Raw genomic sequence first — 57,373 nt, 5'->3', positions numbered from 1 at the left:
CGCCGAAGGAGACCTGCTCGACGTTGCGGAGGGGCTTGCCGACGACGACGTTCTCGGCGCCCCACGTCCTGCGGGCCAGGTCGGCGTCGGCGAGGGTGTGGGAGAGGCCCATGGCCGCCTGCTGCTTGCCCATGGGGTGGTCGGCGAAGATGTTGGTGTTGGTGAGGGCCGTCCTGGGCAGGGCGCCCGCCTTGTACAGGTCGGTGAGGAAGGTGAGGGCGGCGACGCCCTCGGGGCCGTTGAAGGCGGCCTTCCGGCCGTCCTCGGAGAAGACCCTGCCGCCGGCCTGCCACAGCAGCGGGTAGAAGTTGAGGTTGAGGGTCGCCTCGTTGCTCGCCGAGTAGTCGAGGGCGGCGACGCCGATCCGCTTCAGCTTCGGCGCGGCGGCCCTGACCTCGTCCCAGGTGGCGGGCGGCTCGGCGATCCCGGCCCGGTCGAGGAGCCGCTTGTTGTAGAGCGTGGTGGTGACGGTGTGGTAGATCGGCACCGCGTACAGCTTGCCGTCGTCGCTGAGGGCCTTCAGGGCGTTGGGGAGGAACGATTCCTCGATGCCCTCGACCGCCTTGTCGACGGGGCGGAGGGCGCCGCTGGCGAGGTACTGCGGGACCTGGTCGGGATTGAGCAGCACCACGTCGGGGCCCTTGCCGCTGCCGAAGGCGGTGGCGAGCTTCTCGTCGCGGTTCTCCCAGGGCTGCTCCTCGATGGTGAGCCGGGTGCCGGGGTGGGCCGCCTCGAAGTCCTTCTCGACCTTCGCCCAGTGGGCGGAGTTGGCCTTCGGGTCCGCGATGACGGGATACATCCAGACGGTGACGTCGTTCGATCCGGACCCGCCGTCGCCGCCGCCGCAGCCGGCCAGCAGGCAGAGGGCGGCGAGGAGGGCGAGGGGGGTGGTGGCGCGCTTGGAGCCTGTCGTCATGGAGGGCCTCCGCAGGACCGGGGAAGGAGAGGCGGGCCCGGTCGCCTCCGGTCGGGGCCGGGGGNGACCGGGCGGGGGTCGGCCGCCCGTGGGGCCGCGACCGGGTTCAGCGGCGCACGTCGACCTTGTACAGCTCGGGGCCGCGGCTGAAGTACAGCCATCCCTCGTGGGCGGCGAGCCGCCGGTGCGGGAAGTTGACCAGGAGGTGCGGGTCGCGGTCCGGGAAGAACGGGTCGACCCGGAAGATCAGCGCGCCGTCGACGGAGACGTACAGCTTGCGGCGGCTGACCACTATCGCCCCGTCGTTGCTGCGCGTGCCGAGTTCCAGGCGGCGCAGGACCCGGGAGGTCTCCGGGTCCAGGGCGAACAGCGAGTGCCCGGCGAGCGCCCAGACCGCGCCGCCGGCGACCTCGACGGCGCTCACCGACGCTATCCCCGGGACGAGTTCCCGCTCCCACAGCTTCTCGGCGCGCTCCACGTCGTACGCGAAGACCGCGCCGGCCGTCCGGGTGGGCGGGGTGGTGCCCAGGCCGCCGAGGATCGACGCGCCGCCGTAGACCACGCTGCCGGCCGCCGCGAGGGCGACGATCGACATGTCCCGGACGACGTTGCGGGTGAAGGTCCACTCGCCGGTGTCCCTGTCGTACACGGCGAGCCCGCCGCCCAGGCGGTTGCCGTCCGGGACCGTGCCGACCGCGATCCTCCCCTCGGCCTCGGCGAGGCTGCGGGCGCGCGCCTGCAGTTCGGGCTTGAGGGTGAGGACGACCTCGGGGTTGGGCGGGGTGCCGGGCGGGCCGTCCGGGGAGTACTCGGGGCTGTTCCACGGCTGGTCCGGCCGGTAGCGGAACAGCCTGGCGTCGGGGTACTGGCCGATCCAGACGGTGCCCTCGGAGTCCCGCAGGATCGCCTCGATCTGGCCGAAGCGGTGGAAGGACGCCGTGCCCGTCGCGGTGTCGACGGCCGACAGGCCGCCGTTGAGGAAGCCGCCCGCGTAGAGGGTGCGCCGGCCGCCGGCCGCGAGGGCCTGGATGTCGATCGGCTCCCTGCGGACCTTCGTCCCCAGTACGGCGTGCGCGCCCGTCGTCGGGTTGTACCGGAACATGTCGCCCCGCCACAGGGTGCCGACGACGCTCCGGCCGGGGTAGTCGGGCAGGCCCAGTTCGGCCCAGCCCAGCGAGCGGGCGTTCTGCACCTTGCCGGTGAGGAACAGGCCCGTGCCGGTGTTCTGCCCGGTGGCCGGGTCGTGGCGGCGCAGTTCGCTGCGCTGGAAGAAGTAGACGGCGCCGGCCTCGTCCGGCGGGGAGACGGTCAGGCCGTGGGCCTCGGGGATCGGATCGGACCAGGTGCGGGTGGCGAGGTCGAAGACGTAGAGCGGGCTGGGGGCGTCGGAGCCGATCCGGGCGTACAGCCTGCCGCCGTGGGCGTTGAGGTCGTAGACCGGCTTGCCGGTGACCGTGCCGAGCCCGGGCGGTGCGGGGAGCTGGGTGAAGACGCCGGTGGCCGGGTCGAGTTCAGCGATGTGGGCGGCGGCGTAGGAGCCGCTGTACACCCTGCCGCCGGAGCAGGCGATGCTGCGCACGTACGTCTGCCCGGGGACGGCCTGCCCGAAGTCGGTGAAGGCGCGGGTGGCCGGGTCGAAGCGGAAGACCTTGCCGCCGGGGAACGTGCCTCCCCACACCCTGCCGTCGGCGTCGGTGGCGAGGCTCCAGATGAAGGTCTGGCCGGCCGCCGGGAGGCCCAGGTCCTCGACGGTGTCGCCGGAGCCCGGCGTCCAGCGGTACAGGTGCGCGTTTCCGTAGGTGCCCGCGTAGACGCCGCTGGGGCCGGCGGTGACGGCCCAGGCGCCGTCACCTCCCGTCAGCGGGGCGCTGACCAGCAGGTCGCCGGTGGTGGGGTCCATCGCATTGAGGCGGGCGGGCTTGCCCGTGGAGGCGTTCCACAGGGCCTGCCTCCCGGAGGGTCCCGGAGCGACGGCACCGCCGAGCAGCAGGACGTCGGAGAGGGGGATTCCGATGAACTGGGGTTCACGCATGAGCTGGCTCCCGGCGTCGGCGTGTGCTTCGGGAGGGAGGGGCAGGAGGGCGGCGGAGATCACTGCGGTCGAGCCGGCGAGGAACGCGCGTCGCGTCGCCACAGGCGGAACACCTCCCTGGAAGGAGAGAGTTACGGCACTAGCCGAAAGTGATACGCCGCAGCTCATGGGCCGTCAACGGTACGCGTCGCCCCCGCGGTGTTCTGATACGACACACGGCCGCCCCGCGTGCGTCAGCCGGAGGGGCGACACCGTGGTCACGGGGTGTGCGGAACCTTCCGCGCCGGTGTTCCGGCGGTTTTCGGCCCACTCCGGAAGCGGCCGGGGGCATACGTCCCCTCCGCCATTCGGACGCGCCGGGCCGTCGGCCGCGCCCGGACGGCCCGCACGGGGCCGTTGGTACAGTCGGTCCGCGCGACGCCGGGCCACGAGGGGGCGACGGACCATGCCGGTCGACGAACTGGACACGCGGATCCTCCGACTGCTGATCGAACAGCCCCGTACGAGTGTGCGGGAGTACGCCCGGATCCTCGGCATCGCGCGCGGCACCCTCCAGGCGCGGCTGAGCCGCCTGGAGCGGGACGGCGTGATCACGGGCACGGGCCCGTCCCTCTCCCCCGCCGCACTGGGGCACCCGGTGCTCGCCTTCATCCACGTCGAGGTGACCCAGGGGCGCCTGGACGAGGTGGGCGACGCGATGGCCGGCGTACCGGAGATCGTCGAGGCGTTCTCGACCACGGGCGACGGGGACCTCCTGGCGCGGGTGGTGGCCCGGGACAACGCCCACCTGGAGGACGTCGTCCAGCAGCTCGTCCGGCTGCCCGGCGTCGTGCGGGCCCGGACCGAGGTGGCGCTGCGCGAACGGGTGCCGTTCCGCCTGCTGCCGCTGGTGCGGTCCCTGGGCCGGGCCCCCCGGCCNGCCCNNNGGACCCCCNGCCCGGACGGGGGGTGAAGGGCGGGGCGGAGGACGGCGGGCGCCGCCGCCTCCGCCCCGGCCCCGCGGCGCGCCCGCCGCCGGGTACCCGGTCGGGCGCCGTGCCGACCGGCGGACAGCCGGACTCAGGTCCGCGCGGCGGCCGCCACGGCCTCGGCGAGGACGTCCAGGCCCTCGGCGAGCTCCCCTTCCGTCGTGGTCAGCGGCGGCAGCAACTTGACCACCTGGTCCGCGGAGCCCGAGGTCTCCACCAGCAGGCCCCGGCTGAAGGCCTCGGCGCCGACCCGGCCGGCGAGGGAGGTGTCGTCGAACTCCAGGCCCCTGACGAGTCCTCGTCCCCGGGTGCGGGCTCCCAGTCCGGAGAAGCGGTCGGCGAGCTGGTCGAGCCGGCCCTCCACGAAGGCGGCCTTGTCGGCGGTCCCCTTCTCCAGCGCGCCGTCCGACCAGAACTCCCGCACTGTCGCCGCGGCCGTGACGAACGCGGGGTTGAAGCCGCGGAACGTGCCGTTGTGCTCGCCGGGATTCCACACGTCCAGTTCGGGCCTGAACAGGGTCAGGGCCATCGGCAGTCCGTAGCCGCTGATCGACTTCGACAGGCAGACGATGTCGGGTTCGACACCCGTCTGCTCGAAGCTGAAGAAGGGCCCGGTGCGGCCGCAGCCCATCTGCACGTCGTCCACGATCAGCAGGACCCCGCGCTCGCGGCACATCTGGGCGAGGCGGACGAGCCACTCGGCCCGGGCGACGTTCACGCCGCCCTCGCCCTGCACGGTCTCGACGATGACGGCGGCCGGCAGCTCCACGCCGCTGCTGCTGTCGTCGAGCGTGCTCTCCAGCAGGTCGAGCCCGAAGGCGCCGGGACCGCCGAAGCCGTCGTACGGCACGCGGAAGGTGTGCCCGAGGGGGACACCCGCTCCGGCGCGTTTGGCCGCGTTCCCCGTGACGGCCAGCGACCCGAGGGACATGCCGTGGAAGGCGCCGGTGAAAGCGACGACGGTGGGGCGCCCCGTCACCTTCCGCGCGAGCTTCAGGGCGGCCTCCACGCTGTTGGTGCCGGTGGGGCCGCAGAACTGCACCCGGTAGTCGAGGTTGCGCGGTGCCAGCACGTGCGTGCCGAAGGCCTCCAGGAAGTCGGCCTTGGCGGCGGTGGCCATGTCGAGGCTGTGCGTGACCCCGTCACCGTCGAGGTAGGACAGCAGCGCCTGTTTCAGGACGGGGTGGTTGTGGCCGTAGTTCAGCGCGCCGGCGCCGGCGAAGAAGTCCAGGTACGCGCGGCCGTCGCCGTCGTACAGCCGGCTGCCGCGGCCGTGGGTGAAGGTGGTGGGCCAGCCGCGGCAGTAGCTGCGGACCTCGGACTCGAGAGCGGCCTGGGTCATGGTGCCTCCTTGGTGGAAGGAACGGGTGGGGCGAGTCGGCGGGATCCGCCGGCGAAGCGCGCGGCGAGGGCACGCGGGGCGAAGTGGTGCGGACCGGCCGGCCGTGGTCACGAGGGCCGCGGTGCCGGGCAGCCAGGGCGGTCGCGTGTCCCGGCCGTGGGAGAGGACGCCGGCGGCGGGGCCGGGGGACATGCCCGCCGCCCGGCACGGACCGGGGAGCGACCGGTACGGGGCGCCCGCACCGGGCGGGGCGGTCTCACCGGCGTACGCGGCGGCCACCGGTGCCGGGAGCGTCCCCCCGGCGGTCGGGACGAGGACCCCGGCCGGCCGGACCGCGAGGGCCGTGCCGAACGCGTTCAGGGCGTGGCCTCCGCAGCCGCGGACCGCTCCGGCCGGGCGCCGGCGGAACGCCCGGGCGCGCCGGTCGTCCTCGCCGGCCGGTGCCGCGACCGCCGGCGGCATGACGGCCCTCCCCCTCCGGGCGCGCCGCGGGCGGCGGCGGCCGCCACCTCCCGGCCGGTGCCGCCATGCCCGGGTGCGGCGGTCCGTGCCGCGGTCATGGCCCTTCCCCGGCCGCCCGGGCGGCCCGGCCGGACCCGCGCGCCGGAGCGGCCGGGCCCGCCCCGCGGTCCGTCACAGCAGGTGTTTCCGCAGTCCGTCGGTGATGGCCTTGGCCCTCAGCGACAGCAGGCTGAACGATCCGGAGTCGCCGATGCCGTGGGACGACTCGCACAGGCCGTTGAGGAACAGCGGGGGTGTGCCCGCCGCGCCGGTCTCGACCTCGTAGTCGTAGGTGACCTTGAGGTAGCCGTGCTCGTCGAAGGCGAAGCGGTCGGTGAGACGGCTCAGCAGCGGCGGCACCGGCTCCTGGTGGGCGGCCGGGCCGAGGTCCCGGAAGCCGGTCGCGAGGACGACCATGTCGGCGCGGGCCTGTTCGTGCGCGCCGGTGTTCAGTTCCTCGATCGTCAGGCCGACCCCGGCCTCGTCGGCTTCGACCCGGCGGACCTGGCGGGAGCCCCGTACGAACACCCGCTGGTCGCCGTCGAGGCGCTGCTCGTAGATGAGGGTGTAGAGCTCGCGCAGCACGTCCCCGTCGGCCGCCGAGTAGTTCGTCAGCCGCATGTAGGAGTCGAGGACGTCCTTCCGCTCGCGCGGGACGCGGTAGTAGTAGTCGGTGAACTCCGGGAAGTAGCCCTCTTCGCTGAAGGGGCTCGTGTCCTTCTCCCGCAGGCCGAACGGCCGGACGTAGGTGGTCACCCGGGCGTCGGGGAAGCGCCGGGAGAGGTCCAGGGTCAGCTCGACGGCGCTCTGGCTGCCGCCGATCACGGCGATGTCCTTCGGGGCGGGGCCGTCACCGCCGACGAGGCCGCGTTCGGCCAGCGTCTCCAGTGCCGGCAGGTACCGGGTGAGGTGGAAGACGCGGGGCGAGTCGACCGTGTCGAACGGCGCGGGCACGTAGGGGCTGCGGCCGGTGCCGACGACGAGGGAGCGGGCCCGGTGCCGGGCGCCCGTGGACGTGGTCACCGCGTAGCAGGGCTCTCCCCCGCCGTCCTGCTCCACCGTGACGGCGGACACGGAGGTGCCGTAGTCGACGCGGTCGGCGAAGTGGCCGGCGGCCCAGCAGACGTACTGCGCGTACTCCTTGCGCAGCGGGAACTCCACCGGCAGGTTCAGGTGGTCGAGCAGCCGGCCCTGTTCGAACAGGTAGTTGATGAAGCTGTAGCGGCTGCGCGGGTTACGCAGCGACACCAGGTCGCGTACGGGGTGGTTCTGGATGTCGGAACCGGGCAGCATCATGGCGCTCTGCCACGACGGTCCGGGCCGGGATTCCAGGAAGTGCGCGTCGAGGCCGCTGTCCTCCTCCTGGAGCGCGATGGCCAGGGCCAGGTTCGCGGGCCCGAAGCCTATGCCGATGACGTCGTGGACGTGGCTCATCTCTCCCCCTCGTACGGAAGCGGACACGAGTACTCGATCCAGCCGGATGTCGAACCGGGGACGGAGGCGTCCGCGAGGAAACGGTCGTAGAGCGCCTGTGCCGCCGTGTTGTCGGGCGCCGTCTGCCAGACGAGGTTGCGGTAGCCGCGCGCGGCGGCCTCCCGGGCGGCGGCCCGCAGCAGCAGGGTCCCGAGGCCGTCCCGGCGCCCACCGCGGTGGTCCGGGTGGACGAACAGGTCGTTGAGCAGGGCCACCGTCGTCGCCCGGGTCGACACCCGGGTCCAGTAGAGGGTGGCGAAGCCGGCGGCCCGGTCGCCGTGGCGGGCGAGGAGCTGCAGGCCGTGGGTGTCGTCGCCGACCATGTCGCCGAAGAAGCGGCGATTGCGCGACTCGTCGGGCTCGCAGCCGTAGAACCGCTGGTAGTCGGCGATCAGGGGAAGCAGGTCGTCGAAGGTCGACGGGTCGACCCGGTCGATCCGGTACGGCGTGGGTGCGTTGTCGTGCACGGTTGTCTCGCTGTCGGTCGGGGGCGGTCAGATGCGGGTGGTCAGCTCGTCGCTGACGTGGAGTTCGGCGATGCGGCGGCCGGCTTCCGGGGCGGTCTTCACTCCGCCGCCGTTCCAGCCCCGCACCGACCACACGTGGGGTGATTCCGTTCGCGTGAGCAGGTGCGAGCCGTCGCCGTAGCCGTCGGCCGCGCGGACGACGGACACCTGCTCGGCGTCCCGGGCCCACGGCAGGTAGGGGTGGGCGGCGCGCGTGGTGGCCAGGGCGTGGGCCGGGTCCGGGGCCGCGTCGAACGGGGCGTCCCACACCAGGTGCGGCATGCCGACGAGGGAGTGGGCCGCGTCGACCGGCTTGCCGTAGACCCCTGTGCGCAGGTCGATGAAGGTGGCGTGCGGGGGCGTGTCCGCGGGCCTGCGGACGATGCCGACCTGGATGGACCGGGAACGCACGGCCGAACGCGGGGCCAGTCCCCGCGGCGGGCGGGCCGTCCAGGGCCCGGTGGCCGCGATGACCGTCCCGGCGCGGACGTCCCCGGCCGTCGTGCGGACGACCGGCCGCCCTCCTTCGGCCTCCACCCCGAGCACCCGGACCCCGCAGTGCAGCGAGGCGCCGTCGGCCAGGGCCCGTCGCAGCCAGTCCTCGGTGACGTCCGCGGGAGGGACCCACCCCGCGTCGGGCTCCACGAGGGCGATGCCTCCGTCGAGGCGGACCCCCATGGCCTCGTCGCGGTCCGCGACCACGTGGGCGGAGGTGTCCGGGCAGGCCGCCGCGAGGTCCTCGGCCGCCCGGCGCAGGACTTGTTCGCAGGCCGGGTCGGCCACCGTGACGGCGCCCACGGTGCGCAGCGGGGACCGTCCGGCCGACCACCGGCGGGGGTCGCGGTAGACGGCGAGGCTCGCCGCCGCCAGGTCGGCGACGACGGGGTCGGTGTCGTACGCCCGCACCATCCCGCCGGACGGGCCGGTGGCGCCGGCCGCGGGTCGTGGCGCCTGCTCCACCACGGCGACCCGGACGCCGAGCAGCGCCAGGTGGTGGGCGATCGAAGCGCCGGTGATCCCCGCGCCCACCACCACGACGTCGGCGGTGCGGGGCGGTTCCGGGTCGGAGCGGAGCGCGGGGGCGTTCGCCGTCGGACGGGTCACCGCGCCTCTTCGGGGACGGGGCGCTCCTGGCGGGGGGCGTCGCGGCGGAAGTCGGCGTCACCGCACACGGTGCCGGTGGGGAGGAAGGACCACTCCTGCTCGCGCCGGGGCTCGCCGGGCAGGCCGAGCCAGCTCCAGACGCGCTGGGCGAGGTCCGGCGTCACCGGGGCGGTCAGACCCGCGAACACCTTGGCGGCCAGGTACTCCAGGGCCAGGCTGGTCCGCGCCTCCTCGGCCATCGAGGGGATCCGGCGCAGCGGCTCCTCGGTGGCGCGGAACTCCACGACGTGGCCGACGAGGGATTCGAGCAGGGCGACGTAGCGGCGGGCGCTGAAGGACGCCGGGACCAGCAGGGCGTCCAGCTGCTGGGTGGCGGAGTTGAGGTAGCGGTAGAACTCGCGGTGGGCGGACGTCCAGGCCCCGGTGCCGGGCACCTTGCCCCCGAACTCCTCCCTCAGCTCCGCGAATCCGGCGAGCCATTCGTGGACCTGGTGGAGGAACGGGTCGTCGTCCAGCCGGTCGGCGGCCTGTGCGGAGATGCGGGTGACCCGGCCCTCCGGGGCGTTGCGCAGCAGCGCCAGGCGCACGGCGTCCGGGCCCGCCGCCGCCAGGGCGTCGTCGGCCCACACCGCGTGACCGCGGCTGGTGGAGAACTTCTCGTCGCCGAGGTGCAGGAACTTGTTCGTGACGAACGAGGAGGGCAGCAGGTCGCGCAGGCCTCCCGCGAAGGCCAGTACGGGCAGCAGCACGGCGTAGTAGTAGCTGTTGTCGTACCCGAGGAAGAGCGAGATCTCCGCCGGGCCGGAGGCGTCGGTCTCCGCCCGGGCCGCGGTGAGGTACGTCAGGGCGAGGTCCACCCACGGGTCGACGGCCTGTCCCGCCTCCTCGCCCCAGCCGACGCCCCAGTCGCTGGTGCGCGTCAGCCGGTAGGGGGCCAGGCCCTCGGGCGAGTCCAGCAGGTTCTCCACCAGGGCGCGCAGGTCGGGGCTCGCGTCGACCTGCGTCAGGTACTCGCGCAGCTCGTCGGCGTGGGCCGCCGTGTCCAGCCACAGGGCCTTCTCCGGCCGCGTGCCCGCGGGCGTGCCGCAGATCCGGCATTCGACGGCGATCAGCTCGCGCGCTTCGTTGGGGCGCCCGCAGGCCTCGCAGATCTCCCCGTCGCTGGCGGCCGAGCAGTGGGCGCACCGTCCGCGGGCGAAGGCCTGGTGCAGGGACAGGTCGCAGGTGGCGCAGTACGCGGTCTCCCGCTCCTCCTCGACGACGGTGGGGGACGCGGCCACCCGGGCGAAGAGCTCCCTGACGCGGTCGGCGTGCCCGTCCGTCGTGGCCGGCCGGGTGAGCCTGTCGCATCCCACCCCGGCGGCCCGCAGCGTCGCCACGATGGCGTCGCCCTCGGTCCTCGCCACGGTGGCGGGGTCGGCGGAGGCGAGGCGCGCGGCGGCCGCCACGTACGACTGGTGGTCGTCCGTGCCGGTCACGTAGCGGGCCTCCTTGCCCATGCCGCGCAGCCCCCGCACCAGCATGTCGGCGCGGACGTACGGGCCGGCGAGGTGCCCGAGGTGCAGGCCGCCGTTCGGGGTGGGCGGCGGGCAGAAGACCAGGGACCGCTCGGCGAGGAGACTGCGCGGCGGGATCTGCGCCAGGGCCTCCACGGCGGAGGGGATGTCCTCCCAGTAGACGGAGACTATGTCGAACGGCTCGTCGGACTCGTTGCGGATCTCGTGGAAGCCGAAGGGCGAGAGGTACACGACCCCGCCGGGTCCGAGTTCGCGTTCCTCCTCGCCGAGGACGACGACCGCCCGGCCCGAGAGGACGATGAACATCTCGCCGTCCTGGTGGGCGTGGCGCTTGGAGACGCTGTGGGCAGGAACGCTGCCGAAGACGGACCCGAAGGGCAGTCCCTTGATGTCGGCCGCGGACAGCATGGGCTGCAGGTGCATTTCGTAGGACCAGCTCATGGCTGACCTGTCGAAGGCGCGCGTGATCATGTGGACACCACCGTTGACGTAGGGGAAAGGGGACTGGTGGGACGGTTCTGAGGGCGTCAGATCGCCGGTGCGCCGCCGGTGGGAGGTCTGCCGTGCACGGTGACGGCGCTCCCCGGGGCGCCGAGGCGCGCGGAGCGCTCCCCGGTGTCGGCGCCCTCGGCGGTGGGGTGGGCGGAACGGGACACGTGGCCGGCGGGTGGGCGGCGCGGTTCGGCGCCGACCGCGACGAGCGGCACGGCCTCGATCAGGCCGGGGTGGTCCTCCGGGCGGGGCGGTTCGATGCCGGTGACGGCGAGGTCCCCGGTGGGGTCGCGGAGCCGGATGCCGACGGTGCGCGGCCCGCCGTGCGGCGCGTCCGCGGAGGCCGGCGGCACCGGCGGCCGGACACCTGCCGCCACCCGGGCCGCCGCCCGGCCGAGGTCCACCCCGGCGGCGGGCCGGCCGGGCCGCGGGATCGGGCCGCCGCCCGGCCGGCCGTTGCTCTCGACGACGGGGCCGCGGGACGTGGGCTTCGCCTCGGCGTGCGTCATGCCGTGGCCGAAGCCGAGGGCCTTGTGCGTGCGCTCCGGGAGGCCGCGGGCCAGCGGGTCGGTCAGGGCGGGGATGTCCGGGAGGCCGCGTATCAGCGGGTCGGTCAGGGCGGGGGCGTCCGCGCCGACCACGTGCCCGGTCTCCACGGAGCGCGGCGGCGAGCCGCCCCTCTCGCGGGCCACGGCGTACGGCTCGTGCCTGCCGTCCGCCACGGACCCGCCGACACCGGTCTCCGGGCCGCCGGGGAGCTCCCCGGCCACCGTGCCGGGGTACCGCTCCACGTCCGGGTGGTCGGCGGCGACCGCGACGGCTGACGCGGTGTCCGCCCGGTCCGGGCCCTCCGCCTCGATCACGCCCGAACTCGCTTCCGGGCCGGGGGGCTTGAGGGCGACGGGGTATCCGTACTCCCCGGCGACCGCGCGCGGGCCGTCCGCGGACTCGACCGTGGTGCGACGCGGCTGCGGCAGGTCCGCTTCCGTGAGCGGCCGCCGGCCCGGCTCCTCGTCCCGGCAGGCCCGCACCGCTTCCACGCTCGCGCCCGGCGGCCCCGGATCCGCCGCGACGCGGGCGGCGGGCGGCAGCAGCGCCTCGTCCGGGCACAGCGCTCCGATGACGTCGTGCCGCCCGGCGACCTCCCGGGCAGCGGCGACGAGCGCCTCGGCGGTCCGTTCGGAAACGATGCCGCTGCCGGCCGCGCAGGGCGCCTGCCGGATGGGTTCGTCCGTCTCCAGCAACCACGGCGGGTACTCCCGGGCCGCGCCGGCCGGCAGGCGCTCCCGATACGGCCGGCTGTCACGGTCCTTCCGGGTGCCGGCGCCGATGACCAGCAGTACGGAGCGCCGGTCGCTCATCGCGCATGCTCCCGCTCGCCCCTGCCCATGGCGCGCAGGCGCGTCGGGGTGCCGTCCGGGGTGAAGGGCCGGCGGAAGGTGAACGCACGCGGGGTGGGCCCGTGGTCGTGCAGGTGCTCGAGTGCCGCGCAGGCGTCCGCCCACGTCGGGATGGTGTCGTCGGAGACCCACCAGGCGGCGTAACTCGGCCACTCGGGCTTGAGGAACCACTCGTGGCGCCTGCGTAAGGTGCTGCGGTGCAGGCCGTTGTAGACGAAGGAGAAGACCGAGTCGAGATCCTCCCACAGGGACAGGGTGGAGGCGCGGCTGTCGGTCTCGTCGGTGCGGCCGCCGGTGTAGAAGCGGGGCACGTCGAAGGCGCCCCACCGGCCCCAGTCCCTCTCGAAGTTCGTCAGGTGGCTCTGGCCGCTCGACTCCTTCGCCCGTGCGACGAATCCGGGGCTGCGCTCCGCCTCTTCGAACGTGGGCGGCGTCAGGTCGTCGAATTCCTGAACCTCGGGATTTCCGTACGGCTGCTTCAGGATCGCGAACGTGGTGAACGCGACGCGAGGCATCCCGGTTCCCCCCTTCATTTCCCTGCGGCGCTTCGTTTTCTCCGCTTTATCAAGCTTGCCGACCACCACTTCCCCGAGTCAACCCCCGTTCATTTCACGGGAGGCGACAAGGCTCACCCGGAAATCGAGAGGCAACCGGCCCCGGCGTGAAACAGTATGACGCCCTTTCCGTGCGGCGGCCCCGGAAACGGAAAAATCTTTGAAGAACTGGATATTACGAGGTGTGGATACCGATCTTCCCGAAAACGTCCTCGCACCGCGCCGTCGCCTCGTGGCAGTCGCGGCCCGAAGCGATCACGTAGCCGGCGCGCCGGTTCCAGCCGGCGTCCAGGGGCGGCACCACGTCACCCGGGTTGAGCTGCAGCATGACACCGACCTCCGCGTCGGCGAGCTCCACGATGCCCGGCGTGCCCGGGACGACGACGCCCGGCGGCGTCCGGACGACGGTGGCGTCCACCTCGTCCAGCCCGGTGACGTGCGTGACCACCCCCGGATCCGGCGCGAACATGCGGATGGCCGCCCCGCGGTGCTCCGGCACCGCGGTCGGCAGTGCCTCCAGACCGGTCGGCACGGAGAGGAACATCCTGGCGAAGTCCAGGCCGTGGGCGCGGCGCACCAGTTCCGGCATGCCGCCCCCGGCCATGCGGTTGTGCGACTCCAGGATCCGGGGCCCGCGAGGGGTGAGGACGAATTCCGTGTGGGCCGGGCCCTCCACCAGCCCGACGGCGTCCAGCAGCGCCGTCGTCAGGTCGAACAGCTGCCGGGTGACGCCGTCGGTGATCCGGCTCGGCATGGTGGTGCCTATCTCGACGAACCGGTCGTTGACGACGTACTCCGTGACGGTGACCGGAAGGTGCCGGCCCCCCGCGGAGAACGACTCGACGCTGCCGACCGGCCCTTCCAGGAACTCCTCGGCCAGCGCCTCCGTGTATCCGGCGTCGCGCATGGCCTTCCAGGCCGCGGCGGCCTCTTCCTCGCCGCGCACCAGCTGCACGTGGGCGCTGGCGGTGCCGTCGACGGGCTTCACCACCATGCGGCCGTCGACGGAGGGCAGGAAACCGACGATGTCCTCCGCGCTGCGCACCAGGCGGTGGGCGACCGGGCTCAGGCCGTGCTCGTCCAGGACGCGGCGCATCAGCGCCTTGTCCTTGAGGATCTCCGCGGTCCTGACGCTGTTGCCGGGGAGCGAGAACTCCTCGGCGACCCGGGCGGCGGTGACGCCGCCGAACTCGCTGGTCGTGACGACCCGGTCGAAGGGCCGGGCGCGATGCAGGGGTCTGAGGGCCTCGACGACGGCCTCGCTGTCCGCGAGGGCGCCGACCTCGAGCACCTGCTCGCAGTAGTGGGCGACGCGCTCGTCGTACTTGCCCGGGACGTGGACCTGCACCACGTCGATGCCGAGGTCCTTCGCGTGGCGGACGGCGTACAGCTCCCCGCCGATCACTGCTACTCGGGGCATTCTTCCTCCTCGTTTCCGTGACGTCTGCTGGGCCGGTCAGGCGGTCGGCTCGACCGTGACGGCGGCGTGGAACCATTCGCGGATGTCGTCGATGCGGACGCGCAGGGCCTCCTCGTCGTCCGCCGCGATGATCGCGCTGCCGGCGCGGGCGAAGCTGTTCCGGGTCATGTCGGGGGTCTCGGCACCGATGCGCAGGTCCACGGCGCCCTCCAGCACGCCGGGCCGGGCGAGCAGCTCCTCTTCGGCGGGGGCGGCGGTGACGCGCCCGTGAGGCGCTCTCAGCAGGGTCCGGCCGTAGGCGCGCGGCGAGGCGGCGGGCGTGCCGGGGGCCATTCCGACCAGGGACTTGACGTGTTCCGCGAGCAGGTCGAGGCCGAACTTGTACCGGAACGACTGGAAGACGCCGTTGCCGCCGTGCCGCGCGGCGCACTCGGAGAAGCAGTAGCCGTCGGGCGTCTCGAACACCTCCATGTGGAAGACGCCTCGGGTGAGGCCGAGCGTCCGCAGGGCGTGCGCGGTGAGGGCACCGACCTCCGCGTACACGGCCGGGAACCTGCCGGGGTCCAGCATGTAGGCGCCGTTGATACCGCCCGACCGGACGTGCAGGTTGTTGGTGAAGTAGCGGGAGACGCCGTAGGTGGTGATCTCGCCGTCGAAGAGGACGCCGTCCACGTGCATCTCGCTGCCGTCGACGTACTCCTCCAGGAGGAACGGCCCGGAGCGGGGGCTGTCCCCGAGCACCTCGGCCAGCGCCTCGCGGAGCTCCTCCACGGTGTCGACCCGCTGGGTGAGCATGGTTCCCGCCCCCGCCATCGGCTTGAGCACCGCCGGGAAGCCGACCTCCGCGGCGGCCCCGGACGCCAGGTCGTCGAGGCAGGAGAGGACCGCCGTGCGGGCGACCCGGATGCCGGCCTGCCGCACCGCGCGCTTCTGCAGGAACTTGTCGCGGAAGAGCAGTGCCGTGGCGGGGTCGAACCGGGACGGCCTGCCGAGGACCGCGGCGACGGCCGCCGCGGAGACGATGTTGAACTCGTCGGTGCCCCAGACCATCGACACGTCGTCCAGGCGGGCGTCGGCGCGGGCGAGCGCCCCGAGGACCGCCTCGACGTCACTCGTGTCCCCGCAGGGCAGGAACGTCGCCTCCTGCCGGCGCGTCTCCCTCGCCTTCGGGTACTTGTGCATCTCGACGACCGTGGTGTGGGGGACGCCCAGGGCCTCCAGCGCCTCCTCGACGAGTTGCTTCCAACCGATCACCAGCACGTTCACTTCATCGGGCCTTTCGGGAGTTCGCGCAGCCCCGGAATGGGGGACGTGAGGATCAGGACAGGGGTGCAGAAGAGTGCGGCGGCGCTCACGAAGAGGGCCTCGCGCAGGCCCAGGACCTCGCCCATCACGCCTCCCAGCAGTGCTCCCAGGGGCAGGGCGCTCCCCGCGCAGAAGCGGTGGCTGGCGGTCGCCCGGCCGATGAGGTCCTGGGGTGTGATGGTCTGGCGCAGGGCGACGACGTGGACGTTCGACGTGGTGGCGCCCACGCCGCTGAGGAAGAACGACAGGGCGATCACCGCGATGACCAGCGCCGTGGGTCCGCCGGCGAGGGGCAGCAGCAGCGGCGCGGAGCAGCCGAGCACCACGGCGCCGGCGATGGTCCGTCCGGTGCCGAACCGCAGGGCCGTCCGCCGCGTGGTGAAGGACGCGATGAGGGAACCGACCGCGCCGCCCGCCGAGGTGAGCCCGATCAGTGCCGGGGAGAGCCCGAGCTGACGTGTCGCGTACATGATGTACACGGCCTGGATCGAGGCGATGAACAGATTCCAGCAGGTGGCCTGGATGGTGACGGCGCGCAGGAGCGGCTGGCCGAACGAGTAGCGCAGCCCTTCCGTGATGCTGGTCCACACGCGTCCGGCGCGCTCCTCCTTGGACCGCACCCGTTCCTCCGCCTCGATGGAGGACAGGCCGACGGCGGAGACCAGGAACGAGAGCGCGTCGACGAGGAGCGCGACCGGGGCGGAGAGCGCCTGCACCAGGAGGCCCCCGACCCCGGGGCCGCCGACCCGCGCGGCCGAGTACGTCGCCTGCAGCCGGCCGTTGGCGGCGACCAGTTGCTCCGGGGGGACGATCGTGGGCAGGTACGCCTGGTAGCACACGTCGAACAGCACGCCCAGCGAGCCCAGGACGAGGGTGATGGCGTACAGGTACTCCATGCGCAGCACGCCCGCGAAGGCGAGGCAGGGCACGGCGGCGATCGTGACGGCCCGCGCGACATTGGTGGCGATCATGACGGGTCTGCGTCTGACCCGGTCCACCCAGGCCCCGGCGAGGAGGGTGAGGACGACGATGGGCACGTGTCCCGCCGCGTTGAGGAACCCCATCTGCAGGGAGGTCGCGTCGAGCGAGGAGACCGCGATGAGCGGAAAGGCGAGCAGGGTGATCTGCGTGCCGAAGTCGGAGACGGCCTGCCCGGACCAGAGTTTCAGGAAGTCGCGGTTGTGCCGCGGTCCCGGTGCGGTGGTGCCGGCCGGCTGTGCGTCGGTGCTCGTGGTCATGCGCCCCCCCGGGGTCTGCTCGTTGGATGGTTCGCCGTGCGTGTCAGGGCGCGAGGCCGTCGTGCCTCCGGGAAGCGCGCTTCGCCAGTTCGGACTCGTCGAAGCGGCGTTCGACGAACGACAGCATGTTCAGGAGGTGGTCGGCACCGATCCGCTCGGGGGCGCCCGTACGGACGGAGCCGGTGATGGGCATCCGCCCCGTGTCGACCCAGCCCAGCCGCCCCTCCTCGTCGATGTAGCTCCGGGCCCGGCCGTGGTTGTCGGCATGGAGGCAGTACGGCACGTCGAGCAGGCCCTGTTCGAAGGCCTTCACCAGAGCCGTGCCGATGTCCGCGTCGAGGCTCAGGACCGCCTCGACGAGCGCGCGGCTCTCCGCCCCGATCCCCGTGTCCCGCGGTGCGGCCGGCGGCGCCGAGGCGCCGAGCAGCGACCGCTCCTCCGCCGCGGCCTCTTCGGCGATCTCCAGTGCCCGGACGTTCTCCGCGATCGTCGGAATGCGGTACGCCTCGACCTCGGTCTTGACGATCAGCCGTTCCGCTCCCGTCCTCACCGCCAGCCCGGCGCTCTGGCGGAGCAGGTTCGCGGCACCGGCACGGGTCCGGGGGTACACGCCCATGTAGGTGTAGATCACGACGTGCCAGTCGGTGTCCGCGAGGTACTCGCCGGCCAGCTCCCGCAGGACGGACACCGCCTCCGTGTCCTGCCGGGGGTTCGTCTGCTGGGCGTAGCTCAGGGAGACGCTGCGGATCCCGGCCTGCCGGAAGAACAGGCCCTCCAGGAGGGTGACGGCGACCAGCAGGCCGGGCGGGCAGAGCTGGCCGAGCAGGCAGCCGCCGAAGCTCTCCATGTGCACCGGGCCGGCTCTGCCGTCGTGGGAGGCCAGCATCTCGCAGGCGCCGCGCCAGGCGCGCACGGAGTCCCGCAGCGGCGTCCGGCCGTAGGGCAGGCAGTACGACACGGGCCCGCCCTCGGTGGCCGTGAGACCGGCCTCCGCCAGGGTCCGCAGGATGTCGTACGGCAGTGGCGCACCGTGCCGGACCTGAACGGGGAACTCGGCCGACTCCACTCCCCGGAGCATCTCGCGGGTCACGGCGGGCCCGTGGGCCACCAGCGGGAAGCCGTTGAGGTCCGCGCCGGCGGCCAGGGCCTCGCGGGCCCCGTCGTGGTCGCCGGTGCGGGTGTAGCTGTCCACGGTGATGGTGCCGATGGTGCGGGCCCGCGCGGCCTTCACGGCGTCGAGGCCCTCCCGCATCCGGCGGGGGTCCGGGAAGCCCATGCGGGGCTGCACGACGAGTCGTTTCTCCGCCCTGGCCCGGGCGATGAAGCCGCCGAACGCGCCGAGCGGCGCCGGAGGGTCCGGACGTGTCGTCATCGGTGCCGGCTCCCCGCGGGAAGCCGCCGCGTACTAACGGACTCGACGTAACGGCGGAAGTCGTCGGGGGAGGCGCTGTCGTCGAACACGGCGCTGAAGCCCTCCCCGATGAGCTCCAGGCCGGCGTCCTGCGGCAGGCCGCCCCGGATTCCGAGCTTGCCGCCGATGACGACCGGCAGGCGGTCCAGGGCGGTCTCCTCGCGGACGCGCCGGATCAGCCGTCTGCCGTCGGCGTACCCGTGGCCGTTCACGGTGCTCACGACGGCGAGGTCCGGCCGGTGCCGCAGGCACTCGTCGACGAATAACCGGTCCGGGACGCACGCCCCGATGTTGACGACGTCGTGCCCCATCTCCTCGAGGAGCAGTTGCAGGTAGACCAGGTTCCAGGTGTGCGAGTCGGAGGACACGCTGGAGACGAGGACCGTCTTCCTCGCGACGGGAGCCCGGTCCCGGCAGGGCGTCGGGACGGTCACCGCGCCACCGCCCGGGTGGTGATCGTCACGGTGTCCAGGGCCCTTTCGCAGCGCGCGACGGCGTCCGCCTCGTCCGCACCGGAGCAGACGACGTAGCAGCCGAGGGTGTCGCGGTCGATCGAGGTGCGCTGCTCCGCGACCGTGTCGCCGACCGCGACGCCCAGGGCCAGGCGCAGCGTCCCGTCGTCGGGCAGGTGCTCCGTGCCGGTGATCGCGGTGACCACGCCGGGGGGCGGCGTGAAGTAGCGGACGGCGGCGCCCGCCAGGGTGTCGGGGGTCTTCTCCGGGGCCGGTTCCAGGCCGAGCGGGACGGCCACGGCGAGGCGGATGATGTCGATGCCGAAGGCGAGGGACATCATCTCGTAGAGCCGCGAGCCGCCGATCCGGTTCTGGGACTCGATGATGCGCGGGCCCTTCGGGGTCAGGCGTACTTCGGTGTGGGTCGGGCCCTCCACGAGGCCGACGGCGTCGAGCATCGCGCGGACCATGCGCGTCATCTCCGACCGCGTGTCCTCTTCGAGCTGGGCGGGCATCGAGTGCCCGATCTCCAGGGAGTTGGGGGCGAGCAGCTTGCGCGTGACGGCGATGACGGTGTGCCGGCCCTGCCACGAGTAGGCGTCGACGCTGAACTCCGGCCCCTCCAGGAACTCCTCCGCTATGGCCTCGTCGTACCCCGCCGCGGTGAGGCGGGCCCAGGCCGACGCCGCGTCGGCGGACGTGTCCACGCGCTGCACGGCCACGCTGGCGGAGCCGTTCACCGGCTTGACGAAGACGGGACCGCCGATCAGCTGCCGGAACGCGTCGAGCTCCTGCCGGCTGCGCACGGCGCGGTAGGCGACGGGGCTTATGCCTTCCTCGTCGAGACGGCGGCGCATGGACACCTTGTCCTTGAGCAGCTCGGCCGTGCGCAGGGAGTTGCCGCCCAGCCCGAGGATCTCGTTGAGCCGGGCGGCCGGCACCAGGCCGTTCTCGGTCAGCGACATGACCCGGTCGAACGGCCGGCGCTCGTGGTGGGCCCGCACCAGTTCCACCAGGGCTTCGGGGTCGTCGACGAAGTCGACGTGGACCAGTTCCGTGCAGTACTTGACGGATTCCGGGTCGTAGGCGCCCTCCTTGTGGAACAGCACGACGCTCACGTCCAGAGCGGCGGCGCGGAGGAGGATGTTGATGGTGCCTCCGATGACGGCCACGCGTGGCAAGGGAGGGTCCTTTCGGCTGGGGGCGGGCGGCGGCTGCGCGTCCGGCGGAGCGACGGGCGGGGTCGTCAGGCGTGCGGCGGGGGATCGATCACGGCGGCGTCCTCGAACCACCGGCGGGCCAGGCCCAGTCGGCGCTCGCACTCCCGCCGGTCGGGCGCGGACACGACCAGTGAGGCGATCACGTCGCCGCAGAAGGCGGCCGGGTCGAGCCGCTGCCCCGGCTCCACCAGGAGTTCGTACCGCTCCGCCCAGGGGAAGTCGGCGGTCCGCGGCACGTCGCGGACCAGCCCCGGACGGGACAGCATCAGCAGCGATCCGGCCATGGTGCGGGGCCGCGGCCGCCGGGGGCCGCGCAGGGCGCGGGGCGGTTCCAGCCCGACTTCGGCCCGCAGCCACGCCTCGGTCAGGTCCACGCCGAACATGACCTCGATCGTTTCCTTGATCTTGGCGCCACCGGTGCGGCTCGCGACCTCGCACAGCACGAGTCGATCGTCCGGGGTGTGGAAGACCTCGATGTGGAAGGCGCAGTTCGGCGGCGTCGGCATGGCGCTCATCAGCCGGTCGCAGAGAGCCAGCAGGCGCGCGGCGAGCGGATCGTCCGGATCGAGGGAGACATCGGCGAGGATTCCGCCGACCGGGAAGGACACCAGTGCGTCCAGGTACCGCGACGGCCAGGCGAGGACGACCTCGCCGTCGAGGACCAGGCCGTCGACGTGGCACATCCCACCGGGGACGAACGCCTCGACGAGCAGGTTGGGCCGGCCCTGGTCCGCCGTCATCCGCAGCGCGACGAGTTCGTCGAGCTCCTCCGGGGTGCGGACGACGGTGGTCCCCACCGACCCGGCGGCGTTGCGCGGTTTGACGACCAGCGGGAAGCCGTGGTCGGCGGCGAAGGCGTGGACGTCGGCGGCGCACTCGACCGTACGGTAGGGAGCGACGGGCACACCGCCGGCGAGGGCGGCCTCCTTCATGAGGACCTTGTCGCGGAACGCCTGTGCGCTGTCGCTTCCCTGCCCGGGAATCCGGAGGATCTCCCGGAGGAGCGCCGCTCTTTCCAGGTCGTACTCGTTGCTCGCGAAGACGTGTTGGACGTCGTACTTCTCGGCGAGTTCCAGGGCCCGCGACTCCAGCCGGCCGCTCAGGTCGTATCCGGTTATCGCTTCGGCGTGCAGGAAGCCGTCGGCCGTCGGCCGCAGTTCCTCCTTCACCGCGTCCAGCTTCTCCTGCGAAGCCAGGAGGACGACGTCTCCGCCGAAATCCGCGAGCCACTCGGCATAGCGGTTCGCACGGAGGGAACCGCGGTGCAGGATGAGCAAGCTCACGGCTGTGCCTCTCGTATTCGGGGGGCCGGAACGGGATCACCGGCCGTGAGCCCCACCGTCAGTTCGTCGATCAGGACTCCCTCCGGAGTCCGGATCAGTTTCGCCTGCCAGTGGTGGCCGGCGGGAACGGACAGGACGTCGAGCGCGGCGGCGACGAGCCCCGCCACTTCCTCGTCGGCGACCGGACCGCCCTGCGGCGTCACGGGGATTCCCCCGCCGGTCGTCACGGGGATTCCCCCGCCGGTCGTGCCCGCCAGGTCCATCCGGCGCCCTTGCGGAACCGATTCGACGGCGAGGTCGGGCAGGTGCTCCTTGCGCGCGGTGAGTCCGCCGGCGACGTACGCCTCGACCTCCCCGGTGCTTCCGAGTTCCACGGTCGCACCGTGCCGGGCTCCTCGTGGCCGGACCCGGACGGGAAACCCGTGCTCCGCGGCGAACCCGAAGACGTCCAGTATCTGCGTCACCGGCGAGCAGTTCACCGTGGGGAGACCCGCGGCTTCCAGTTCGTGCCGGAGGGCGCAGACGTCGTTGAACAGAAGGGCGCTTCTTCTCGTCTGCCCGGGCAGATCCCGCCGTTCACGCAGCACTGCCGCGAGCAGCAGATCCATTCGGGCCGGCGCGACGACGGCCGTGACGTCGGGCTGCCCCGCGCGTCGCAGCGCGTCGCGCTCCAGAAGCGTGAGCGCGTCCTCCGTCGAATAGTGGTGCATTTCGAGGTAACGCGCGGTCTCGACGGATGAGAACGCCTCCGCCGGCCGAGTGGTGAACAGGACCAGCCGGCCGTCGGACGGGGTGAACCACTCGTGATAGGGAACCGCCGCTTCGGCGAGCCGGTCCACGACAAGGATCGTCTGCATGAAAGCCTCTAACCGCGTGGAGGCTCAGCTCATCTCGGGAGATTCACTGACGCGTCCGCTTGACGTAGTGACGTACCGGGTGACCGGTCGTGAAGCCCTCGGCCTCGTAGAGCGCCTGCGCGGACACGTTGTCCTCGGCCGTGGCCAGGGTGACCCTGACGACCCCCTCGGCCCGGGCCCTGTCGGTGACGAACCGGACGAGCGCACGGCCGGCCCCGAGGCGCCTCGCGTCCGGGACGACGTACAGGTCGTTGAGGATCCACACCCGCCCCATGGAGACGGACGCGAAGGTCGGGTAGACCTGAGTGAAACCCAGGGCGGTCCCGTCCGCGTCCCGGGCGATGAAAATCATCGAATCGGCCTTGGCCAACCGTTCCGCGATAAAAGAACCGGCTGCCTCCCTGGAGGCCGGAGCCTTGTAGAAGTCCAGATAGCCGAGAAAAAGATCGGTGACGATTTCTATGTCGTCCGCACCGGCCCTGTCAATGGTGATCGACGTCACGGCGGGTACTTCCACGAAGACCCTCCCCCTGTCCCTTGTCCGCGGATCGCGCGCTTCACGATCATAACCACAACTCCCCTCATATTCCAGGGGTCTTTGCCGGGGCTCCGGCGCCGTCGGGTGGCGCCCGTTTGCCGATGTCTCGCCGTGTTGGGCGGGGTTCGGTACACAGCAGGCGCAGACGTCCGTGATCACGGAGTTCCCTCCGTTCCATGACCTTGGACTGCGAGCGTCTACCGGCGTACGGTCTCCGGTCTCCCCCGCATTTGGCCAGCTCAGAGGGCATCAAGAAGTACCCGGGAGCGGGTTTTTGAATATTGAAATTCTTTGTTCGGGCCCCCGCCCTTGTGATCCGCGGGGAGCACGGTATATGCGCGTGAAGCCCCGGCGCCGACGGCCTGCGCGGTCCTCGCCGGATCGAAGCGGAGTCCGATGACGTCCACGACGGCCTGCGGGAACACGTCACCTACAGGCCGGGGGTCGGCGGTGTCCCGATCGTCGACGACACCGGCCGCCTCACCCATGCCTCTGCCCGTGGCCGGGCCCCGGTCGAGACACCGGTTTCCCCAGGGAGGTACGGGCCCCGGGCGGGCATCCGCCCGGGGCCCCGTTCCCGTCAGAACGCCGCGAACTCCACGAACGCGGCCCACGCCGGGGCGCCGACGGCCAGCGGCGCGCGAGCGGTGTCCTTCGAGTCACGGACGTGGACCCCGCCGGGACCGGCGGCGACCTCGACGCACTCGCCGCCGTCACCGGCGCTGTAACTGCTCTTGAACCAGGCCGGTCCGTCCGGACCGAGCCCGCCCTCTTCCCCGTTCATCCCTCTCCCAACAGCTCCTCGATCAACGAACGTGATTCTGCCGGAGTGCGGGCCTGTGCGCGCAGGGACCCGTATGTGCATTCAAGCTCCCGGACCTTCTGACGCGCTGTGTGGACCCTGCTGTCGCCTTGCACTTCCGCATAGGCGATCCTGCGCCCTTCCCTCAGCTCCATCAAGGTGAACGGGCCAGCCAGTCCCGCGTGTTCGTGACGGCAGAGCGGCATCACCTGGATCTCCACGTTCCGCTTCTCCTCGATCAGCAGGATCTGCTCCAACTGCCCCTTCCACACCGCCTCCCCACCGAGCGGCCGAAGCAGGACGGCTTCCTCGATCACGAAACTCAGGTGTGGAGCGGACCTCCGGAAGATCCCCTGCCGCGCCAGTCGGGCGGCCAGCCTCTGCTCGATGACGTCTCTTTCCAACCGGGGGCGCCACATGGCGAAGACCGCTCGCGCGTACTCCTCGGTCTGCAACAGCCCCGGTACGGCCTGAACTGCGTACACCTGCAGCACGGCCGCTTCCGCCTCCAGTCGGGCCGCGTCCCGGAAGAACGCCGGGTACTGGGCCCGGGCCACCTCCTCCTTGCCCGCGCTCAGGACCCCGCCCGCCTCCAACAGTTCGTCCGCCTTATCGATGAACCTCGGTGGCGGGATCCGCCTCCCCTGCTCGAACGCCGCGATGGTCGAGGGCGAGTATCCGGTCAGCGAACCGAACTTCGCCCGGTCCATCCCCGCCCGGTCCCGCAGCAGCTTCAACTGGCGCCCGAAGACGGACAACATGCCCGTTCCGAAGCCGTGTTCCGAATGCTGAACCTCGTCGTCCACGCCGCAGCTCCTCCCGTACGACCCTCACCGTCACCGGACTCCGCCCGCCCAACGCACCGCCCGGAGATCGGTCACGCCCACACCGGGTACAGGCACGCCGGTCACGCGTACAACCCGCACCCGTCAGCACGCCGCACCCGGTCGGCGCTGTGCGCCGGCCACGGCCGTCGACCGCACGGAGCAGGCGGAGGAGCCAGACGGCCCCGGCGGAGCCGGCTCGTGAGGGCGGGCGAGGCGAGGACGAGGGGTGTGTTCGTCGTCGGCGAAGGCACGCATCGGTACGGCTGCCGCTGCCAGGGGGCCCATGAGCACGACACCGGACGGACGGCCGATTCCTCCCACGCACGCCGACGAGCGGACCGTGCTGGAAGCATGGTTGGGGATCCGTCGGCGCATGAGGTGTGCTCGTACGGCCGGAAGGCGACCGGAACCCCTGGTCGGCTTCCGGCCGTACGGCAGCCTGGAGGAGCGGTGCGGAGTCGCGTCGTCCGCCGGAACGCCTCCGCCTCCGCCTCCGCCTCCGCCTCCGAAGAACGGTGGCGGAGCCTGCCGAGTGGCTCTGCCCATGAGATCGGCTTCTGGCACGCATTCCGTGGCGCTGCCCCGGAAGGTCAGTTCCTCGGAGCCGTGCGGTGACGGTTCGGATGGGCTCGAAGCCGGGGTGAGGTGAGTTCCAGAGCCCGGTTGTCTCGTCCGGCGCTCATGTGGTTGAGCCAGCGTTCGTACCAGTCGAGGAAGTCGGTGGCGGAGGAGAGGTGAGGGCCCCAGAACCCGTCGCCGTTGCCGATGAGGACGCGGCCGGTGAGGGGACCGGTCACTGCGATGACGCAGACGTCGGTGCAGCCCATCTCGATGATGTGGAGGAAGAGATCACGCCCGTGGGGCCTGGGGCCTGTGCCGTCGAAACCGCGGGGCGCCCCCGGTTCTCCACGTGGGTTCATGACCAGCAGGGAACACCGCTCCAGCGGCATGAGGCCGTAGAACGGCGCCGCGCCGGAGCCGCCGACGTGCGTGAGGAACTGCCGATAGGCGTCGGGCAGGACGATGTCGTGCTCGGCCTCAAAAGCGGCGACACGTACTTCCGCGAGCTTCGGACCGAGGCGGAACCCGTGTCGTTCCTCCCCGAAGGAGTGGCTGCGCAGCGGCTGGAACGGGATCGCGGCCAGCTTGCGCCGCAGGCGGGGTATGCGGGGATCCATCACGCATCTTCTCTCGTTCCCGTCACCTCGTGGGTGGCCGGGGTCGGTCGGAGGCCCACTCCTCCGCGGAAGAGCGAAGCCGATTCGGCCGAACATCTGACATTTGAATATCCTGGTCCGGTTGACGTGGCCTTGGACAGTGCCGGAGCTCCAGGACAGTGTGAGTTTGGCGATGACGGCGTCGCGGTCACGGTCGATGCCTGCGGCGGAGAAGCCGGTCTCGCTCCTTCGGGTGCAGATCAGGTCCTCAGACCGGGAAACCGGCGCATCAGGTGCATCAGGGGCATCGGGGGCGGCACGGCAGGTGACCGGGGAGCCCCCCGCTCCGGGCGGCAGTCGGCGCTGTCCCAATGGGCAGGGAGCTTCCGGCGTCGCTGGCCCCGCCACCACCCGGGCCTGGCATGGCCGGAAGGACTCGGCCGTAGGGACATGACTTCGCCGAACAAGTCAAGAATTACCTTCGGGGAATCCTGATTGTATGGTGTGCCCCGAATCGAAGGAGTCCCCTGTTGTCGAACATAAACAACCCCGCCATGCGCGCGGTCGAATCGGAGCAGAATTACGTGTCCTCCTTATACGAGTTGCTCACCGAGCGGCTTTCCGAGGCGCGAGCAGATCGGGCGAAGGTGCTGAAGACCCCGGCGGACAGCGCCGGCGAAGCCTACGAGAGGGAACTCGTCGTCGAGCGTCTGACCAGGGAAATCGGCCGACTGGAGGGTGCCGAGAAGGGACTGGTCTTCGGGCGCGTCGACCGGACGGACGGCACGGCCCTGCGTGTCGGGCGGATCGGACTGCACCGGGAGGAGGACGATCTGCCGCTGCTCGTGGATTGGCGCGCGCACGCGGCGCGGCCCTTCTACGAGGCGACACCGGTGCATCCGATGGGACTGCGGCGGCGCCGGCACCTGCGCCTCGAGGAACGCGCGGTCGTCTCGGTGAGCGACGAGCTGCTGGACGGGACCGAGCCGACCGACGAGGACGTCGTGGGGGACGGCCCGTTGGCCGAGGCCCTGTCGGCACGGCGTACGGGCAGGATGCATTCGGCCGTCGCGACGCTGCAGGCCGAACAGGACAAGATCGTCCGCTCCGCCCACCGCGGGGTGACCGTGGTGCAGGGCGGGCCCGGCACCGGCAAGACGGTGGTCGCCCTGCACCGGGCGGCCTACGTCCTGTACGCCTTTCCGCGCGCCGCGGAGGAGGGGGTACTGGTGGTGGGTCCGAATGCCCGGTTCCTCGACTACATCTCCCAGGTCCTTCCCTCGCTCGGGGAGAACGACGTCGTCCTGGCGACCTGCCGGGAACTGGCCGGGATGCCCGCGGACACGGCGGACGCGGCGAAAACGGTGGGCACGGCGGACTCGTTCGACACGGCACGGCTGAAGGGCGGCTCCGGCCTCGCCGACACCTTGGCCGGCCTGCTGCGCGCCCACCAGGCCCCCGCCGGTGACTTCACCGTGCGGGTCGGACGGGAGTCGGTCCGCCTCTCCGGCGAGGAGGTCGCCGTGGCGCGCGACGCCGCCGCGGCCGCCGTACCGGGGCACAACCCCGCGCGCCGGGTGTTCAAAAAGCTTCTGATCGACGCCGTCACCGACGCGATGCAGCGAGACGTGGGCGACATCCTGGAGCAGATCGACGCCGATGCGGAAAAGATGACGGGCATCGACCTCGACCGGTTCACGGGAGTCGCCCAGCGCCGTGCCGAAGGTGCGGCCGACCCCGGTCCGGCCCACGAACTGGACGTGGACGCCATCCGGGCCGATCTCCTCGACGACGCCGGCGTCGACCGGGCGGTCGAGGCGTTGTGGCCGCGGCTGGTACCCGGCGACCTCGTGAGGGCGCTCCTGACGGACGCCGACGCCCTCGCCGAGCACCTGCCCCGCCTGACCGCGCGGGAGCGGTCCCTTCTGCTGCGCGGTCCGGACGCCCCGTGGACCGATGCGGACGTGCCGCTGCTGGACGAGGCGGCGAGCCTGGTCGACGGCCCTCCCGAGCGGACGTACGGGCACGTCGTCGTCGACGAGGCGCAGGAACTGACCGCCATGCAGTGGCGGATGATCGTCCGCCGCTGCCCGGCACGGTCGATGACGCTGGTGGGCGACTTCGCCCAGGCGGGCCCGGTCACGACGGCACGCGACTGGGAGGAGGCGCTGAGCCCCCACGTCGGACCGCGGTTCACACTGCACGAACTGACCGTCAGCTACCGCACCACGCAGGAGATCCTGGACAGCGTCCGGGACCTGCTCACGCGGATCGCACCGGAGCAGAAGCCCACACGGTCACTGCGAAGCGGTGAGAGCCCCCGCACCGTGACCACACCTCCGGACGGGTTGGCCACCGCGGTCGTCCGGGAACTCCGCGCCCAGAGCACCGCGCACCCGGGCGAGCTTCTGGGAGTGATCTGCGCCGACACCAGGGTGAGCGAGTTGACGGCCCGGGGCGTCGCCCACCACGCACGCGTCGTGCCGGCGTCCGAAGCACGCGGCCTGGAATTCGACGGGGTCGTCGTCCTGAACCCCGAGGAGATCGTCACGGCCCGCCCCAATGGGGAGAGGGACCTGTACGTGGCGCTGACCCGGGCCACCAAGCGCCTCTGCACCATCGCCGCCCGGCCCGCCTGACGGCCCGGCGTCCGCGTCGTCCTCGCGCGCGTACCCGGCGCGGTACGGACACCGACCCGCGCACGGGACCGCTCACCCCGGCCCAGCCGGCCTCCATCCCGGAACGGGCCGGCCGGGCGGTCCGCCCACGGGCCTCCGCCCCGGGCGCACGGGGCACCGGCCCACCGGAGACCGGGGCCGGGACCGGGCCGGGACCGGGCCGGGGCCGGCCGTCTGCCCGGTGTCAGCGGACGTCGGGGCCCTGCCCCCGGCTCCGCCCGGCGCCCATCGGCAGCGCCACGACCCGGGTGCCCGTCGAGACGTACAACGTGGCCCCGTCCAGAAGGGCTCCCCCGCCCCACTCCTGGGACGTGGCGGAGCCGCGGAGAACCCAGCGCGTCGCGTGCGTGCGCGTGTCGACGGCGACGATCGGCCGGGTCCCGTCGCCCGTGTCGACGTACACCGTGCCGCGGCGGACCAGGGGCGCGCCCATCCGGTCGAACATTCCTCTGGCGGACCGGTGGGTCCACAGGTGCCGGCCCGTCGCCGCGTCCAGCGCGATCAGGCTGAACGTCGAACTGCCGTCGGGCTTCCTGCCGTCCGGCGCAACGGTGTGGACCACGCCGCCCACCGGCTGCGGGGCCTGGTAGTACTGCCGGTCCGGCCGGGGGCCGGCCTTCCGGTCCGCCCCCCATCGCCAGAGCTCCTCGCCGCCGTCGGCGTCCAGCGCGACGACCTCCCGGCCGCCCAGGTACACCGTTCCGGCCCCGACCGACCTCGGGCCGATGGGGCCGAGGGCGCCCGGGGCGAATGTCCGGCGCCACCGTCGGGTGCCGTCGGCCCGATCGAGGCCGACGACCGCGTCCCTCCCCTCGGTGGTGCAGAGCAGGACCCCACCGGCGACCGCGCCCGGCCGACAGGACGAGTGGCGCGCGATCCACAGGCGGCTGCGGGACGCGAGGTCGTACGCGGCGACGGCCTCGGGACCGCTCAGGTGGACGACACCGGGCTGCCCGGTCGCGTGCACGGTGTCCAGGCCGTCTCCGGGGCGGCCGAGATCGCCCCGGAGGGGGACCATCTCGCCCGTCCTCGGATCGACGCCCCTGACCGTCCCGTCCGCGACGTGGCCCAGCTCCTCCACGTTCACGCCGACGGCGAGCAACTCGCCCACGTCGGTCACGGTGCTGTACGAACGGGACTGCCACAGCCTCGCCCCGCTGAGGACGTCGACGCCGGCCAGCCACCACGACTGCGGGCCTTCTCCCGCGCCGGAGACCACGAGCACGCCGCCGGCCACCCCCACGAGGCTCGACGGGGTGGAGAAGTCACGCGTCCAGCGGGGTTGCGGCGCGGGCACGGTCCCGGTGTCCCGGGGTTCCGCGTCCCCTCCGCGTACGCAGGCCGCCCACGCCGCGGTCCCGCCGGCCCCCAGCGCGGTCAACGCGGCGCCCCCGGTGAGCAGTCGTCGACGCGACAGCCCGCCCGGTTCGGCGCCGGACGGCGGGTCGGTCGGCTGAGGAGCTGTCGCGGTCACGACGGACGACTCTAGCGTCGGCATGGTGCCGCAGACGACGGCACCGAGCCCGCGCCAACCACTGCGAACGACGCGGACGACGACCGGATCTGCGGAAACCGGCCCGCCCGGCCGGCACGGGAACGGCCGCACCGGCGAACGGGCCGGCACCGGTCATCCCTGTCAGGGGCGGGGCACGGAGCCGTTCCGGCCGGGACCGCGCCCCCGGCCGGTCGGGTCACTCTCCGAAGTCGGCAGTGGCCTGGCGCAGTTGCACCTCGGCGCCGGTCTGCTTGAACGACTCCGCGGACACCGGGACGAGCACCGCGTCGCGGTGGAAGTCCCGCAGGTTCGTCGACCCGCAGCTGATCAGCGTCGAGACGATCTTGGCCCGGGTCCGCTCCACGTTGTCGTACAGGCTGCCGGCGTAGGGCACGTAACCGTCGACGCCCTCCTCGAAGACCATCCGGCCGCGCTGGCCGTAGCGGGCCGCGTTCTGGGCGCGCCGTGAGCCCTCACCCCAGTACTCCTTGTACCACTGGCCTCCGATCTGCAGCTTCCTCGACGGGCTCTCGTCGAGCCGGGCGAAGTAACGGCCGAGCATGACGAAGTCCGCCCCCATGGCCAGCGCCATCGCCATGTGGGAGTCGTCGAGCAGGCCCCCGTCGCAGCACAGCGGCACGTACTGCCCGGTCTCCCGGGCGTAGGCGTCGCGTTCCTGGACCACGTCGAGCAGCGCGGACGCCTGCCCGCGGCCGATGCCCTTCTGCGCCCGGGTGGTGCAGATGGCGCCGCCGCCGATCCCGACCTTCACGAACGCGGCGCCCGCGTCGGCCAGGTACCGGAAGGCCCGGCCGTCGACGACGTTCCCCGCGCCGACGTGGACGTCGTCGCCGTACGTCTTCCGGGCGAATTCGAGGACCCTCGCCTGGTACACGGAGTAGCCGTCGGAGGAGTCCAGGCACAGCACGTCCGCGCCGGCCTCCACCAGGGCGGGGATGCGGTCCCGGTAGTCGCGGGAGTTGACGCCGGCGCCCACCCGCAGGCGCTTCCCGGCGTCCACGGTCGCGCGGTGGTACGTCTTGTGGGCTTGGTAGTCGCTCCTGAGGACCAGGGAGACGACCCGGTCGCCTTCGAGCACCGGCAGGACGTCCAGGTGGTGCCGCCAGATCGACTCGTTCGCCTCGGACAGCGAGACCGAGGCGGGCGCGGTGACCAGGTCGTCCCGGCGCCGCATCCGGTTGGCGGCGGTCTCGGAGGCCCCGTGGCGCTCCAGGTGGAAGTCGTCGAGGCCGATGATCCCCAGGAACCCGCCGTCCGCCTCGCCGTTCTCCGTGACCACGGCCACGCCCTGCTCGGTGTCGGCCAGCCGCCGGGCGACCTCGCCGAGGGGCGTCAGCGGTGCCACGGTGACCTCGCCGGTCCGGAAGCCGGCCTTGTGCCGCTTCACCGCCGTCACGTCCGCGGCCTGGTCCTCGATCCGCTGGTTCTGGTGGACGAACGACAGTCCGCCGACCTGCGCCAGCGCCACCGCCAGCGTCGGCGACGACACCGCCTGCATGATAGCGCTCACCATGGGGGTGGCGATCCGGATCGCCGGTTCCCCGCCGACCGGGTGGCGCACCAGCGGCGCCCCGAGGTCCACGTTGTCCGGCGTGCAGTCTTCCGTGGTCAGGCCCGGGATGAGGAGGTATTCGCTCAGGGTGCGGGAAATCTCGGGGAGGATTCTCACGTCGTCTCCAGAAAGGAGCCCGCGCGTCGGTCGGCCGACCGGCGGGGCTCGTACGGGCGGTACGGATCGACGCCGGCCGGTGGTGCGTTGACGGAAGAATCCGCTCCGGACGTTCTGGGGGCGGGCGCACTCGGCGGGTCGGTGCTCGCACATGCGGCCGGGTGGGCGGCGAGGTCACGACGAACCGGGACCCGCGCGGTGCTGCACAGGCGCTGCTTCCATCACGCCATGCGTGACCTTATCGCACCGCCCGTCCCCCCTCCGGTGGCGCCGTTGTGCGTGCGGTGGTTGTACGGGTCCCTGCCGTGGTTGTACCGGTCCGTGCGGTGGTTGTACCGGTCTTCGGCCGCGACCGGAGTGGCGGGGCGGTCGTTCCCCACGCGACGGAACACCGCGGCAGGCAGGGGGCGTGATGGACAGGGCAGAGGAACGGAAGTGCCGGACGGCCGGACGGCGCGGACCGGACAGGGAGCACCCTTCGGTGTGGTGCGCGTACGGCAAGCTGGTCCGCCTCTTCCGCGAGCGGGCCGGTCTCACCCAGCAGGCCCTCGCGGACGCGATCGGCTACTCGATGGAGCAGGTCTCCTCGGTCGAGCGGGGGCGGCGCCCCGCCAAGCGCGCCTTCACCGAGGCCGCGGAACGGGTGCTGGAGGCGGGCGGGGCGCTGCGGGTGCTCCAGGAGGACGTGGACCGGGCCAAACTGCCGTTGTTCTTCCAGGACTTCGCCCTGCTGGAGGCCGAGGCCGTCAGCCGCTTCTCGTACGACCCGATGCTGGTGCCGGGGTTGCTGCAGACCGAGGCGTACGCGCGCGCCCTTCTCGAAGCGCACTTCCCCCCGCTGGGCGAGGAAGTGATCGAGCAGCACCTCGCAGCGCGGCTCGCCCGCCAGGAACTCCTGAGCCGTAAGAACCCGAGCCGCAAGAACTCGTGCGTGGTGTTCTCCTTCGTCATCGAAGAGGGCGCCCTCCGCCGAATGGTGGGGGGCACCACCGTGATGAAGGAGCAGTTGACGTACCTCCACGAACAGACCCGTCTGCGCAACATCGGAGTTCAGGTGATGCCGACACAGCGGGGTGCCCACAGCAGGGTGAACGGCCAGATGGTCCTGTTGGAGACACTCGAACACCGGCGGTTCGTCTGCATCGAGGCACAGGGGGTCGTGAGCATCCGATCCGACCGGAACGAGGTGAGCGAGTTCTGGCTGCGGTATGGAATGCTGCGGTCACAGGCTCTGTACCCGGAGGAGTCTGCCCACCTCATCGAGCGCATGGCAGGAGAGCTATGAGCGTCGAACAGCACACCAGGCAGCCTGGTGGACTCGCTTGGTTCAAGAGCAGCCACAGCGGTACGAACGGCGGCGACTGCGTGGAGGTCGCCGCCTCTCCCGGCACCGTGCACGTCCGGGACTCGAAGAAGACGGAAGCGACGCTGGCCTTCTCCCGTGAGCAGTGGGCGGCGTTCACCGCCCACGCGCGCGGGGCCTCCGTCTGACGGCGGACCGACGCACAGGGCGGCGCACCCGCTCGGGGTGCCTCCGGATCTCGTTCCGGAGGCACCCCGAGGCGTTTCACCGGTGCATTTCACCGGTGCATTTCGCCGGTCCGGTTCGCCGGCCGTCCGGGCGACCCCTTCGGGCGGCCCGTCCCGGCGGCCCGTTCGGGCGGCCCGTTCGGTCCGGGTGCCGGGCCGGTTCAGTCTCCGTGCGGGTGCAGGGTGGCCTCGCCGGTGAGGCGGACGCCGACCCTCCGGCCGGGTTCCACCCGCAGGGGGGCGGGGGCGCGGACGTCGACCGGTCCGTCCAGGCCGTCGACGGCGACGGTGACCAGGGCGTCGTGGCCGAAGAAGCGGACGTCGGTCACGACGCCCTCGGCGTCGGCGCCGCCCGGTTCCACGATCCGGAGCTGTTCGGGCCTGAGCAGGACCAGGCCCTCGCGCCGGCCGGCCGGGGCGGCGGCCAGCGGGACGCGGCCCAGCGCGGTCGTGGCGGTGTCCCCGTCAGCGGTGCCGGGGACCAGGACGGCGTCCCCGACGAAGGAGGCCAGCCACGGGTCGACGGGCCGGCGGTAGAGCTCCTCGGGGGCGGCGCACTGCGCCACCCGCCCGCCGCGCAGGACGGCGACGACGTCGGCGGTGGAGAGCGCCTCCTGCTGGTCGTGCGTGACGAGCAGGCCGGTCGCGCCGCTCTCCCGGAGCACGGCGCGGACCTCCGCCCGCACGGCGCCGCGCAGTCCGCTGTCGAGCGCGCTGAACGGCTCGTCGAGCAGGACGAGGTGGGGGCGCGGGGCGAGGGCGCGGGCGAGGGCCACGCGCTGCTGCTGGCCGCCGGAGAGTTCGTGCGGCATGCGGTCGCCGTAGCCGGGCAGGCCCACCAGGTCGAGCATCTCCCCCACGCGCGTCCGCCGGGCCGGGCGGTCGAGGTCCCGCAGGCCGAAGGCGATGTTCCGGGCGACGCTCAGGTGCGGGAAGAGCGCGCCCTCCTGGGGGACGATCCCGATGCGGCGCCGCTCGGGCGGCAGGTGGACGCCGGGGCCGCCGAGGAGGCGTCCGGCGACCGTGACGGTGCCGGCGTCGGCCTTCAGGAAGCCGGCCACCACCCGCAGCAGGGTCGTCTTGCCGCAGCCGGACGGGCCCAGGACGGCGGCGAGGGCGCCCCCGCGGACGGTGAGGTCGAGCCCGTCGAGGACCGGAGCTCCCGGCCCGTACGCCTTGACCAGGCCGCTGACCTGGAGGTCGTTCATGTGCGGTGCCTTCCGAGGAGGTACGAGGGGACGGCGGCCAGCAGGATCAGCGCGGCGGCGTAGGGGGCGGCGGCGGCGAAGGACCCGGTGCCGGTCTCGGTCCACAGCCGGGTCGCCAGGGTGTCCATGCCGGTGGGGCGCAGCAGCAGTGTGGCGGGGAGTTCCTTCATGCAGACGACGAAGGTGAGGGCGGCGCCGGCCGCGACGCCGGGCGCGGCGAGCGGCAGGGTGACCTCCCGCAGCACGCCGAGGGGGGTGCGCCCCAGGGAGCGGGCGACGTCGTCGAGGACGGGCGGCGCCTGGAGGACGGCGGCGCGGGTGGCGGCGACCGCGACGGGCAGGAAGAGCACCGCGTACGCGCAGACCAGCAGGGGTGTCTCCTGATAGAGCGGGCGCGCGTAGCGGACGGCGAGGAACACCAGGGCGAGCGCGACGGTGATGCCCGGCACGGCGTGGCCCGCGTAGGCGGCCTGTTCGAGGAGGTGGGCGAGGCGGCCGCGGTGGCGGGCGGCGATGACGCCGAGCGGCAGCGCGAGCAGGGTGGTCACGGCGGCGCCCGCGGCGGCGACGCCGAGGGTGGTGAGGGCGGTGGTGGTCAGCGCGGCCGGGTCCCAGGTGGCGGAGGTGCCGACGGCGAGCCAGTAGCCGAGCGTGGCGAGCGGGAAGCCGACGGCCAGGGCGACGATCGCGCCGCACCAGGCGAGGGCGAGGGGCTTGAGGCGTCCGAGGGCGAGGGGGACGGCCCGCCGGGCGGTGCCGGTGCCGGTGCGGGCGTAGTCGGCGCGGCCCCGGGTGCGGGTCTCGGCGGTGACGAGCAGCACGGTCATGACGACCAGGACGACGCTGAGCGCGGCGGCCGGGGTGCGGTCGAAGCTGGCGCGGTAGGAGGTGTAGATGCCCCGGGTGAAGGTGTCGTACCGCATGAGGGAGACGGCGCCGAAGTCGGAGAGCACGTACAGCGCGACGAGGAGGGCGCCGCCCGCCGCGGCGGGCCGCAGCTGGGGCAGGGTGACGCGCAGGAAGGTGCGGCAGGGGCCGTGGCCGAGGGAGCGGGCCGCCTCCTCGTGCCCGGGGTCGGTGCCGCGCAGCGCGGCGGCGACGGGCAGGTAGACGTACGGGAAGCAGGCCAGGGTGAGGGCGAGGGCCGATCCGGTGAAGCCGGCCAGCGACGGCACGGCGGACAGCCAAGCGTAGGCGGTGACGTAACTCGGCACGGCCAGCGGCAGGGTGACCAGGACGGACCAGGCGCGGGCGCCGGGCAGCGCGGTGCGGGCCGTGAGCCAGGCGAGGGGGACGGCGATGGCCAGGCAGGCGGCGACGACCGCGGCGGTCAGGCCGAGGCTGCGCAGGAGGAGTTGGCCGGTCCGCTCGTCCGCGACGACGTCCCAGGCGTGGGCGGGGCCGCGTTCGAGGGCGCGGACGGCGAGGTAGCCCAGGGGGAGGACGGCGAGCAGGGCGGCGGCCGTGGCGGGCACGACCAGGATCCAGGCGGGCCGGCCGGTGGCGCGCCGCCGCCCGGCGGGTGCCGGGGCACCCGCCGGGCGGGAGGCGTCACGCGGCCGGACGGGGGCGTCCGGTGAGGCCATGTCAGACGAGCCCGACGTCCTGGAGCATGGCGAGGGTCTGCTTGAGGGAGTCGAGCCTGCCGAGGTCGATCTTCGGCGGCTGGAGGGACTCCATCGACGGGACGCCCTCGGCCGTCTTCACGCCGGCGGCCAGCGGGTACTCCTTGGTCTCCTCGGCGAAGTACCGCTGGGACTCGGCCGACAGGAGGAAGTCGACGGCCTTGCGGGCGTGCGCGGCCTGCTTGGCGCCGGCGCCCTTGAGGACGGCCGCGCCGGCGACGTTGACGAGGCCGCCCGGGTCGCCGCCGGGCAGGTAGTGGACCTTGGCCGCGACCTTGTCGGCGCCCTTCTCGGCGACCCGCTCGTACCAGTAGTAGTGGTTGAGCAGTCCGACGGCGACCTCGCCCTTGTCGACGGCCTCCAGGACCTCGGTGTTCTTCTCGTACGCCTTGGGCGCGTTGGCCTTGAGGCCCCGGAGCCAGGTGCGAGTGGCCTCGTCGCCCTCCAGGACGCGCATGCCGGTGACGAACGCCTGGAAGGAGGCGTTGGTCGGCGCGAAGCCGATCTTGCCCTTCCACTCCGGCTTCACGAGGTCGTGGACGCTGTTCGGCGGGGTGGGGACCTGGCCGGGGTGGTAGGCGAGGACGCGGACCCGGCCGCTGACGCCGACCCAGTCGCCGGCGGAACCGCGGTGGGCGGGGGCGACCTTGCCGAGGGTGGCCTCGGGGAGCGGGGCGAGGCGCTGCTCCTTGGAGAGCGCGCCGAGGGCGCCGGCGTCCTGGGAGAGGAAGAGGCCGGCCTCGGTCCTGTCGCCCTCTTCGAGGAGCTGGGCGGAGAGTTCGGCGCTGTCGCCGTAGCGGACCTCGACGTCGGCGCCGAGGTGCTTCTCCAGCTTCTCGATGAGCGGCTGCACGAGGTTCTCGTTGCGGCCGGAGTAGATGACGAGGTCGGCCGGTTCGTCACTGCCGCAGGCGGCGAGCGCCGGGGTGAGCAGGACGGCCGCGGCTATCGCGGTCAACGTGCGGGCCAAGGGGCGGCGCATACGGGTGGTGCCTTCCTGCCGTCATCAGTGGGGAGAACCGGTGAATACGGCATTGATAAGGTAAAGCTTACCTAATAGTCAAGCCGGGTTTGATAGCGGCCCGGTCGCGCGGAGGCGTCCGGAACCACCTCCCTCTTCTCGATAAGGGAAGCCTTACCTACGATGCGTCCGTGACGCTCCTCCCCGCCCCGCCCGTCGACGGCCACGCCCTGCCCCTCGCCCGCGACCTCGCACGCCACGGCGACCGCACCGCCCTGGTGACGGCCGGCGGCGAGGTCTCGTACCGCGACCTGGCGGCCCGGGTCGAGGAGGCGGCGCGGCGGCTCGGCCCGGAGCGGCGGCTGGTCCTGCTGCCCGGCGCCAACGAGACCGGGGCGCTCGTGGCGTACCTGGCCGCGCTGGCGGCCGGCCACCCGGTGCTGCTGGTGCCCGGCGACCACCCCGAGGCGGTCGCCGCCCTCACCGCCGCGTACGACCCCGACGTGGTGGTCCGCCCGGAGGCGGGCGGCGAGTGGCGGATCGAGGAGCGCCGGGCCGTCTCCGCGCACGCCCTCCACCCCGACCTGGCGCTGCTGCTCAGCACCTCCGGCTCCACCGGCTCCCCGAAGCTGGTGCGGCTGTCGTACGAGAACCTCCAGGCGAACGCCGAGTCGATCGCCGCGTACCTCGGCATCCGCGGCACCGACCGGGCCGCGACCACCCTGCCGATGCACTACTGCTACGGGCTGTCGGTGATCCACAGCCACCTGCTGCGCGGCGCCGGGCTCGTCCTGACCGGCCTCTCGGTGGCCGACGCCTGCTTCTGGGACCTCTTCCGGTCCGCCCGCGGCACCGCCCTGGCCGGCGTCCCGTACACCTTCGACCTGCTCGACCGGGTCGGCTTCGCCGACATGGACCTGCCCCACCTGCGGTACGTCACCCAGGCGGGCGGGCGGCTGGCGCCCGAGCGGGTCGCCCGGTACGCCGCGCTGGGGCGGCGGCGCGGCTGGGACCTGTTCGTCATGTACGGGCAGACGGAGGCGACCGCCCGCATGGCGTACCTGCCGCCCGCCCTGGCCGCCGAGCACCCCGGCGCGATCGGCGTCCCGGTCCCCGGCGGCTCGTTCCGCCTGGAGCCGGTCGAGGACGCGCCCGACGGCGTGGGCGAACTCGTCTACACCGGCCCGAACGTCATGCTCGGCTACGCCAGCACCCCCGGCGACCTCGCCCTCGGCCGCACGGTCGACGCCCTGCGCACCGGCGACCTCGCCCGCCGCACCGAGGCCGGCCTGTACGAGATCGTCGGGCGCCGCAGCCGCTTCCTGAAGATCCTCGGCCTGCGCGTCGACCCGCAGCGGATCGAGGCGATGCTGGAACGGCACGGGCAGGCCGCCCTGTGCACGGGGGACGACGAGCGGATCGTCCTCGCCGTCGTCCGCGCGCCCGGGTGGGACGAGCGGCGGGTCCGCGGGATCGTGGCGGAGGAGTGCGGCCTGCCCGCCCGCGCCGTCCACGTCCACCTGGTGCGCGAACTGCCCCGGCTGCCCACGGGGAAGCCCGACTACCGGGCCGTGCGCGCCCTCGACGGCCCGGCCGGGGAGACCGCGGCAAAGGCGCCCCCGGCGGAGGAGGGCGTGACCCCGGAATCCCTGTGCGCGCTGTACGCGCGGCTCCTGGACCGCCCGGACGCGACGCCCGACGACTCCTTCGTCTCCCTCGGCGGCGACTCCCTGTCGTACGTGGAGACCTCGCTCCACCTCGAACAGCGCCTCGGCCGGGTGCCGCCCCAGTGGCACACCGCCACCATCCGCGAACTGGCGGGGCACGCCCCGGCGTCCGGACCGGGCGGCCGGGCGCGGCGGCGGAGCGTCGAGACCAGCGTCGCCCTGCGCGCGGTGGCCATCGTGTGCGTCGTCGGCTCGCACATCCGCCTCTTCGAGCTGCGCGGCGGGGCCCACCTCCTGCTCGCCGTCGCCGGGTTCAACTTCGCCCGGTTCCTCCTGTCCTCGCCCGGACGCCGCGAACGGGCGCGCCGCTCCCTGCGCAGCGTCGCGCGGATCGCCGTCCCCACCATGGCCTGGACCGCCGCCGCGCTCCTCGTCACCGACGACTACGACCTGTCCAACGTCCTGCTCCTGCACAACGCGCTCTGGCCGGAGGCGATGGGCCCCGGGATCCACCTGTGGTTCGTCGAGGCCCTCGTCTACATCCTGCTGGTCGTGACGGCGCTGCTCGCCGTCCCCGCGGTCCACCGCCTGGAGCGCCGCCTGCCGTACGGGCTGCCGGCCGCCCTGGCCGGCCTCGGCCTGCTCGCCCGCTACGAACTGGTGGGCCTGCCGGCCCGCGCCCAGATGACCGACGCGGTCACCGTCTTCTGGCTCTTCGCCCTCGGCTGGGCCGCGGCCCGGTCCCGCACGGTGCCCCAGCGGCTCCTGGTGACCGTCGCGGCCCTCGCCGCCGTCCCCGGGTTCTTCCCCGGCGAGCCGCGCCGGGAGGCGTTCGTCATGGTGGGCTTCTGCCTCCTGGCGTGGTTCCCGACCCTGCCGAGCACCCGCCGCCTCAACCGGGCGGCCGGCCTACTCGCGAGCAGTTCGCTCGCCATCTACCTGACGCACTGGCAGGTCTACCCGGTCCTCGACGGCGTCTCGAAGCACCTGGCGCTCGTCGCGTCCCTGCTCTTCGGCATCGGGTACGCCGCGGCGACCGGCCGGCTCGCCCGGCGCCTGCCGACGCTCCGGGCCGCCGGGCGCCGCGCCGCGACCCGCCTCGGGAGGCGGTACCCGGCGCTCGGGAGGCGGTACCCGGCGGCCCGGGGCTGAGGGGCGGGAGCCGGGGGCTCCGGACGGGAGGACCGGTGTCCGTCCCGTCCGGGGCCTCCGCCGGTACCGGCCCCGTCAGCCCAGGAAGCTCAGCCGCACCTGGCGGTCGGGGTTGTCCTTGTTGGTGTCGACCAGGCACACCGACTGCCAGGTGCCCAGCGCCAGGCGCCCGGAGACGACCGGGAGGGTCGCGTGGGGCGGGACCAGGGCCGGCAGGACGTGGTCGCGGCCGTGGCCGGGGCTGCCGTGGCGGTGCTGCCAGCGCTCGTCGGCGGGCAGGAGGGTGTGCAGGGCGGCCAGCAGGTCGTCGTCGCTGCCGGAGCCCGTCTCGATGAGGGCGACGCCTGCCGTGGCGTGCGGGGTGAAGACGTTCAGCAGGCCGTCGCGGCCGGCCGCCACCTCGCCGAGGAAGGCGGCGCACGCCTCGGTCAGGTCGTGGACCGTCTCGCGGCGTCCGGTGGTGATGTTCAGGATGCGGGTGGTGAATGCGTCGCTCATGGCTCCATGGTGCCCGCCCGGCGGGCCGGGAAGATCCCCCGCGTCCGGGGAGTTGGTGGAGGTGTGAGCGGGTTCGAGGTACGGGACGTGGACGTGGCCGTCGTGGGCGCCGGCCAGGCCGGGCTGTCCGCCGCGTACCACCTGCGGCGCGCCGGGTACGCGCCCGACCGGGACTTCGTCGTGCTGGACCGCGCCCCGGGCCCGGGCGGCGCTTGGCGGTTCCGGTGGCCGTCGCTGACGTACGGCAGGGTGCACGGGATGCACGCGCTGCCCGGCATGGAGCTGACCGGGGCGGACGCGGGCCGCCCCTCGTCCGAGGTGATCGGGGAGTACTTCGCCCGCTACGAGGAGGCGTTCGGCCTGCGGGTGCACCGGCCCGTCGACGTGGCGGCGGTGCGGGACGGGGAGCGCGGGCGGTTGCGCGTGGAGACGTCCGAGGGGGTGTACGCGGCGCGGGCGCTGATCAACGCGACGGGCACCTGGGACCGGCCGTTCTGGCCGCGCTACCCGGGGCAGGGGACGTTCCGGGGGCGGCAGCTGCACACGGCGGACTACCCGGGGCCCGGGCCGTTCGCCGGGCTGCGGGTGGTCGTGGTCGGCGGCGGGGCCTCCGGCACGCAGCACCTGATGGAGGTCGCCGGGGTGGCGGCGGAGACGACGTGGGTGACGCGGCGCGAGCCCGAGTACCGCGAGGAGGGCTTCGGCGAGGCCGAGGGGCGGGCGGCGGTCGCCCTGGTGGAGGAGCGGGTGCGCCGGGGCCTGCCGCCGCGCAGCGTGGTGAGCGTGACGGGACTGCCGCTGAACGACGCGGTCCGGGAGGCGCGGGCGCGCGGCGTCCTGGACCGGCTGCCGATGTTCGACCGGATCACCCCGACCGGCGTGGCCTGGGACGCGGACGCGGCGGGCGGGCAGGGGTGGTCCGTGGAGGCGGACGTGATCCTCTGGGCGACCGGCTTCCGGGCGGCGATCGGCCACCTGGCGCCGCTGCGGCTGCGCGAGCCGGGCGGCGGGGTGCGGATGGACGGCACCCGGGCCGTGCGCGACGAGCGGGTCCACCTCGTCGGCTACGGTCCGTCCGCGTCGACCGTCGGGGCGAACCGGGCCGGGCGGGCCGCCGTCCGGGACGTGCGGCGGCTGCTGGAGCGCGGTCCGGCGGCGGCCTGAGCGCCGCGGCCTGTCGGGGGGTGGCGGTGGCGCGACGGCGTGTCAGGGGGCGGCGGTGCGGCGGTGCTGGTTGAACTCCGCGACGTTGGCCAGGTGCTCGTCGTAGTCGGCGGTGAAGCGGGTGTCGCCGGGCTTGACGGTGGCGAAGTACAGCCAGTCGCCGGGCGGCGGGCCGACCGCGGCGCGCACGGCCTGCTCGCCGGGGTTGCCGATCGGCGTCGGCGGCAGCCCGGCGGTGGTGTAGGTGTTGTACGGGCTCTTGACGCGGGTGTCGGCGTGCGAGGTGTCGAGGGTGGAGCGGTCGAGGGCGTAGTTGAGCGTCGAGTCCATCTGGAGGGGCATGCCGCGGGCGAGCCGGTTGCGGATGACGCGGGCGACCTTCCCCATGTCGCCCTCCGTGTCCGCCTCGGCCTGCACGATGCTGGCGATGACGACCGTCTCGTAGAGGCCGGCGCCGGTGCGCTGGGCCCCCTGGGCGACCTCCGGCTTGCCGAACCGCTCCCTGGCCGTGGTGACCATGTACCTCAGCAGGCTCCGCGGCGTGGTCGTGTCGTCGACCGGGTACGTCGCCGGGAAGAGGAAGCCCTCGGGGTTGCCCCGCGCGGCGGCCGGCAGGTCGAGGCCGGCGCCGGCCGCCTCCATGCGGGTGGTGCCGGGCGGCAGGCGCAACGCCTTGTCCACCGCCTCGTAGACCTGGGCGGCGCGCCAGCCCTCCGGGACGAGGAGCGTCCGGGTCGCCCGTGGCGGGGGCGGCGGGGCGGGGGGTTCCCGGAGGAGGAGCAGCGGCACCAGGACGCCCGCCGCGACGAGGGCGAGCACGCCGGTGATCAGGACGATCCGGCCGCGGCGGGTCAGCCGCAGCCCGCCGTGTCCGCGGTGTCTGCCATGTCTGCCGCGTCTGCGGTGGGGCGCCTTCGGAGCCTGGTACCTCATGCAGGCACGGTAACCCGCACACTCCCCCAAATTTCGCATATCGGACAGACGGAGGGGCGTGACCGGGTCGGTGGAGGGGCGGAGCGGCCACCGGGGCGGGGTCCGTCACCGGTCTTCCGCCGGGTCCGTCACCGGTCTTCCGCCGGGTCCGTCACCGGTCTTCCCCCGGGGCCCTCACCGGTCTTCCCCCGGGGCCCTCACCGGTCTCCCGCCGGGGCCCTCACCGGTCTCCCGCCGGTGTCAGCCGCCCCGCGGGCCGGCCGGCCCGACGCCCGCTCCGTCCGCCTNNCNNGNNCCCCNGCCCCACGGGAGCGGGGCCCCGTCCGCCCGCAGGTCCCCGGAGACCAGCGCCGCGTACCGGCCGCCCCTGGCGAGCAGTTCGTCGTGGGTGCCGCGCTCGACGATGCGGCCGGCGTCCAGGACGACGATCTGGTCGGCGTCGCGGACGGTGGAGAGCCGGTGGGCGATGGTGATCGTCGTCCGGCCGGCGGACAGGTCGTCGATCGCCTGCTGGACGGCGTGCTCGGTCCGGGCGTCCAGGGCGCTGGTCGCCTCGTCGAGGATGAGCACGGGCGGGTCGCGCAGGATGGTCCGGGCGATGGCCAGGCGCTGCTTCTCGCCGCCGGAGAAGCGGTAGCCGCGCTCGCCGACCAGGGTGTCGTACCCCTCGGGCAGCGAGGCGATGTGGTCGTGGATCTGGGCCGCCCGGGCGGCGGCCTCGATCTCGGCGTCGGTGGCGCCGGGCCGGGCGAAGCGGAGGTTGTCGGCGACCGACGCGTGGAACAGGTACGTCTCCTGGGAGACGACGCCCACCGCGCGGGTGAGGCTGTCGAAGTCGAGGTCGCGCACGTCGACGCCGTCGAGCGTGACCCGGCCCCCGGTCACGTCGTACAGGCGGGGCACCAGGTAGCCGAGGGTGGACTTGCCGGAGCCGGTGGCGCCGACGACGGCCAGGCTGCTGCCCGCCGGGACGGTGATGTCGATGCCGTCGAGGGCGGGGCCGCTCTTCTCGTCGCCCTCGTCGTAGTGGAAGCGGACGTCCTCGAACCGGACCTCGCCGCGGATCCTGCCCAGGCGGACCGGGCGCTCGGGCTCGGCGATGTCGACCGGCAGGTCGAGGTATTCGAAGATCCTCTGGAAGAGCGCGAGCGAGGTCTGGATCTGCACCCCCGTGGACAGGAGGCCGACGGCGGGGCGGAACAGCCCCTGCTGGAGGGAGACGAAGGCGACGAGCGTACCGATGGAGATGGCCGGTCCGCCCGCCTGGAGCGCGAGCCCGGCCGCCCAGTAGAGCGCCGCGGGCATGGCGGCCATGACGATGCTGACGGACGCCATCCGCCACCGCCCGGCCATGGAGGCGCGGACCTCCAGGTCGACGAGGCGCTCGGACTCGGCCGCGAAGGACCTGGTCAGCGAGTCGGTACGGCCCATGGTGCGCCCCAGCAGGACGCCGCTGACGGACAGGGACTCGGTGACCGTCGCCGCCATGGCGGCCATCTGCTTCTGCCGCTGCGTGGTGATCGCCTTGCGCTCCCTGCCGACCCGGCGGCTGATCCACACGAAGACGGGCAGCAGGAGGAGCGAGACGACCGTGAGCCGCCAGTCGAGCGCGAGCATCGCGACGACCGTGGCGACGACGGCCGTCAGGTTCGAGACGAGCGAGGTGGCCGTCGAGGTGACGGTGGCCTGCATGCCGCCGATGTCGTTGGCGATGCGCGACTGGACCTCGCCCGTGCGCGTCCTGGTGAAGAAGGCGAGCGGCATCCGCTGGAGTTGCGCGTAGACCGCCGTGCGCAGGTCGTGCATGACGCGCTGCCCGACCGTGGTCGAGATCAGCGTCTGCAGGACGCCGAAGACGCTGGTCACCACCGCGGTGAGGATCATGCCGAGCGCGAGCAGGCTGAGCAGGCCCGTGCGCCCCTGCGGGATGGCCGTGTCCAGGATCTCCCGCAGGAGGAACGGGGAGGCGACCCCGACCAGCGACGAGGCGCCGACGAGCAGGCCGACGAGGGCGAGCCGGCCGCGGTAGGCGCGGAAGAGGCGCAGGATGCGGCCGATCTGCGCCGGGGGCTGGTCCGGGTCGGGAGGGGGCGGGGTCCAGGTGGACTCGGCGTGGATACGCATGGGCTCCTTCCGGCCGGTCGTGCGCCCCGGGGGAACGGGGCGCGGCCCTGCGTCGCAGAGCCTAGCCCATTGTTACCTGTGTTCACCATGAGCATGGTCCTGATACTCTCCCGATTATGAACGCACCCGACGCCGACGGCCTGCTCGCCGAGCGGCTGCTGCGGCTGACCCGCCGGCTCCACCGCAGCCAGCAAAGGCAGTTGGAGGCCGCGGACATCAGCATCACGCCCGCGCAGTCGCGTCTGCTGCGCACGGTCGCGTGCTACGAGGCGCCGCCCCGCATGGCCGACCTCGCCGAGCGGCTGGAGGTCGTCCCCCGCGCGGTGACCAGCCTGGTCGACGGACTGGAGGCGAGCGGCCGGGTGCGCCGCGTCCCCGACCCGGCCAACCGCCGCGTCACCCGGATCGAGCTCACGGACGAGGGCCGCGCCACGCTGAAACTGCTCGGGAGCGCGCGCCGGACCGCGGCGGAGGACGTACTGGCCCCGCTGACCGCCGAGCAGCGCCAGGTGCTCGGCGGTCTGCTGTCCGCCCTGGTCGACGGGGTGCCGGAGCGGCACCGCTGAGCCTCCGCGCGCCGCCGGGGCGGACCGCGCCGGGGTCAGACCACGTCGAGCGCGGCCAGGCCGCCGTACCCGCCGAGCACCGTGAACAGCGGCATCAGCACCCTGACCTCCACCCAGCTGCCCGCCCTGAACCGCAGCGCCTTCGGCGGCCCGACCGGGTACCAGCGCTTCCGCGCGATCGGCAGGGGCCACAGGAGGGGGCAGCCCGAGACGGTCAGCGCGTCGCCGAGATCGTGCACCAGCGCGCCGAGCACGACGGGCAGCCCCAGCCACAGGTACTCCTGGCCGGGGGCGTCGAACAGCCAGTCCGCGCCGTTGCCGGGCCGGTCCAGGATGCCGGCGAGGATCCAGGCGCCGGCCGCGCCGAGCAGCCACACCAGCACGTCGCTGGAGACGCGGGCCGCCCGCCACAGCAGGCCCTCGACGGCGAGGACCACATGGACGAAGAGGAGGCCGAGGACGGCCCAGCGGCCGCCGGCGACGGCGAGCGCGGAGCAGCCGGCGCCGGTCGCGACCGCCCAGAGCGCCGTGTGGGTCAGCGTGCGGTGGCCGCCGTTCCTGCGCGGGTCGGTACGGGTGCGGGTCGCCTTGTACACGGCGTACGCCAGCCGGTCGACGACCTCGCACACCCAGCGGGACAGCGGCCCGAAGGCGCGGGATATCGTCGCCGACCTGTGGTCGAGGTCGGGGGCGAGCGCCGCGCCGGCGCAGATCAGCGCCCCGGCGACGAGGACCGGCCACGGCATCGGGTGCCCGGCGGCCTCGGTCGCGGCGCCCACCCCCAGCCAGGCCGCCGCCCCGGAGAGCGAGTGCGCCGGTCCCATCATGTGCGTGCCCCGCCCCGGTGGTGTGGTGTGCCGAATCGACGGCACAGGGTACCGCCGGTGATCTCCGTGGCGGCGGCCGGTTCCCGTTTCCCGCGGTGGGCCAGGCAAGATGGGGGCGTGACCCTCATCGATCAGCTTCCGCCGTCCACCGATCCCGATGCCCTCTTCGAGGCCTTCTCGTCGTGGGCGGAGGGCCGGGGCATCTCGCTCTACCCGGCCCAGGAGGAGGCGCTGATCGAGGTGGTGTCCGGCGCCAACGTGATCCTCTCCACCCCCACCGGCTCGGGGAAGAGCCTGGTCGCGGCGGGGGCGCACTTCACGGCGCTCGCCCACGACCAGGTGACGTTCTACACGGCGCCGATCAAGGCGCTCGTGTCGGAGAAGTTCTTCGACCTGTGCAAGCTGTTCGGCACGGAGAACGTCGGCATGCTGACCGGCGACGCCTCCGTGAACGCCGACGCGCCGGTGATCTGCTGCACGGCGGAGGTGCTGGCGTCGATCGCGCTGCGCGACGGCCGGGCCGCCGACGTCGGCCAGGTCGTGATGGACGAGTTCCACTTCTACGCGGAGCCGGACCGGGGCTGGGCGTGGCAGATCCCGCTGCTGGAGCTGCCGCAGGCGCAGTTCGTCCTGATGTCGGCGACGCTCGGCGACGTGTCGATGTTCGAGAAGGACCTGACGCGCCGCACGGGCCGCCCCACGGCGGTGGTCCGCTCGGCGACCCGCCCGGTGCCGCTGTCGTACGAGTACCGGACGACGCCGATCACGGACACCCTGACCGAGCTGCTGGAGACCCGGCAGGCGCCGGTCTACATCGTGCACTTCACGCAGGCCGCCGCCGTCGAGCGGGCGCAGTCGCTGATGAGCATCAACATGTGCTCCCGCGAGGAGAAGGACCGGATCGCCGAGCTGATCGGCGACTTCCGCTTCACCACCGCGTTCGGCCGGAACCTGTCGCGGTACGTCCGCCACGGCATCGGCGTGCACCACGCGGGCATGCTGCCGAAGTACCGGCGGCTGGTGGAGAAGCTCGCCCAGGCTGGTCTGCTGAAGGTCATCTGCGGCACGGACACGCTCGGCGTCGGCGTCAACGTCCCGATCCGCACGGTGCTGTTCACCGCCCTGACCAAGTACGACGGGAACCGGGTGCGCACCCTGCGCGCCCGCGAGTTCCACCAGATCGCCGGGCGCGCCGGGCGGGCCGGGTTCGACACGGCGGGGCTGGTGGTCGCGCAGGCCCCGGAGCACGTCGTCGAGAACGAGAAGGCCCTGGCGAAGGCGGGCGACGACCCGAAGAAGCGCCGCAAGGTCGTCCGCAAGAAGGCCCCCGAGGGCTTCGTCAACTGGACGCAGACCACCTACGAGAAGCTGATCGCGTCCGACCCCGAGCCGCTGACCTCCCGGTTCCGGGTGACGCACACGATGCTGCTGTCGGTGATCGCCCGGCCCGGCGACGCCTTCGCGGCGATGCGCCGCCTGCTGGAGGACAACCACGAGCCGCGCAGGAACCAGCTGCGCCACATCCGCCGCGCCATCGCGATCTACCGGTCGCTGCTGGCCGGCGGGGTCGTCGAGCAGCTGGACGAGCCGGACGCGCAGGGCCGCACGATCCGGCTCACCGTCGACCTCCAGCAGGACTTCGCGCTGAACCAGCCGCTGTCGACGTTCGCGCTGGCCGCGTTCGAGCTGCTCGACCCGGAGTCCCCGTCGTACGCCCTCGACATGGTGTCGGTCGTCGAGTCGACGCTGGACGACCCGCGGCAGATCCTCGCCGCCCAGCAGAACAAGGCGCGCGGCGAGGCCGTCCAGGCGATGAAGGCGGACGGCGTCGAGTACGAGGAGCGGATGGAGCGGCTCCAGGAGGTGTCGTACCCCAAGCCGCTGGAGGAGCTGCTGTGGCACGCGTACAACCTCTACCGGAAGTCGCACCCGTGGGTCGGTGACCACCCGGTGTCGCCGAAGTCGGTGGTCCGCGACATGTACGAGCGGGCGCTGTCCTTCACCGAGTTCACCTCCTTCTACGAGCTGGCGCGCACCGAGGGCATCGTGCTGCGGTACCTGGCGAGCGCGTACAAGGCGCTGGAGCACACGATCCCCGACGACCTGAAGTCCGAGGACCTCCAGGACCTGATCGCCTGGCTGGGCGAGATGGTGCGCCAGGTCGACTCCAGCCTGCTCGACGAGTGGGAGCAGCTGGCCAACCCGGAGGTGGAGACGGCCGAGGAGGCCCAGGAGAAGGCCGACCAGGTCAAGCCGGTCACGGCCAACGCCCGCGCCTTCCGGGTCCTGGTGCGGAACGCGATGTTCCGCCGGGTGGAGCTGGCCGCCCTGGACCACGTCGAGGAGCTCGGCGAGCTGGACGGGGAGTCCGGCTGGGACGCCGACGCCTGGGGCGGGGCGATGGACGGGTACTGGGACGAGTACGACGACCTGGGCACCGGTCCGGACGCGCGCGGCCCGAAGCTGCTGTCCATCGAGGAGGACCCGGAGCACGGCCTGTGGCGCGTGCGGCAGACCTTCGCCGACCCCAACGGCGACCACGACTGGGGCATCAGCGCCGAGGTCGACCTGGCCGCCTCCGACGAGGAGGGCCGGGCGGTGGTCCGCGTCACCCACGTCGGCCCGCTCTGACCCCGGCCCCGGCCCNNGNCCTCGGNNGCCCCCGCGCACGACCTTCGCCCACGGCCCTCGCCCACGCCCCCCGCCCACGACAGGAAGCACCGGACACCCCATGACGACGAACCCCGCCGAGAGGCTGGTCGACCTGCTCGACCTGGAACGGATCGAGGTGGACATCTTCCGCGGCCTCAGCCCCGAGGAGTCGCTGCAGCGGGTCTTCGGCGGCCAGGTCGCCGGGCAGGCGCTGGTGGCCGCGGGCCGCACCACCGAGGGCGACCGCCCGGTGCACTCGCTGCACGCGTACTTCCTGCGGCCGGGCATCCCGGGCGTGCCGATCGTGTACCAGGTGGAGCGGGTGCGCGACGGCCGGTCGTTCACCACGCGGCGGGTCACGGCGGTGCAGCGCGGCAAGACGATCTTCAACCTGACGGCGTCGTTCCACCGGCCGGAGGAGGCCGGGTTCGAACACCAGCTCCCGCCGCGCCTGGACTTCCCCGACCCGGAGACGCTGCCCCCGGTCGTGGACGAGATCCGCGCGCACCTGGGGACGCTGCCGGAGTCGCTGGAGCGGATGGCGCGGCGCCAGCCGTTCGACATCCGGTACGCGGACCGGCTGCGCTGGAGCGCCGAGGAGATCGAGGGGGCCGACCCGCGCAGCGCCGTGTGGATGCGCGCGGTGGGCCCGCTGGGCGACGACCCGCTGGTCCACACCTGCGCGCTGACGTACGCCTCCGACATGACGCTGCTGGACGCGGTCCGCATCCCGGTCGAGCCGCTGTGGGGGCCGCGCGGGTTCGACATGGCGTCGCTGGACCACGCGATGTGGTTCCACCGGCCGTTCCGGGCCGACGAGTGGTTCCTGTACGACCAGGAGTCCCCGATCGCCACCGGCGGCCGCGGACTGGCCCGCGGGCGGATCTACGACCGGGACGGGCGGCTGCTGGTCTCCGTCGTCCAGGAGGGCCTGTTCCGGCCGCTGCGCTAGCCGTGCCGACCGCTTCCGCGGCGGCCCGTCAGAACAGCGGCTCCTGCTCGACGTCGTGGCGGCGGGGGCGGATGTCGGGGCNTNNCGGGTGGAGCTTCGCGTCGCACGCCGGGCCGAGGCCGGTGCGGCGCGAGGCCCGGCCGGTCAGCGGCCGGCCGCACAGCCGGCACCGCACGGGCGGCCGGCCGGACTCCTCGGGGACGGGCGCCCCNGAGGGGNNCTCCTCNGGGNCNNNNGGGCGCCCCGGAGGGGGACTCCTCGGGGACGGGCGCCCCGGAGGGGGACTCCTCGGGGACGGGCGCCCCGAAGGCGCTGTGGGGAAGTGGCTCGTCGTTCACGGTACGTGTCTACCCTGTCGTCTGATCCGACGACGACGAGGAGGGCCCATGAGCCTGTACGACATCCCGCTGCGCACCCTGTCCGGTGAGCCGACGAGCCTGGCGGAGTACCGCGGCCGGGCGGTGCTGGTGGTGAACGTGGCGTCCGAGTGCGGTCTGACCCCGCAGTACGCCGGGCTGGAGAAGCTCCAGCAGGAGTACGGCGAGCGCGGCCTGACCGTGCTCGGCGTGCCGTGCAACCAGTTCGGCGGGCAGGAGCCGGGCGGTCCGGAGGAGATCCGGACGTTCTGCTCCACCACGTACGGGGTGACCTTCCCGCTGCTGGAGAAGACGGATGTCAACGGGCCCGGCCGGCACCCGCTGTACGCGGAGCTGACGCGGGTCGCGGACGCCTCGGGCGAGGCGGGCGACGTGCAGTGGAACTTCGAGAAGTTCCTGATCTCGCCGGACGGCGGGGTCGTCCGCTTCCGGCCGCGCACGGAGCCGGACGCGCCGGAGCTGGTCGCCGCGATCGAGGAGCGGCTCCCGGCCTGACGCGGCCCCGGGAGGGGCGGGGGCGGCGGGACCCGGGCCGCCGCCCCCGCCGTGTCGTGCACGGCCCGGCGGGAGGACCGGCCGGCCTCCGGGGCCGCCCCGCCGGGTACGGGCGGGGCTCCGGCCGGCGGCGCCCGCGGACCCGCGCATCCGGTGGGAGCGGTTCACGTGCGGAACCTGCTGTCCAGGTAGGCGAGCACCGCCAGCACCCGGCGGTGTCCGCTGTCGCTGGGCGGCAGCCCCAGTTTGAGGAACACGTTGCCGATGTGCTTGCTCACCGCCCGTTCGGTGACTACGAGCCGGGCGGCGATGGTCGCGTTGTCCCGGCCTTCCGCCATCAGCCGGAGCACCTCGCGCTCGCGCGGGGTCAGCGAGTCGACGGGGTCGCTCCTGCGGGTGGCCAGGAGTTCGGCCACCACCTCCGGGTCCAGGACCGTGCCGCCGGAGGTGACCCGGTCCAGGGCGTCGAGGAACTGGTCCACCCGGCCGACCCGGTCCTTCAGCAGGTACCCCACCCCGCTCGCCCCACCGCCCAGCAGCTCGGCGGCGTAGGTCTCCTCGACGTACTGGGACAGGACGAGGACCGGCAGCTCCGGGATCTCGGCGCGGGCCGCGAGCGCCGCCCGCAGCCCCTCGTCACGGAAGCCGGGCGGCATCCGGACGTCCAGCACCGCGGCGTCGGGCCGGTGCTCCAGGAGCGTGGGCAGCACCTCGGGGCCGCTGGACGCGACCGCCACCACCTCGTGCCCCGCGGAGGTCAGGAGCAGGACCAGCCCCTCCCGCAGGAGGGCGTTGTCCTCGGCGATCACCACACGCACGGAAGCTCCACCTCGATCACGGTCGGCCCCCCGGCGGGGCTCGACACCTGCACGACGCCGTCGAGTGCCGCGATCCGCCGCCGCATGCCGAGCAGTCCGCTGCCGCCGGTCTCGTCGGCCCCGCCGCGGCCCTCGTCCCGCACGGAGACGCCCAACGACCGGGGCCCCCGGCGGAGCTCCACCCGGGCCCGGCGGGATCCGCTGTGCTTGGCGGCGTTGGTCAGCGCCTCGGCGACCGCGAAGTACGCCGCCGCCTCGACCGCGGCCGGCGGACGCGGCCCGGCTTCCAGGCCGTCCTGGGCCACCTCGACCTCCAGGCCGCTGCCTGCGGCCAGGGCCCGTACGGCGCCGGCCAGGCCCCGGTCGGTGAGGATCGGCGGGTGGATGCCGCGCACCACGTGGCGCAGTTCGGTGAGCGCCTCCTCGACCTGGTCCTGTGCGTCGTCGAGCAGCCTGCGGGTCGCGTCGAGGTCGTTGTCGTACGCCCGCCTCGCCAGTCCCACCCTCATCGACAGGGCCACCAGGCGGGCCTGCGTGCCGTCGTGCAGGTCCCGTTCGATGCGCCGCAGTTCGGCGCCGTGCGCGGCGACCGCCCCGGCCCGGGTGGCCGTCAGCTCCTCGACCCGTCCGGCGAGTTCGATGCTGCGCCGAGTGTCCGCGGACGGTTCCAGCAGGGAGCGGGACCAGCGCGCGTCGAGGTCGGCGAGCCGCCCGACGAGCGGCAGCACCACGGCCCCGCGCCCCGGCACCCGGCACCACACGCCGTCCACGAGCAGGCCGATGATCCACACGAGCAGCGCGGCGTAGGCCAGCAGCCAGCCGTAGAGGAAGTGGGCCGCCAGCCACCGGAGGTCGCGGTACGTTCCGGGGTCCTGGACCGCCGTCCGCACGCGCACGCGCAACTCGCCGGCGATCGGTACGTACGCCTCCGGGACGGTCTCCCCCGTCCACCTCTCGACCTCGCGCCGCTTGGCGCCGGCGAGCCGGCGCAGCAGCAGGACCGTTTCGGGCAGTCCGCCCGCGCCGATCACCAGTACGGTCGTGGCGAGGGTGAACACCAGGACGGGCAGGAACAGAAGCGAGGCCAGGGCCAGACCCGCCGATCTCAACAACTGCCCCGTCGCCCGGAGTTCACGCCGCAGCCCCTGTGTCATGCCGACCAGACTAGGTGACCGGACCGGACCCGGGCGGTGTGCGCGGCACCCGGACGGTGGTGTAGCGGGCTACACCGGGACTCCGGTAGGGCGCCCCCTCGATCGCCACCGCGGAAGCGGGCATCGTGGTTCCCCGAGGGGCACCGGCTCCTCCACCGACGAAGGGAACAGCCATGAAGGTCCTGCTCTGGCTCCTGCTCGTGGCGGCCGTCGCCGCCAACGTGTCCACCAGCTTCGCCTTCGACGGCGGCAAGCAGGTGGCCCTCAGCGTCAGCACGGGCGGGATCGCCCTGGCCTCGGCGGCATGCCTCTTCCTCACCCGCGACAAGCGCCGCGCGGGCCGGGCCTGAGTCCGTCACGCGAAGCCGCCGGTCCCCCCGGCGCACCCGTCGTGACCGCGGCCGCGAGCCGCCCCTTGCGGCATCTTCCGCGGAAGAACCCCGGGTGCGGTCGGCGGAAGACGGGAGGCCCCGCCGCGGGATCCGCGCCGGACACCCTCCTGCCTCCGCCCCGAGGCGGGCCCTCGGGGGGAATCGTCCGCGGGCGGCCCGCGGAGCGGGGGCCCCGGCCGGCGGGGTACCCGCCCGCCTGCGCGAGCCGGGCGTTCGGCCCGGTGGCGGAAGGGTCCGCGCCGGACCGGCCCGCCCCGTCCGGTCAGCGGATGGGGACGCCCGACAGGGCGCGGGCGATGACGAGGCGCTGGATCTCGCTGGTCCCTTCGAAGATGGTGTAGATCCCGCTGTCACGGTGCATGCGCTCGACCGGGTACTCGCGGGTGTAGCCGTTGCCCCCGAGGATCTGCACGGCCCGGGCGGTGACGTCCTTGGCGGTCTCGCTGGCGTACAGCTTCGACATGGAGCCCTCCGCCGAGGTGAAGGGCTTGCCCGTGGCGGCCATCCAGGACGCCCGCCACACCAGGAGGCGGGCCGCGTCGATCCGGGTGCGCATGTCGGCGAGCTGGAAGGCGACGCCCTGGTTGTCGATGATCGGGCGGCCGAACTGGTGGCGCGTGGTGGCGTAGTCGAGGGCGACCTCGTACGCGGCGCGGGCCGTGCCGACGGCCATCGCGCCGACCGCCGGGCGGGACGCCTCGAAGGTGGCCATCGCGGCGTTCTTCACGCGCTCGCCGCCCTTCCGTGCGCGCTCCCGCGCGCGGGCCAGGCGCTCGTCCAGCTTCTCCTTGCCGCCGAGCAGGCAGGAGCCGGGCACGCGCACGCCCTGGAGGACCACCTCCGCCGTGTGGGAGGCCCGGATGCCGTGCTTCCTGAACTTCTGGCCCTGCGACAGGCCGGGGGTGCCCGGCGGGACGACGAAGGAGGCGTGGCCCCTGGAGCCCAGCTCGGGGTCGACGACGGCCACGACGACGTGGACGTCGGCGATGCCGCCGTTGGTGGCCCAGGTCTTGGTCCCGTCCAGGACCCACTCGTCCTTGGCCCCGTCGTACACGGCGCGGGTCCGCATGGCGGCGACGTCCGAGCCGGCGTCGGGTTCGGACGAGCAGAACGCGGCGACCTTCACGTCCTCGGGGGTGCCGTACATCTGGGGGATCCAGGTGCCGATCTGCTCCTCGGTGCCGTTGGCGAGGACGCCCACCGCGGCGAGGCCGGTGCCGACGATGGACAGGGCGATGCCCGCGTCGCCCCAGAACAGCTCCTCCATCGCCACGGGGATGCCGAGGCCGGTCGGGTCGAAGAACTGCCGGGCGTAGAAGTCGAGGGAGTAGATGCCGACCTTGGCGGCCTCCTGGATGACCGGCCAGGGGGTCTCCTCGCGCTCGTCCCACTCGGCGGCGGCCGGGCGGATCACGTCCCGGGCGAATCCGTGCAGCCAGTCACGGACCTCTTTCTGGTCGTCGTTCAGCTCGAGCGTGAACTCGGCCATGGCCCCTCCCGGCGGACGTACGCGTGTTACCAAAGGTAACGGCAGTCTGTTACCGGCAGGTAGACGCTGTCAACCGGCGGCCCCCGCCGGGTCGGTGTTACGTTGCGCTGGCCTCAGAGCACCGACGGGCGGGGAGAGACGCTATGGAGACCACACACCGGGCCGGGCAGCAGCGGTCGGCCGAGCGGCGGCGGCGCGAACTGCTCGACGCGGCGGACCGGGTCGTCCTGCGCGACGGCCCGCAGGCGTCGATGAACGCCATCGCCGCCGAGGCCGGCATCACCAAGCCGATCCTCTACCGCCACTTCGGCGACAAGGGCGGACTGTACCGGGCGCTCGCCCAGCGGCACACCGACGCCCTGCTGGACGCGCTGCGCGCCGCCCTCGACGCCCCCGCCGACCGCCGGCGGCGCGTCGAGGCGACCCTCGACACGTACCTCGCCGCGATCGAGGCGCGCCCGCAGGTGTACCGGTTCCTGATGCACCCCGCCGAGGAGGCCGCCCAGCCCGCGGAGCAGGGGTTCGACGCGGGCCGGCACTCGGCGCCGCTGCTGCGCCGCATGGGCGAGGAGCTCGCCGGGGTCATCGCCGAGCGCATCGACCCGGGCGAGGGCGGCGAGGCCCTGGCCCGGGTGTGGGGGCACGGCATCGTCGGGATGATGCACGCGGCGGGCGACTGGTGGCTGGGCGAACGCCCGTGCAGCCGGGCCGCGTTGGTGTCGGCCCTGGCCGACCTCCTGTGGGGCCGGCTCGCCGAGGCGGACGACCGGGCGGACGGCCCCCGGTTCTGACCGCCGCGCCCCGGGCGGCACGGGCCGCGCCCCGCCGCCGACGCCCCGTCGCCCTCAGGCCCGGCGCCCCCACGGTGCGCGCCGCGCCGCGCGCAGGACCCTCGCGCGGCGCCGGCCGCCCAGGCGGTCCGGGTACACCAGGCCGTCCAGGTGGTCGCACTCGTGCTGGAGGCACCGGGCGAAGAACCCCGTGCCCGCCACCCGCACCGGCTCGCCCCGCACGTCGACGCCCTCGACCACGGCCCGGTCGAAGCGCTCCGTCGCGGCCTCCAGACCGGGCAGCGACAGGCAGCCCTCGGGGCCGCGCACGCTCACCCCGCCGGCCTCCACCAGGCGCGGGTTGACGACGTGCCCGAGGTGCCGGACGTCCTCGTCGTCGGGGCAGTCGTAGACGAAGACGCGCAGGCCCACGCCTATCTGGTTGGCCGCGAGGCCGACGCCGTCCGCCGCGTACATCGTGGCGAACAGGTCCTCCACCAGACGGGCCAGGGACGGCCCGAAGTCGGTGACGGTCTCGCAGGGGGTGTGCAGCGCGGACGAGCCGAGCAGGCTCATCGCCCGCACGGCGCCGGAACTGCCGGGGATTGGCCGGTTTCGCATGGCGTTCAGGGTACGTTCAGCCCCGCCACCTGCTCTCCGGCAGGTGGCGGGGTTCGGGACGGCGGGCGGATCTCGATAGGCTGAGGCGACCCACGCTAGGAGGAACAAGGACGATGGCAGGCAACTCGGAGCCGTTGTCGCCGCGCGCCAAGCTGGCCGTGACGGCGGGCAGGGCCGCAGCGGCGGTGTCTCGCGCGGCGGGCCGCGGCAGCGGATCGGTGATCGGCGGCCGGGTGGCGCTGAAGCTCGACCCCGACCTTCTGGGCCGGCTCGCGCAGCACCTGGACGTCGTCCTGGTCTCGGCGACCAACGGCAAGACCACCACGACCCGCCTCATCGCGGAGGCGCTGCGCGCCAGCGGCCCGGTCGTCTCCAACGCGCTCGGCGCGAACATGCCCGCGGGCATCACCTCCGCGCTGGCCGGCGGGACGGAGTCGAAGTACGGCGTCATCGAGGTGGACGAGAAGTACCTGGCCGGCGTGGCCCGGGACACCGAGCCCAAGGTGATCGCGCTGCTCAACCTCTCCCGCGACCAGCTCGACCGCGCCGCCGAGACCCGGATGCTCGCCGAGAAGTGGCGCGAGGGCCTCGCCGGCACGAAGGCCGTCGTCGTCGCCAACGCCGACGACCCGCTCGTCGTGTGGGCCGCCTCCTCCTCCCCCAACGTGGTGTGGGTGGCGGCCGGCCAGGAGTGGAAGGACGACGCCTGGTCGTGCCCGGCGTGCGGCGGCGTGATGCAGCGCCCCGGCGACGACTGGTTCTGCGGCGAGTGCGGTTTCCGCCGCCCCGCCCCCACCTGGGCGCTCAGCGGCGACCACGTCCTGGACCCGAACGGCTCCGCCTGGCCGATCCACCTCCAGCTGCCGGGCCGCGCGAACAAGGCGAACGCCGCGACCTCCGCCGCCGTCGCCGCCGTGTTCGGCGTCCCCCCGCAGGTCGCGCTGGAGCGCATGTACCAGGTGCAGGCCGTCGCCGGCCGGTACGACGTGGTCTCCTTCCAGGGCCGCGACGTGCGGCTGCTGCTGGCGAAGAACCCGGCCGGCTGGCTGGAGACGTTCTCCCTCATCGACCGGCCTCCGACGCCGGTCGTCCTCTCCGTGAACGCGCGCGGCGCGGACGGCACGGACACCTCGTGGCTGTGGGACGTCGACTACGGGCGCCTCGCCGGCCACCCCATCCTCGTGATCGGCGACCGCAGGCTGGACCTCGCCGTCCGGCTGGAGGTCGCGGGCCTGGAGTTCCGGGTGTGCGACACCGTCGACGAGGCCGTGCGGCTGGCCCCGCCGGGGCGGATCGAGCTGATCGCCAACTACACCGCGTTCCAGGACGTCCGCCGCCGCGTCGGCAACTGACCCACGAGCCCAAGGACAGAAGATCATGAGCGAGAGCAGCCTGCGCGTGGTGTGGGTCTACCCCGACCTGCTCAGCACCTACGGAGACCAGGGCAACGTCCTCGTCGTCGAGCGCCGCGCCCGCCAGCGCGGCCTGGGCGTGCAGCGCGTGGACGTGCGCAGCGACCAGCCGATCCCGACCTCCGGCGACATCTACCTCATCGGCGGCGGCGAGGACCGGCCGCAGCGGCTGGCCGCCGAGCGGCTCGGGCGCGACGGCGGTCTGAGCCGGGCCGCGGGCAACGGCGCGATCATCTTCTCGGTGTGCGCCGGCTACCAGATCCTCGGCCACGAGTTCGTCAACGACCTGGGCGAGCGGCAGCCCGGCCTGGGCCTGATCGACGTGGTCTCCACCCGCGGCGAGGGCGAGCGGTGCGTCGGCGACGTCCTCGCCGACATCGACCCGCGCTTCGGCCTGCCGCAGCTGACGGGCTTCGAGAACCACCAGGGCATCACGCACCTGGGCCCGACGGCCCGCCCGTTCGCCCGGACCGTCTTCGGCAAGGGCAACGGCACCGGGGACGGCACGGAGGGCGCGTACAACGACACCGTCTTCGGCACGTACATGCACGGCCCGGTCATGGCGCGCAACCCGCAGATCGCGGACCTGCTGCTGAAGCTGGCCCTCGACGTGAACGCGCTGCCGCCGGCGGACGACCGGTGGTACGAGGCGCTGCGCGCCGAGCGGATCGCGGCGGCCGGCCAGCCGGCCTGAACCCGTCCCCGGCGGGCGCGGCCGCCCCGCGCCCGCCGGGAGCGGGGCGGGCGGAGGCCCCNNGGGGCCGCCGCCCACGGGGGCGGCCGGGAGGCGGTGCGCCACCCGCGGCAC

47 protein-coding genes and 2 pseudogenes (1 of these 49 cut by a window edge) are annotated in these 57,373 nt (G+C 73.5%); 14 read left to right on the top strand and 35 right to left on the bottom strand.

The features are described 5' to 3' along the window. Positions 1-916: the 5' portion of an ABC transporter substrate-binding protein gene (locus MW084_RS22420; protein WP_010469598.1), read on the bottom strand. 344 nt of this gene lie to the left of the window's left edge; 916 of the gene's 1,260 nt are visible here — the first part of the coding sequence; its start codon is at positions 914-916; the stop codon falls past the left edge of the window. Positions 917-1,022: 106 nt separating this feature from the next. Continuing rightward, positions 1,023-3,050, bottom strand: coding sequence for an NHL repeat-containing protein (locus MW084_RS22415; protein ID WP_010469596.1), 2,028 nt, complete (start codon positions 3,048-3,050; stop codon positions 1,023-1,025). 343 nt (positions 3,051-3,393) lie between these two features. Between MW084_RS22415 and MW084_RS22410 the strand changes: the two are divergent. Beyond that, positions 3,394-3,866, top strand: a pseudogene (locus MW084_RS22410) (Lrp/AsnC family transcriptional regulator); the annotation flags it as partial. A gap of 141 nt (positions 3,867-4,007) precedes the next feature. Here the strand turns inward: MW084_RS22410 and ectB are convergent. From ectB to MW084_RS22315, 19 genes are all read right to left on the bottom strand, one after another. Beyond that, on the bottom strand, positions 4,008-5,258 hold the full coding sequence (gene ectB, locus MW084_RS22405) for a diaminobutyrate--2-oxoglutarate transaminase (protein ID WP_029553384.1): 1,251 nt from the start codon (positions 5,256-5,258) through the stop codon (positions 4,008-4,010). Between the two features lie 633 nt (positions 5,259-5,891). After that, a complete protein-coding gene (locus MW084_RS22400; RefSeq protein ID WP_010469589.1) occupies positions 5,892-7,193 on the bottom strand; it encodes a lysine N(6)-hydroxylase/L-ornithine N(5)-oxygenase family protein in 1,302 nt (433 codons plus the stop codon). Next, positions 7,190-7,699 carry a GNAT family N-acetyltransferase gene (locus MW084_RS22395; RefSeq protein ID WP_010469587.1) on the bottom strand — a complete coding sequence of 170 codons (510 nt, stop codon included), beginning with the start codon at positions 7,697-7,699 and terminating at the stop codon, positions 7,190-7,192. Before MW084_RS22395 ends, MW084_RS22400 begins: the two co-directional genes overlap by 4 nt. A gap of 27 nt (positions 7,700-7,726) precedes the next feature. Beyond that, positions 7,727-8,842 carry an NAD(P)/FAD-dependent oxidoreductase gene (locus tag MW084_RS22390; protein ID WP_010469585.1) on the bottom strand — a complete coding sequence of 372 codons (1,116 nt, stop codon included), beginning with the start codon at positions 8,840-8,842 and terminating at the stop codon, positions 7,727-7,729. Continuing rightward, positions 8,839-10,830 carry a class I tRNA ligase family protein gene (locus tag MW084_RS22385; RefSeq protein ID WP_078571487.1) on the bottom strand — a complete coding sequence of 664 codons (1,992 nt, stop codon included), beginning with the start codon at positions 10,828-10,830 and terminating at the stop codon, positions 8,839-8,841. Before MW084_RS22385 ends, MW084_RS22390 begins: the two co-directional genes overlap by 4 nt. Before the next feature lie 56 nt (positions 10,831-10,886). Continuing rightward, the gene (locus MW084_RS22380) at positions 10,887-12,212 is read right to left on the bottom strand and encodes an ATP-grasp domain-containing protein (RefSeq protein WP_010469583.1); all 1,326 of its coding nucleotides are present in this window, start codon (positions 12,210-12,212) and stop codon (positions 10,887-10,889) included. Further along, the gene (locus MW084_RS22375) at positions 12,209-12,766 is read right to left on the bottom strand and encodes a DUF3291 domain-containing protein (RefSeq protein ID WP_010469582.1); all 558 of its coding nucleotides are present in this window, start codon (positions 12,764-12,766) and stop codon (positions 12,209-12,211) included. Before MW084_RS22375 ends, MW084_RS22380 begins: the two co-directional genes overlap by 4 nt. Positions 12,767-12,980: 214 nt before the next feature. Next, entirely contained in the window at positions 12,981-14,225 is a 1,245-nt protein-coding gene (locus MW084_RS22370; protein WP_029553382.1) for an ATP-grasp domain-containing protein, read from the bottom strand. Positions 14,226-14,261: 36 nt separating this feature from the next. Next, entirely contained in the window at positions 14,262-15,485 is a 1,224-nt protein-coding gene (locus MW084_RS22365) for an ATP-grasp domain-containing protein (protein ID WP_106428039.1), read from the bottom strand. 2 nt (positions 15,486-15,487) lie between these two features. Then, the gene (locus tag MW084_RS22360) at positions 15,488-16,768 is read right to left on the bottom strand and encodes an MFS transporter (RefSeq protein ID WP_010469579.1); all 1,281 of its coding nucleotides are present in this window, start codon (positions 16,766-16,768) and stop codon (positions 15,488-15,490) included. Between the two features lie 43 nt (positions 16,769-16,811). Then, positions 16,812-18,140: a methylaspartate mutase gene (locus MW084_RS22355; RefSeq protein WP_010469578.1), complete on the bottom strand. Its 1,329-nt coding sequence runs from the start codon at positions 18,138-18,140 to the stop codon at positions 16,812-16,814. Next, a complete protein-coding gene (locus MW084_RS22350) occupies positions 18,137-18,613 on the bottom strand; it encodes a cobalamin B12-binding domain-containing protein (protein ID WP_010469577.1) in 477 nt (158 codons plus the stop codon). The genes MW084_RS22355 and MW084_RS22350 overlap by 4 nt, the downstream gene beginning before the upstream one ends. Further along, positions 18,610-19,803, bottom strand: coding sequence for an ATP-grasp domain-containing protein (locus MW084_RS22345; protein ID WP_010469575.1), 1,194 nt, complete (start codon positions 19,801-19,803; stop codon positions 18,610-18,612). Before MW084_RS22345 ends, MW084_RS22350 begins: the two co-directional genes overlap by 4 nt. 74 nt (positions 19,804-19,877) lie before the next feature. Beyond that, a complete protein-coding gene (locus MW084_RS22340; protein WP_010469574.1) occupies positions 19,878-21,134 on the bottom strand; it encodes an ATP-grasp domain-containing protein in 1,257 nt (418 codons plus the stop codon). After that, positions 21,131-21,991 (bottom strand): ATP-grasp domain-containing protein, encoded by an 861-nt coding sequence (locus MW084_RS22335; RefSeq protein WP_029553379.1) that lies wholly within the window; start codon positions 21,989-21,991, stop codon positions 21,131-21,133. The genes MW084_RS22340 and MW084_RS22335 overlap by 4 nt, the downstream gene beginning before the upstream one ends. 43 nt (positions 21,992-22,034) lie before the next feature. Next, on the bottom strand, positions 22,035-22,508 hold the full coding sequence (locus MW084_RS22330; protein ID WP_255116216.1) for a GNAT family N-acetyltransferase: 474 nt from the start codon (positions 22,506-22,508) through the stop codon (positions 22,035-22,037). Positions 22,509-23,109: 601 nt separating this feature from the next. Further along, positions 23,110-23,313 (bottom strand): DUF397 domain-containing protein, encoded by a 204-nt coding sequence (locus MW084_RS22325; protein ID WP_010469571.1) that lies wholly within the window; start codon positions 23,311-23,313, stop codon positions 23,110-23,112. Then, positions 23,310-24,137 (bottom strand): helix-turn-helix domain-containing protein, encoded by an 828-nt coding sequence (locus MW084_RS22320; RefSeq protein WP_010469570.1) that lies wholly within the window; start codon positions 24,135-24,137, stop codon positions 23,310-23,312. The genes MW084_RS22325 and MW084_RS22320 overlap by 4 nt, the downstream gene beginning before the upstream one ends. Before the next feature lie 611 nt (positions 24,138-24,748). Continuing rightward, the gene (locus MW084_RS22315; protein ID WP_010469569.1) at positions 24,749-25,336 is read right to left on the bottom strand and encodes an SMI1/KNR4 family protein; all 588 of its coding nucleotides are present in this window, start codon (positions 25,334-25,336) and stop codon (positions 24,749-24,751) included. A 563-nt stretch (positions 25,337-25,899) separates the two neighbouring features. Here MW084_RS22315 and MW084_RS22310 point away from each other — a divergent pair. Then, a complete protein-coding gene (locus MW084_RS22310; RefSeq protein WP_029553378.1) occupies positions 25,900-27,954 on the top strand; it encodes a HelD family protein in 2,055 nt (684 codons plus the stop codon). A 223-nt stretch (positions 27,955-28,177) separates the two neighbouring features. Here the strand turns inward: MW084_RS22310 and MW084_RS22305 are convergent, their stop codons facing one another. Both MW084_RS22305 and MW084_RS22300 read right to left on the bottom strand, forming a co-directional pair. Then, positions 28,178-29,467 carry an outer membrane protein assembly factor BamB family protein gene (locus tag MW084_RS22305; protein ID WP_158684305.1) on the bottom strand — a complete coding sequence of 430 codons (1,290 nt, stop codon included), beginning with the start codon at positions 29,465-29,467 and terminating at the stop codon, positions 28,178-28,180. A 217-nt stretch (positions 29,468-29,684) separates the two neighbouring features. Beyond that, positions 29,685-31,178 carry an IMP dehydrogenase gene (locus tag MW084_RS22300; RefSeq protein ID WP_010469564.1) on the bottom strand — a complete coding sequence of 498 codons (1,494 nt, stop codon included), beginning with the start codon at positions 31,176-31,178 and terminating at the stop codon, positions 29,685-29,687. A gap of 412 nt (positions 31,179-31,590) precedes the next feature. Here MW084_RS22300 and MW084_RS22295 point away from each other — a divergent pair, with 412 nt between their 5' ends. Beyond that, positions 31,591-32,463 carry a helix-turn-helix domain-containing protein gene (locus MW084_RS22295; RefSeq protein ID WP_029553377.1) on the top strand — a complete coding sequence of 291 codons (873 nt, stop codon included), beginning with the start codon at positions 31,591-31,593 and terminating at the stop codon, positions 32,461-32,463. Continuing rightward, the gene (locus MW084_RS22290; RefSeq protein WP_010469560.1) at positions 32,460-32,669 is read left to right on the top strand and encodes a DUF397 domain-containing protein; all 210 of its coding nucleotides are present in this window, start codon (positions 32,460-32,462) and stop codon (positions 32,667-32,669) included. The genes MW084_RS22295 and MW084_RS22290 overlap by 4 nt, the downstream gene beginning before the upstream one ends. Before the next feature lie 200 nt (positions 32,670-32,869). Here MW084_RS22290 and MW084_RS22285 read toward each other — a convergent pair whose 3' ends face one another. The 3 genes from MW084_RS22285 to MW084_RS22275 are packed head-to-tail and all read right to left on the bottom strand — an operon-like array spanning position 32,870 to position 36,523. Beyond that, on the bottom strand, positions 32,870-33,916 hold the full coding sequence (locus MW084_RS22285) for an ABC transporter ATP-binding protein (RefSeq protein ID WP_010469558.1): 1,047 nt from the start codon (positions 33,914-33,916) through the stop codon (positions 32,870-32,872). Further along, on the bottom strand, positions 33,913-35,502 hold the full coding sequence (locus MW084_RS22280) for an ABC transporter permease (protein WP_010469557.1): 1,590 nt from the start codon (positions 35,500-35,502) through the stop codon (positions 33,913-33,915). Before MW084_RS22280 ends, MW084_RS22285 begins: the two co-directional genes overlap by 4 nt. 1 nt (position 35,503) lies before the next feature. Then, a complete protein-coding gene (locus MW084_RS22275; RefSeq protein WP_010469555.1) occupies positions 35,504-36,523 on the bottom strand; it encodes an iron ABC transporter substrate-binding protein in 1,020 nt (339 codons plus the stop codon). Positions 36,524-36,693: 170 nt separating this feature from the next. Between MW084_RS22275 and MW084_RS22270 the strand changes: the two genes are divergently transcribed. Further along, a complete protein-coding gene (locus tag MW084_RS22270) occupies positions 36,694-39,321 on the top strand; it encodes an AMP-binding protein (protein WP_010469553.1) in 2,628 nt (875 codons plus the stop codon). 75 nt (positions 39,322-39,396) lie between these two features. Here the strand turns inward: MW084_RS22270 and MW084_RS22265 are convergent, their stop codons facing one another. Beyond that, the gene (locus tag MW084_RS22265; RefSeq protein ID WP_010469551.1) at positions 39,397-39,819 is read right to left on the bottom strand and encodes a secondary thiamine-phosphate synthase enzyme YjbQ; all 423 of its coding nucleotides are present in this window, start codon (positions 39,817-39,819) and stop codon (positions 39,397-39,399) included. A 63-nt stretch (positions 39,820-39,882) separates the two neighbouring features. Here MW084_RS22265 and MW084_RS22260 point away from each other — a divergent pair, with 63 nt between their 5' ends. Then, entirely contained in the window at positions 39,883-40,983 is a 1,101-nt protein-coding gene (locus MW084_RS22260) for an FAD-dependent oxidoreductase (RefSeq protein ID WP_010469550.1), read from the top strand. A gap of 42 nt (positions 40,984-41,025) precedes the next feature. On the opposite strand, the gene mltG is transcribed toward MW084_RS22260, so the two are convergent. Continuing rightward, entirely contained in the window at positions 41,026-41,916 is an 891-nt protein-coding gene (mltG, locus tag MW084_RS22255; RefSeq protein WP_010469548.1) for an endolytic transglycosylase MltG, read from the bottom strand. Between the two features lie 300 nt (positions 41,917-42,216). Further along, on the bottom strand, positions 42,217-44,040 hold a 1,824-nt coding region (locus MW084_RS22250; RefSeq protein ID WP_275563756.1), incomplete at its 3' end, for an ABC transporter ATP-binding protein. Between the two features lie 116 nt (positions 44,041-44,156). On the opposite strand from MW084_RS22250, the gene MW084_RS22245 reads away from it, so the two are divergent. Beyond that, a complete protein-coding gene (locus tag MW084_RS22245; RefSeq protein ID WP_010476424.1) occupies positions 44,157-44,606 on the top strand; it encodes a MarR family winged helix-turn-helix transcriptional regulator in 450 nt (149 codons plus the stop codon). Between the two features lie 35 nt (positions 44,607-44,641). Here the strand turns inward: MW084_RS22245 and MW084_RS22240 are convergent, their stop codons facing one another. Next, complete coding sequence (locus MW084_RS22240; RefSeq protein ID WP_010476434.1) at positions 44,642-45,433, bottom strand: metal-dependent hydrolase; 792 nt, start codon at positions 45,431-45,433, stop codon at positions 44,642-44,644. A 117-nt stretch (positions 45,434-45,550) separates the two neighbouring features. Here MW084_RS22240 and MW084_RS22235 point away from each other — a divergent pair, with 117 nt between their 5' ends. Beyond that, the gene (locus MW084_RS22235) at positions 45,551-48,064 is read left to right on the top strand and encodes a DEAD/DEAH box helicase (RefSeq protein ID WP_275563755.1); all 2,514 of its coding nucleotides are present in this window, start codon (positions 45,551-45,553) and stop codon (positions 48,062-48,064) included. Positions 48,065-48,164: 100 nt separating this feature from the next. After that, on the top strand, positions 48,165-49,037 hold the full coding sequence (locus MW084_RS22230; protein WP_010475513.1) for an acyl-CoA thioesterase: 873 nt from the start codon (positions 48,165-48,167) through the stop codon (positions 49,035-49,037). Positions 49,038-49,119: 82 nt separating this feature from the next. On the opposite strand, the pseudogene MW084_RS22225 reads toward MW084_RS22230, so the two are convergent. After that, positions 49,120-49,248, bottom strand: a pseudogene (locus MW084_RS22225) (DUF6011 domain-containing protein); the annotation flags it as partial. A gap of 175 nt (positions 49,249-49,423) precedes the next feature. On the opposite strand from MW084_RS22225, the gene MW084_RS22220 reads away from it, so the two are divergent. Beyond that, positions 49,424-49,909, top strand: a complete 486-nt coding sequence (locus tag MW084_RS22220) for a glutathione peroxidase (protein ID WP_010475517.1) — start codon at positions 49,424-49,426, stop codon at positions 49,907-49,909. 164 nt (positions 49,910-50,073) lie between these two features. On the opposite strand, the gene MW084_RS22215 is transcribed toward MW084_RS22220, so the two are convergent. Continuing rightward, the gene (locus MW084_RS22215; protein ID WP_039830063.1) at positions 50,074-50,727 is read right to left on the bottom strand and encodes a response regulator; all 654 of its coding nucleotides are present in this window, start codon (positions 50,725-50,727) and stop codon (positions 50,074-50,076) included. Continuing rightward, a complete protein-coding gene (locus MW084_RS22210) occupies positions 50,715-51,881 on the bottom strand; it encodes a sensor histidine kinase (protein ID WP_029553883.1) in 1,167 nt (388 codons plus the stop codon). Before MW084_RS22210 ends, MW084_RS22215 begins: the two co-directional genes overlap by 13 nt. A 173-nt stretch (positions 51,882-52,054) precedes the next feature. On the opposite strand from MW084_RS22210, the gene MW084_RS22205 reads away from it, so the two are divergent. Continuing rightward, positions 52,055-52,231 carry a hypothetical protein gene (locus tag MW084_RS22205; protein WP_010475523.1) on the top strand — a complete coding sequence of 59 codons (177 nt, stop codon included), beginning with the start codon at positions 52,055-52,057 and terminating at the stop codon, positions 52,229-52,231. A 304-nt stretch (positions 52,232-52,535) separates the two neighbouring features. Here the strand turns inward: MW084_RS22205 and MW084_RS22200 are convergent, their stop codons facing one another. After that, positions 52,536-53,762, bottom strand: a complete 1,227-nt coding sequence (locus MW084_RS22200; RefSeq protein ID WP_010475525.1) for an acyl-CoA dehydrogenase family protein — start codon at positions 53,760-53,762, stop codon at positions 52,536-52,538. A gap of 143 nt (positions 53,763-53,905) precedes the next feature. On the opposite strand from MW084_RS22200, the gene MW084_RS22195 reads away from it, so the two are divergent. Beyond that, on the top strand, positions 53,906-54,553 hold the full coding sequence (locus MW084_RS22195; RefSeq protein ID WP_010475527.1) for a TetR/AcrR family transcriptional regulator: 648 nt from the start codon (positions 53,906-53,908) through the stop codon (positions 54,551-54,553). Positions 54,554-54,607: 54 nt separating this feature from the next. Here MW084_RS22195 and def read toward each other — a convergent pair whose 3' ends face one another. Continuing rightward, complete coding sequence (gene def / locus MW084_RS22190) at positions 54,608-55,153, bottom strand: peptide deformylase (RefSeq protein WP_029553884.1); 546 nt, start codon at positions 55,151-55,153, stop codon at positions 54,608-54,610. A 113-nt stretch (positions 55,154-55,266) separates the two neighbouring features. Here def and MW084_RS22185 point away from each other — a divergent pair, with 113 nt between their 5' ends. Together MW084_RS22185 and MW084_RS22180 are read left to right on the top strand one after the other, a co-directional pair. Further along, positions 55,267-56,505, top strand: coding sequence for a MurT ligase domain-containing protein (locus MW084_RS22185; protein ID WP_010475531.1), 1,239 nt, complete (start codon positions 55,267-55,269; stop codon positions 56,503-56,505). 25 nt (positions 56,506-56,530) lie between these two features. After that, the gene (locus MW084_RS22180; RefSeq protein ID WP_010475534.1) at positions 56,531-57,259 is read left to right on the top strand and encodes a type 1 glutamine amidotransferase; all 729 of its coding nucleotides are present in this window, start codon (positions 56,531-56,533) and stop codon (positions 57,257-57,259) included. Positions 57,260-57,373 lie beyond the last annotated feature (114 nt).

The sequence above is a fragment of the Streptomyces sudanensis genome (assembly GCF_023614315.1).
Classification (GTDB): domain Bacteria; phylum Actinomycetota; class Actinomycetes; order Streptomycetales; family Streptomycetaceae; genus Streptomyces; species Streptomyces sudanensis.
This window is presented reverse-complemented; position numbering and strand designations above follow the sequence as displayed.

Bases quoted from the DNA above. Each gene is read 5' to 3' on its own strand.
- def (WP_029553884.1), bottom strand. From the start codon at position 55,153: ATGCGAAACCGGCCAATCCCCGGCAGTTCCGGCGCCGTGCGGGCGATG.
- MW084_RS22325 (WP_010469571.1), bottom strand. From the start codon at position 23,313: ATGAACGGGGAAGAGGGCGGGCTCGGTCCGGACGGACCGGCCTGGTTC.
- mltG (WP_010469548.1), bottom strand. From the start codon at position 41,916: ATGAGGTACCAGGCTCCGAAGGCGCCCCACCGCAGACGCGGCAGACAT.
- MW084_RS22195 (WP_010475527.1), top strand. From the start codon at position 53,906: ATGGAGACCACACACCGGGCCGGGCAGCAGCGGTCGGCCGAGCGGCGG.
- MW084_RS22290 (WP_010469560.1), top strand. From the start codon at position 32,460: ATGAGCGTCGAACAGCACACCAGGCAGCCTGGTGGACTCGCTTGGTTC.
- MW084_RS22355 (WP_010469578.1), bottom strand. From the start codon at position 18,140: ATGACGACACGTCCGGACCCTCCGGCGCCGCTCGGCGCGTTCGGCGGC.
- MW084_RS22375 (WP_010469582.1), bottom strand. From the start codon at position 12,766: ATGCCTCGCGTCGCGTTCACCACGTTCGCGATCCTGAAGCAGCCGTAC.
- MW084_RS22380 (WP_010469583.1), bottom strand. From the start codon at position 12,212: ATGAGCGACCGGCGCTCCGTACTGCTGGTCATCGGCGCCGGCACCCGG.
- MW084_RS22370 (WP_029553382.1), bottom strand. From the start codon at position 14,225: ATGCCCCGAGTAGCAGTGATCGGCGGGGAGCTGTACGCCGTCCGCCAC.
- MW084_RS22245 (WP_010476424.1), top strand. From the start codon at position 44,157: ATGAACGCACCCGACGCCGACGGCCTGCTCGCCGAGCGGCTGCTGCGG.
- MW084_RS22295 (WP_029553377.1), top strand. From the start codon at position 31,591: ATGGACAGGGCAGAGGAACGGAAGTGCCGGACGGCCGGACGGCGCGGA.
- MW084_RS22360 (WP_010469579.1), bottom strand. From the start codon at position 16,768: ATGACCACGAGCACCGACGCACAGCCGGCCGGCACCACCGCACCGGGA.
- MW084_RS22240 (WP_010476434.1), bottom strand. From the start codon at position 45,433: ATGATGGGACCGGCGCACTCGCTCTCCGGGGCGGCGGCCTGGCTGGGG.
- MW084_RS22275 (WP_010469555.1), bottom strand. From the start codon at position 36,523: ATGCGCCGCCCCTTGGCCCGCACGTTGACCGCGATAGCCGCGGCCGTC.
- MW084_RS22180 (WP_010475534.1), top strand. From the start codon at position 56,531: ATGAGCGAGAGCAGCCTGCGCGTGGTGTGGGTCTACCCCGACCTGCTC.
- MW084_RS22385 (WP_078571487.1), bottom strand. From the start codon at position 10,830: ATGATCACGCGCGCCTTCGACAGGTCAGCCATGAGCTGGTCCTACGAA.
- MW084_RS22220 (WP_010475517.1), top strand. From the start codon at position 49,424: ATGAGCCTGTACGACATCCCGCTGCGCACCCTGTCCGGTGAGCCGACG.
- MW084_RS22400 (WP_010469589.1), bottom strand. From the start codon at position 7,193: ATGAGCCACGTCCACGACGTCATCGGCATAGGCTTCGGGCCCGCGAAC.
- MW084_RS22230 (WP_010475513.1), top strand. From the start codon at position 48,165: ATGACGACGAACCCCGCCGAGAGGCTGGTCGACCTGCTCGACCTGGAA.
- MW084_RS22205 (WP_010475523.1), top strand. From the start codon at position 52,055: ATGAAGGTCCTGCTCTGGCTCCTGCTCGTGGCGGCCGTCGCCGCCAAC.
- MW084_RS22185 (WP_010475531.1), top strand. From the start codon at position 55,267: ATGGCAGGCAACTCGGAGCCGTTGTCGCCGCGCGCCAAGCTGGCCGTG.
- MW084_RS22315 (WP_010469569.1), bottom strand. From the start codon at position 25,336: ATGGATCCCCGCATACCCCGCCTGCGGCGCAAGCTGGCCGCGATCCCG.
- MW084_RS22280 (WP_010469557.1), bottom strand. From the start codon at position 35,502: ATGGCCTCACCGGACGCCCCCGTCCGGCCGCGTGACGCCTCCCGCCCG.
- MW084_RS22200 (WP_010475525.1), bottom strand. From the start codon at position 53,762: ATGGCCGAGTTCACGCTCGAGCTGAACGACGACCAGAAAGAGGTCCGT.
- MW084_RS22335 (WP_029553379.1), bottom strand. From the start codon at position 21,991: ATGCAGACGATCCTTGTCGTGGACCGGCTCGCCGAAGCGGCGGTTCCC.
- ectB (WP_029553384.1), bottom strand. From the start codon at position 5,258: ATGACCCAGGCCGCTCTCGAGTCCGAGGTCCGCAGCTACTGCCGCGGC.
- MW084_RS22265 (WP_010469551.1), bottom strand. From the start codon at position 39,819: ATGAGCGACGCATTCACCACCCGCATCCTGAACATCACCACCGGACGC.
- MW084_RS22210 (WP_029553883.1), bottom strand. From the start codon at position 51,881: ATGACACAGGGGCTGCGGCGTGAACTCCGGGCGACGGGGCAGTTGTTG.
- MW084_RS22285 (WP_010469558.1), bottom strand. From the start codon at position 33,916: ATGAACGACCTCCAGGTCAGCGGCCTGGTCAAGGCGTACGGGCCGGGA.